At 71.9% G+C, this 57150-nt stretch carries 48 protein-coding genes, 1 tRNA gene and 2 pseudogenes (1 of these 51 cut by a window edge); 30 read left to right on the forward strand and 21 right to left on the reverse strand.

Translation table 11 applies throughout. The features are described 5' to 3' along the window. Positions 1–94: 94 nt before the first annotated feature. Positions 95–592, reverse strand: a pseudogene (locus tag AC0682_RS02735) (MarR family winged helix-turn-helix transcriptional regulator); the annotation flags it as partial. 129 nt (positions 593–721) lie between these two features. On the opposite strand from AC0682_RS02735, the gene AC0682_RS02740 reads away from it, so the two are divergent. Then, positions 722–1504 carry a dioxygenase family protein gene (locus tag AC0682_RS02740; RefSeq protein WP_478530607.1) on the forward strand — a complete coding sequence of 261 codons (783 nt, stop codon included), beginning with the start codon at positions 722–724 and terminating at the stop codon, positions 1502–1504. Between the two features lie 44 nt (positions 1505–1548). Here the strand turns inward: AC0682_RS02740 and AC0682_RS02745 are convergent, their stop codons facing one another. Continuing rightward, entirely contained in the window at positions 1549–2646 is a 1098-nt protein-coding gene (locus AC0682_RS02745) for a questin oxidase family protein (RefSeq protein ID WP_478530608.1), read from the reverse strand. Positions 2647–3242: 596 nt separating this feature from the next. Here AC0682_RS02745 and AC0682_RS02750 point away from each other — a divergent pair. After that, positions 3243–4244: a sigma-70 family RNA polymerase sigma factor gene (locus tag AC0682_RS02750; RefSeq protein WP_478530609.1), complete on the forward strand. Its 1002-nt coding sequence runs from the start codon at positions 3243–3245 to the stop codon at positions 4242–4244. Positions 4245–4645: 401 nt separating this feature from the next. On the opposite strand, the gene AC0682_RS02755 is transcribed toward AC0682_RS02750, so the two are convergent. Continuing rightward, complete coding sequence (locus AC0682_RS02755) at positions 4646–5662, reverse strand: helix-turn-helix transcriptional regulator (protein WP_478530610.1); 1017 nt, start codon at positions 5660–5662, stop codon at positions 4646–4648. A gap of 62 nt (positions 5663–5724) precedes the next feature. Here AC0682_RS02755 and AC0682_RS02760 point away from each other — a divergent pair, with 62 nt between their 5' ends. Continuing rightward, positions 5725–7269: an MFS transporter gene (locus AC0682_RS02760; protein ID WP_478530611.1), complete on the forward strand. Its 1545-nt coding sequence runs from the start codon at positions 5725–5727 to the stop codon at positions 7267–7269. 80 nt (positions 7270–7349) lie between these two features. On the opposite strand, the gene AC0682_RS02765 is transcribed toward AC0682_RS02760, so the two are convergent. Next, positions 7350–8096 carry a DUF6227 family protein gene (locus AC0682_RS02765; RefSeq protein WP_478530612.1) on the reverse strand — a complete coding sequence of 249 codons (747 nt, stop codon included), beginning with the start codon at positions 8094–8096 and terminating at the stop codon, positions 7350–7352. Positions 8097–8456: 360 nt separating this feature from the next. Then, complete coding sequence (locus tag AC0682_RS02770; RefSeq protein WP_478530613.1) at positions 8457–9698, reverse strand: P1 family peptidase; 1242 nt, start codon at positions 9696–9698, stop codon at positions 8457–8459. Positions 9699–10080: 382 nt separating this feature from the next. On the opposite strand from AC0682_RS02770, the gene AC0682_RS02775 reads away from it, so the two are divergent. Beyond that, the gene (locus AC0682_RS02775) at positions 10081–10317 is read left to right on the forward strand and encodes a hypothetical protein (protein WP_478530782.1); all 237 of its coding nucleotides are present in this window, start codon (positions 10081–10083) and stop codon (positions 10315–10317) included. Between the two features lie 16 nt (positions 10318–10333). On the opposite strand, the gene AC0682_RS02780 is transcribed toward AC0682_RS02775, so the two are convergent. From AC0682_RS02780 to AC0682_RS02805, 6 genes are all read right to left on the reverse strand, one after another. Beyond that, complete coding sequence (locus AC0682_RS02780) at positions 10334–10867, reverse strand: MscL family protein (RefSeq protein WP_478530614.1); 534 nt, start codon at positions 10865–10867, stop codon at positions 10334–10336. Between the two features lie 113 nt (positions 10868–10980). Further along, positions 10981–11730 (reverse strand): hypothetical protein, encoded by a 750-nt coding sequence (locus tag AC0682_RS02785; protein ID WP_478530615.1) that lies wholly within the window; start codon positions 11728–11730, stop codon positions 10981–10983. A gap of 178 nt (positions 11731–11908) precedes the next feature. After that, positions 11909–12784 carry an S-methyl-5'-thioadenosine phosphorylase gene (locus AC0682_RS02790; protein ID WP_478530616.1) on the reverse strand — a complete coding sequence of 292 codons (876 nt, stop codon included), beginning with the start codon at positions 12782–12784 and terminating at the stop codon, positions 11909–11911. 173 nt (positions 12785–12957) lie between these two features. Continuing rightward, complete coding sequence (locus AC0682_RS02795) at positions 12958–13299, reverse strand: FmdB family zinc ribbon protein (RefSeq protein WP_254812353.1); 342 nt, start codon at positions 13297–13299, stop codon at positions 12958–12960. A 66-nt stretch (positions 13300–13365) separates the two neighbouring features. Continuing rightward, positions 13366–14646, reverse strand: a complete 1281-nt coding sequence (locus AC0682_RS02800) for an MFS transporter (RefSeq protein WP_478530617.1) — start codon at positions 14644–14646, stop codon at positions 13366–13368. Between the two features lie 357 nt (positions 14647–15003). Continuing rightward, the gene (locus AC0682_RS02805; RefSeq protein ID WP_478530618.1) at positions 15004–16497 is read right to left on the reverse strand and encodes a potassium/proton antiporter; all 1494 of its coding nucleotides are present in this window, start codon (positions 16495–16497) and stop codon (positions 15004–15006) included. Between the two features lie 321 nt (positions 16498–16818). Between AC0682_RS02805 and AC0682_RS02810 the strand changes: the two genes are divergently transcribed. Further along, positions 16819–19563, forward strand: a complete 2745-nt coding sequence (locus AC0682_RS02810; RefSeq protein WP_478530619.1) for a penicillin acylase family protein — start codon at positions 16819–16821, stop codon at positions 19561–19563. A gap of 54 nt (positions 19564–19617) precedes the next feature. Here AC0682_RS02810 and AC0682_RS02815 read toward each other — a convergent pair whose 3' ends face one another. Then, complete coding sequence (locus AC0682_RS02815) at positions 19618–20235, reverse strand: 5-formyltetrahydrofolate cyclo-ligase (protein WP_478530620.1); 618 nt, start codon at positions 20233–20235, stop codon at positions 19618–19620. 93 nt (positions 20236–20328) lie between these two features. Here AC0682_RS02815 and galU point away from each other — a divergent pair, with 93 nt between their 5' ends. The 11 genes from galU to AC0682_RS02870 all read left to right on the forward strand — a co-directional run bounded on the left by galU (position 20329) and on the right by AC0682_RS02870 (position 29734). Continuing rightward, positions 20329–21231 (forward strand): UTP--glucose-1-phosphate uridylyltransferase GalU, encoded by a 903-nt coding sequence (gene galU, locus AC0682_RS02820; protein ID WP_478530621.1) that lies wholly within the window; start codon positions 20329–20331, stop codon positions 21229–21231. A 4-nt stretch (positions 21232–21235) separates the two neighbouring features. Further along, on the forward strand, positions 21236–22549 hold the full coding sequence (gene glp / locus AC0682_RS02825; RefSeq protein WP_478530622.1) for a molybdotransferase-like divisome protein Glp: 1314 nt from the start codon (positions 21236–21238) through the stop codon (positions 22547–22549). 95 nt (positions 22550–22644) lie between these two features. After that, complete coding sequence (gene moaC / locus AC0682_RS02830) at positions 22645–23169, forward strand: cyclic pyranopterin monophosphate synthase MoaC (RefSeq protein ID WP_478530623.1); 525 nt, start codon at positions 22645–22647, stop codon at positions 23167–23169. Further along, a complete protein-coding gene (locus AC0682_RS02835) occupies positions 23166–23837 on the forward strand; it encodes a MogA/MoaB family molybdenum cofactor biosynthesis protein (protein WP_478530624.1) in 672 nt (223 codons plus the stop codon). Before moaC ends, AC0682_RS02835 begins: the two co-directional genes overlap by 4 nt. 17 nt (positions 23838–23854) lie before the next feature. After that, positions 23855–24496: a GNAT family N-acetyltransferase gene (locus AC0682_RS02840; RefSeq protein ID WP_478530625.1), complete on the forward strand. Its 642-nt coding sequence runs from the start codon at positions 23855–23857 to the stop codon at positions 24494–24496. A 162-nt stretch (positions 24497–24658) separates the two neighbouring features. After that, positions 24659–25882: a divisome protein SepX/GlpR gene (gene sepX / locus AC0682_RS02845; protein ID WP_478530626.1), complete on the forward strand. Its 1224-nt coding sequence runs from the start codon at positions 24659–24661 to the stop codon at positions 25880–25882. An 86-nt stretch (positions 25883–25968) separates the two neighbouring features. Further along, positions 25969–26042, forward strand: a tRNA-Ala gene (locus AC0682_RS02850). A gap of 394 nt (positions 26043–26436) precedes the next feature. Next, entirely contained in the window at positions 26437–27891 is a 1455-nt protein-coding gene (locus AC0682_RS02855; RefSeq protein ID WP_478530627.1) for an RHS repeat-associated core domain-containing protein, read from the forward strand. Between the two features lie 86 nt (positions 27892–27977). Further along, the gene (locus tag AC0682_RS02860; RefSeq protein WP_478530628.1) at positions 27978–28301 is read left to right on the forward strand and encodes a hypothetical protein; all 324 of its coding nucleotides are present in this window, start codon (positions 27978–27980) and stop codon (positions 28299–28301) included. A gap of 259 nt (positions 28302–28560) precedes the next feature. After that, positions 28561–28842: a hypothetical protein gene (locus tag AC0682_RS02865; RefSeq protein WP_478530629.1), complete on the forward strand. Its 282-nt coding sequence runs from the start codon at positions 28561–28563 to the stop codon at positions 28840–28842. An 82-nt stretch (positions 28843–28924) separates the two neighbouring features. Beyond that, a complete protein-coding gene (locus AC0682_RS02870) occupies positions 28925–29734 on the forward strand; it encodes a hypothetical protein (protein ID WP_478530630.1) in 810 nt (269 codons plus the stop codon). 594 nt (positions 29735–30328) lie between these two features. Here AC0682_RS02870 and AC0682_RS02875 read toward each other — a convergent pair. Next, positions 30329–30679 (reverse strand): hypothetical protein, encoded by a 351-nt coding sequence (locus AC0682_RS02875; RefSeq protein ID WP_478530631.1) that lies wholly within the window; start codon positions 30677–30679, stop codon positions 30329–30331. A 272-nt stretch (positions 30680–30951) separates the two neighbouring features. Between AC0682_RS02875 and AC0682_RS02880 the strand changes: the two genes are divergently transcribed. Beyond that, positions 30952–31401, forward strand: coding sequence for an SRPBCC family protein (locus tag AC0682_RS02880; RefSeq protein ID WP_478530632.1), 450 nt, complete (start codon positions 30952–30954; stop codon positions 31399–31401). Between the two features lie 55 nt (positions 31402–31456). On the opposite strand, the pseudogene AC0682_RS02885 reads toward AC0682_RS02880, so the two are convergent. The 3 genes and pseudogenes from AC0682_RS02885 to AC0682_RS02895 form a co-directional block, all read right to left on the reverse strand. Then, positions 31457–31575: pseudogene (locus AC0682_RS02885) on the reverse strand (DNA-3-methyladenine glycosylase 2 family protein); the annotation flags it as partial. A 113-nt stretch (positions 31576–31688) separates the two neighbouring features. Beyond that, the gene (locus AC0682_RS02890) at positions 31689–33173 is read right to left on the reverse strand and encodes a S1 RNA-binding domain-containing protein (RefSeq protein ID WP_478530633.1); all 1485 of its coding nucleotides are present in this window, start codon (positions 33171–33173) and stop codon (positions 31689–31691) included. A 212-nt stretch (positions 33174–33385) separates the two neighbouring features. Next, positions 33386–34759 carry an NAD(P)-binding domain-containing protein gene (locus AC0682_RS02895; RefSeq protein WP_478530634.1) on the reverse strand — a complete coding sequence of 458 codons (1374 nt, stop codon included), beginning with the start codon at positions 34757–34759 and terminating at the stop codon, positions 33386–33388. Between the two features lie 192 nt (positions 34760–34951). Here AC0682_RS02895 and AC0682_RS02900 point away from each other — a divergent pair, with 192 nt between their 5' ends. Together AC0682_RS02900 and AC0682_RS02905 are read left to right on the forward strand one after the other, a co-directional pair. After that, positions 34952–35311, forward strand: a complete 360-nt coding sequence (locus AC0682_RS02900; protein WP_478530635.1) for an ArsR/SmtB family transcription factor — start codon at positions 34952–34954, stop codon at positions 35309–35311. Positions 35312–36027: 716 nt separating this feature from the next. Further along, positions 36028–37236 carry a S1 family peptidase gene (locus tag AC0682_RS02905; RefSeq protein ID WP_478530636.1) on the forward strand — a complete coding sequence of 403 codons (1209 nt, stop codon included), beginning with the start codon at positions 36028–36030 and terminating at the stop codon, positions 37234–37236. Positions 37237–37328: 92 nt separating this feature from the next. On the opposite strand, the gene AC0682_RS02910 is transcribed toward AC0682_RS02905, so the two are convergent. Next, a complete protein-coding gene (locus AC0682_RS02910) occupies positions 37329–38417 on the reverse strand; it encodes a helix-turn-helix domain-containing protein (protein ID WP_478530637.1) in 1089 nt (362 codons plus the stop codon). Between the two features lie 195 nt (positions 38418–38612). Here AC0682_RS02910 and AC0682_RS02915 point away from each other — a divergent pair, with 195 nt between their 5' ends. Then, positions 38613–40094, forward strand: coding sequence for a sigma-70 family RNA polymerase sigma factor (locus tag AC0682_RS02915; protein WP_478530638.1), 1482 nt, complete (start codon positions 38613–38615; stop codon positions 40092–40094). A 1-nt stretch (position 40095) separates the two neighbouring features. Here the strand turns inward: AC0682_RS02915 and AC0682_RS02920 are convergent, their stop codons facing one another. Continuing rightward, the gene (locus tag AC0682_RS02920) at positions 40096–40584 is read right to left on the reverse strand and encodes a GNAT family N-acetyltransferase (RefSeq protein ID WP_478530639.1); all 489 of its coding nucleotides are present in this window, start codon (positions 40582–40584) and stop codon (positions 40096–40098) included. A 50-nt stretch (positions 40585–40634) separates the two neighbouring features. On the opposite strand from AC0682_RS02920, the gene AC0682_RS02925 reads away from it, so the two are divergent. Further along, on the forward strand, positions 40635–41450 hold the full coding sequence (locus AC0682_RS02925) for an exodeoxyribonuclease III (protein WP_478530640.1): 816 nt from the start codon (positions 40635–40637) through the stop codon (positions 41448–41450). 6 nt (positions 41451–41456) lie between these two features. Here the strand turns inward: AC0682_RS02925 and AC0682_RS02930 are convergent, their stop codons facing one another. Then, positions 41457–42101, reverse strand: a complete 645-nt coding sequence (locus AC0682_RS02930; protein WP_254813247.1) for a MerR family transcriptional regulator — start codon at positions 42099–42101, stop codon at positions 41457–41459. A gap of 168 nt (positions 42102–42269) precedes the next feature. Here AC0682_RS02930 and AC0682_RS02935 point away from each other — a divergent pair, with 168 nt between their 5' ends. From AC0682_RS02935 to AC0682_RS02955, 5 genes are all read left to right on the forward strand, one after another. After that, entirely contained in the window at positions 42270–43865 is a 1596-nt protein-coding gene (locus tag AC0682_RS02935) for a flavin-containing monooxygenase (protein WP_478530641.1), read from the forward strand. 112 nt (positions 43866–43977) lie between these two features. Beyond that, on the forward strand, positions 43978–44943 hold the full coding sequence (locus AC0682_RS02940; protein ID WP_478530783.1) for an alpha/beta fold hydrolase: 966 nt from the start codon (positions 43978–43980) through the stop codon (positions 44941–44943). Then, positions 44940–45824, forward strand: a complete 885-nt coding sequence (locus AC0682_RS02945; protein WP_478530642.1) for an SDR family oxidoreductase — start codon at positions 44940–44942, stop codon at positions 45822–45824. The genes AC0682_RS02940 and AC0682_RS02945 overlap by 4 nt, the downstream gene beginning before the upstream one ends. Positions 45825–45960: 136 nt before the next feature. Further along, positions 45961–46143 (forward strand): hypothetical protein, encoded by a 183-nt coding sequence (locus AC0682_RS02950; RefSeq protein ID WP_478530643.1) that lies wholly within the window; start codon positions 45961–45963, stop codon positions 46141–46143. Between the two features lie 273 nt (positions 46144–46416). Continuing rightward, positions 46417–47916, forward strand: a complete 1500-nt coding sequence (locus tag AC0682_RS02955) for a glycosyltransferase family 39 protein (RefSeq protein ID WP_478530644.1) — start codon at positions 46417–46419, stop codon at positions 47914–47916. A 19-nt stretch (positions 47917–47935) separates the two neighbouring features. Here AC0682_RS02955 and AC0682_RS02960 read toward each other — a convergent pair whose 3' ends face one another. Continuing rightward, positions 47936–51433: a S41 family peptidase gene (locus AC0682_RS02960; RefSeq protein ID WP_478530645.1), complete on the reverse strand. Its 3498-nt coding sequence runs from the start codon at positions 51431–51433 to the stop codon at positions 47936–47938. Positions 51434–51604: 171 nt separating this feature from the next. Here AC0682_RS02960 and AC0682_RS02965 point away from each other — a divergent pair, with 171 nt between their 5' ends. Further along, positions 51605–52177: a TetR/AcrR family transcriptional regulator gene (locus tag AC0682_RS02965; protein WP_478530646.1), complete on the forward strand. Its 573-nt coding sequence runs from the start codon at positions 51605–51607 to the stop codon at positions 52175–52177. Between the two features lie 225 nt (positions 52178–52402). Beyond that, positions 52403–54685 (forward strand): MMPL family transporter, encoded by a 2283-nt coding sequence (locus AC0682_RS02970; protein WP_478530647.1) that lies wholly within the window; start codon positions 52403–52405, stop codon positions 54683–54685. 186 nt (positions 54686–54871) lie between these two features. On the opposite strand, the gene AC0682_RS02975 is transcribed toward AC0682_RS02970, so the two are convergent. Next, a complete protein-coding gene (locus AC0682_RS02975; protein ID WP_478530648.1) occupies positions 54872–55315 on the reverse strand; it encodes an SsgA family sporulation/cell division regulator in 444 nt (147 codons plus the stop codon). Between the two features lie 275 nt (positions 55316–55590). Between AC0682_RS02975 and AC0682_RS02980 the strand changes: the two genes are divergently transcribed. Together AC0682_RS02980 and cbiQ are read left to right on the forward strand one after the other, a co-directional pair. Next, the gene (locus tag AC0682_RS02980) at positions 55591–56664 is read left to right on the forward strand and encodes an energy-coupling factor ABC transporter permease (protein ID WP_478530649.1); all 1074 of its coding nucleotides are present in this window, start codon (positions 55591–55593) and stop codon (positions 56662–56664) included. A 97-nt stretch (positions 56665–56761) separates the two neighbouring features. Continuing rightward, positions 56762–57150, forward strand: partial view of a cobalt ECF transporter T component CbiQ gene (cbiQ, locus tag AC0682_RS02985; RefSeq protein ID WP_478530650.1) — the 5' portion only. It continues 373 nt past the right edge of the window; the window shows 389 of its 762 coding nt (coding positions 1–389); it begins with the start codon at positions 56762–56764; the stop codon falls past the right edge of the window.

The raw sequence follows: 57150 nt of genomic DNA on the forward strand, positions 1-57150 counted from the left end.
TACCCTCCCCCCCCCCCCCCCCCCCCCCCCCCCCCCCCCCCCCCCCCCCCCCCCCCCCCCCCCCCCCCCCCCCCCCCCCCCCCCCCCCCCCCCCCAGGTCCGCGTCCGTACCTTCCGGTTCGAGGCCGCAGGCGAGCACCCGCATGATCTCGCCGAGGCTGCGCACCTGCTCGGGCGTGAGCCGGTCGAAGAGCGCCTGCCGTACGGCGTCGACATGGCCCGGCGCCGAGCGGCTGAGCATCGCGTACCCCTCCTGTGTGAGCACCGCGTTCTGGCCGCGCTTGTCGGAGGGGCAGTCCTCGCGCCGCACCCAGCCGTTCTTCTCCAGCCGGGCGATGGCGTGCGAGAGCCGGGAGCGGGTGATCTTCGCGTTCCTGGCCAGCTCGGTCATCCGCATCCGGCGGCGGGGGGCCTGGGAGAGCTGGACGAGCAGTCCGTAATAGGTGTGCGGCATGCCCGCATCCCGCTGCAACTGGCGGTCGAGGTGGTCCTCCAGCAGCGTGGTGGCATGCAGATAGGCACGCCAGACGCGCTGCTCCTCGTCGGTGAGCCAGCGGGTCGCGCTGGGGGGTGACGTGGTCATGTGCTCCACTGTACGACCTTTTCTTGAAAGTTTAACTAAATGCGGCTAAGGTCTCCGGAGGTTGGTATTTGAACTCTCAAATACCTCTGGATCCATGATCGGATCCGATGTCCAGTGTCCAGTGGATGGGGAGACGCCATGACCGTCACCACGGAGCGCATGCCCGCCCTCTACCTCTCGCACGGCGCCCCGCCGCTGGCCGACGACCCGGTCTGGCCCGGCCAGCTCGCCGCCTGGTCCGCCGGGCTGCCCCGGCCCCGCGCGATCCTGATGGTCTCCGCCCACTGGGAGGAGGCCCCGCTCGCGCTCGGCGCCGTCGAGCCGGTCCCGCTGGTCCACGACTTCTGGGGATTCCCCGAGCGCTACTCCACCGTGCGGTACGACGCCCCCGGCGCCCCGGAGCTGGCCGACAGCGTCCGCAAGCTGCTGCGCGGAGCCGGTACGCCGGTCCAGGACATCCCGGACCGGGGGCTGGACCACGGCGCCTACGTACCGCTGGTGGAGATGTTCCCGGACGCCGACATCCCCGTACTCCAGATCTCCATGCCGACACTCGACCCGCAGAAGCTGATGGCCGTCGGGCGCAGGCTCGCCCCGCTGCGCGACGAGGGCGTGCTGATCGTCGGCAGCGGCTTCTTCACCCACAACCTGGCCGCCCTGCGCCACCAGGGCGGTGGGGTCCCGGGCTGGTCGGCGGAGTTCGACGACTGGGGCGAGCGCGCGCTGCGGGCCCAGGACGTCGACGCCCTGCTCGACTTCGAGCACGCGTCCCCCGCCGGGAGGCTGGCCCACCCGCGCACCGAGCACTTCGCCCCGCTCTTCGTGACGCTGGGCGCCGCCGAGGAGGAGCTGGACCGCGGGCGGAGCGTCATCGACGGGTTCTGGATGGGGCTGGCCAAGCGCTCGGTGCAGTTCGGCTGAGGCGGGTCGGGAGGTGCCCGGACCGGCGGACGAGGGTCGGACGCTCACCAGACCGGTGTGTTCAGCTCCGCCGCGCGCCCGGCGGCGACGAGCGCCGTCGCGTCACCCACGTCCAGCGCCGTGTCGGCGAACTTGATCGTGTGGTCGTCACCGTGCGCCGCCGCCCGCTCGAACACGTCCTGCGGGTCCTGCGGCCCGCTCCGCAGGTCCGCCACCGGCAGCCCCTCGCTCGGCCCGTAGGCGGAGGTCACCGCGGCGCTCGCCGTCCAGGCCGCGTGCAGGCTCGGCACCCACAGCGCGTCGGGGAGCGCGGGCAGGGTGCGCAGGACCGCGTTGGGCGCGGTCGCCGCGTGGACCAGCATGATCGGTGAGGCGTGCCCATGGGTCGCGTATCGATGGGTGGCGGCCGTGATGAGTTCCTTGAGCGAGGCGCGGGCCGCCTCCGGCTCCTGGGGGGCCTGGCCGGGCCAGTCGGGGAAGGCGGTGAGCCGGCCGAGCCGGGCCAGCATCTCGCCGTCCTGCTCGGAGATGAGCGGCACCCGGTCCAGGGCGCCGGCCGCGTCGGCGGGTGAGGTGAGGCGCTCCAGCGGGGGGAGGGGCTGGTGGCGGGCGGCCCAGTAGCCGAGGGCGTGGGCCAGTTCCCGTACGCGCGGGGCGGTCTCCCCGCCGTCCAGCAGCGTACGTACGGCGTGGCCGACCCGGATCACCCCGTGGGTGGCGCCGCCCGCGATGCCGGGCAGCAGCCGGGGCCACCACTCCGCGAGGACGGCACGCCAGGGGAGGTGGTCGGTCTCCCGCTCGAAGAACACCGTCCAGTCACCGACGCGGTCGATGTCGCCGAGGGCCTCGCGCCAGTTCCGGGCGGTCACCGGTTCGACGGAGCCCGGCATGTCCTCCAACCGGGAGCGGTACTGGTCGAGCCACCGGTGCACGGCGGGCGCCTGCCCGCGCCGCACCAAGGCTTCGACCGCCATCGGTGCGTGGTTGCTGAGCCAGCCGTCGCGCTCGGGCCCCGCCTGATGGATGCGCTCCAGGGCCTCGTCGAGGGTGCCCGAGGTGTCGGGGGTGCCGGTGACGTCGGGGGTGGGGTTTCGGGGACTGTCCGCCGGGGTGGCTGCCTGGTCGCGCTGTGTGTCCGTCATGGACCTCACGGTAGGAGCGCGGGCGGCCCGGCGGATCGGGCTGAGGTCCCGGTCGGGGGAGGTCGGACCTCCGCCTCGGGACCTAGGGCGTGTGTCGAAAGCGGCGTCGTCTGCCCGGAGGGCAGGCGGGACTTTCGACACACGCCCAAGGGCCTGCCGCCGACCTCGGAGCGTGGGGTCCGGACCCAGGGGCGACGCGCGCAACCCCAGGGCGATACGGGCCGTCTTCCTGGGTAGACGCGAGGTCGGAGCGTCCGAGGTGTCCCCGGGAGTGCCGGGCCCCGGAGGCTGGGGCCTCCGGGGCGTTCCGGGCGCGGCGTCCTGCCCCAAGGGTGTGGCATTCGGTGAGCGCGGTCTCACCGGACCGGTTGTCACCGGCCCCCGCCAGGGCTTGTCATACGCCTACGACACAGGCCCTGACCTGCGCTTACGGGGGCAGTCGCGCCGGGCACCCGCCGTTCGGCGCCGGACAGGGTACTGCATGATCGCGAAAATGAATGGGCGGCATGGGAATTCTGTCCGGATTCCAGTCGTTGTTTCCATCGGATGCAGGGCACCCGGAAGGGTGTCGCGACCTACTCAGCAAGGGAGCACGCATGGCAACCCGTGCCGTCGCCCGCCGTTCGTCCACCACCTCCGGTGGGACCGACCGGGCAAGCAGTGTTCGCGCCGTGGGCGGGGAGATCGCCGATCGCGACCTGGTCGGCATGTACCTGGACGAGATCGCTCGTACGCCGCTGCTCGACGCCGCCAAGGAAGTCGACCTCTCGCAGGCCATCGAGGCGGGCGTCTACGCCCAGCAGATCCTCGACGGCGAGGCCGAGAGCGAAGCCGGTGGTGCGACGCGTGAGGAGCTGGAGGCGCTGGTCGCCGAGGGCGAGCGCGCCAAGGACATATTCATCCGTTCCAACCTCCGCCTCGTCGTTGCCGTGGCCCGGCGCTACCCGCGCGCGGGGCTGCCCCTGCTCGACCTGATCCAGGAGGGCAACGCGGGCCTGGTGCGCGCGGTCGAGAAGTTCGACTACGCGAAGGGCTTCAAGTTCTCCACCTACGCGACGTGGTGGATCCGCCAGGCCATCACCCGGTCCATAGCCGACCAGTCCCGCACGATCCGGCTCCCCGTCCACCTGGTGGAGGAGCTGGGCCGGATCCGCCGTGTCCAGCGCGAGTTCAACCGGGAGAACGGCCGCGACCCCGAGCACGAGGAGATCGCCGCCGAGCTGGACTCCAACGCCGAGCGCGTGGGCAACGTCCTGGACTGGGCCCGCGACCCGGTCAGCCTCAACATGTCCGTCGACGACAACGGGGACACCCAGTTCGGCGACCTGCTGGAGGACACCTCCGCCGTCTCGCCCGAGCAGTCGGTGCTGTCGCTGCTGCGCAGCGAGGAGCTGGAGGACCTGATCGGCAAGCTCGACGACAGGACCGCCTCCATCATCAAGATGAGGTACGGCATCGAGGACGGCCGCGAGCGGACGCTGACCGAGGTCGGCAAGCAGCACGGTCTGACCCGCGAGCGGATCCGTCAGATAGAGAAGCACGCTCTGCTCGAATTGAAGCGAATGGCACACGACACGGGCTTTGACGCTGTGGCGTGAGCGGAATACCCGCTAGCCTCCCCATCAAGCCGGTTCACCCCGGCCGACCGATCGGCTCACCCCGGTCACCCCGGCCGGTTTCCCCACCGGCCACCCCGACCGGCCCTCGCGGCCGGTTCCCGGAACTGAGTCCCGGCGCCCACCCCCCCCGGCGCCGGGGCTCATCCATGCCCGGGCCTGCCGAGCGCTCGGGCCGGACCGCCCCTTCCGCGCCGGGGGTGGCCGCGCCCTCCTGTCCGAGGCGGCCGGTTCTGTCCGGGCCGGCCGGGTCCTTCCGTCCCGGCCGGGCGCTGAGCCCGCTCCGCGCGCCGGCTGCCGGGCCCTTCCCCGTACGGGCGCGGGCGCGTGTCCCCGTACGGGCGTCGGCGCGTGCGGACGGGACAGGCGCCCGGGCGCACCGGTCAGCCGGGCGCGCCCGCCGCGCGGGTCAACCGGGAGCCCAGGCGCTCCAGGTGTTCCACCAGCTCCGGCGGCCCCTGCACCGTGAACTCGCAGTCCACCAGCGCCAGCCGCAGTGCCACCCACTCCAGCGAGTCCGTGCACGAGGAGCGCAACCGGCAGGCGTTCGGGGTGTTCTCCCCGTCCGGCCCGGGCACCGGCTCCGGCACCCCGAGCGTCGGCGGCAGCCGCGCCATCACGAACTCCGCCGGGGCCGCGAACCGCACATCGAGCCGCAACTCCGGCTGCCTGCCCGCCATCGACCGGGCGAAGTAGCGTGCCGCGTCCTCCGTCCCGTCCTCGCCGCCGCCCTCCACGGGGAGTGGCCGAGGCGTGAACCGGGCGCCCGTCGCGAACGGCTCGGAGACCCGGTCCACCCGGAACGTCCGCCAGTCCTCCCGCAGCAGGTCGTACGCCACCAGGTACCACCGCCGCCCCGTGCTCACCAGCCGGTACGGCTCGACCTGCCGCTTCGTCTCCGTACCGTCGCCACTGCGGTACGCGAACCGCAGCCGTTCCCGTCCGGTGGCCGCCGAGGCGAGCGTCGTCAGGGTCCGCGGATCGATGGTGGACCCGTCCCCCCGGGTCAGCGGCACCGTGGCGTTCTGCAGCGCCGAGACCCGGTGCCGCAACCGTGCGGGCAGCACCTGCTCCAGCTTCGCCAGCGCCCGTACGGAGGCCTCGTCGACGCCCTCGATGGCGTGCCCGGCACCGGCCCGCAGCCCCAAGGCGATGGCGACAGCCTCCTCGTCGTCCAGCACGAGGGGCGGCAGGGCGGCCCCCGCTACCAGGCGGTAGCCGCCGGCCGAACCGCGTGAGGCCTCGACCGGGTAGCCCAGTTCGCGCAGCCGGTCGATGTCGCGTCGGATCGTGCGCGGGGCGACGCCGAGCCGCTCGGCCAGCTCGCCGCCCGGCCACTCGCGCGGGGTCTGGAGGAGCGACAGCAGTTTCAGCAGGCGTGCCGGGGCGGTGTCGGTCATGAAGTCCAGGATGCGTCTCCAACAGGACAGGATCAGACCTAAAGGAGATCTAGTTTCCTCCCATGTCTTCTTCCGCAGCGCTACCGGACCCGGCAGCGAACTCCGCCCACGCATCCGTCCCTGCCCCTGCCGACCGGCGTCGCTGGTTCGCCCTCGCCATCGTGATGACCGCGGCCTTCATGGACCTGGTCGACGTCACGATCGTCAACATCGCGATCCCCAGCATCACCCGCGACACCGGGGCCTCCGTCTCCGCGATCCAGTGGATCACCGCCGGATACGCCCTCGCGTTCGCCGCCGGACTGATCACGGGTGGCCGGCTCGGCGACATCTACGGGCGCAAGCGGCTCTTCCTCATCGGCATCGCCGGGTTCACGGTCGCCTCGGCCCTCTGCGGCCTCGCGCCCGACTCCGGCATACTCGTCGCCGCCCGCATCCTCCAGGGGGCGACGGCGGCGCTGATGGTGCCCCAGGTGCTCTCGATCGTGCACGCCACCTTCCCGGCACACGAGCGCGGCAAGGTCTTCGGCCTCTTCGGCGCGGTCGTCGGCCTCGGCGCGGTCTCCGGCCCGCTGCTGGGCGCGCTGCTCACCGAGTGGAACCTCTTCGGCCTCGAATGGCGGCCGATCTTCCTGATCAACCTCCCCGTCGGCGTCGCGGGTCTGGTCCTCGGCGCGAAGTTCATCACCGAGTCCAAGGCGCCCCGGGCCATGCGGCTGGACCTCGTCGGCGTCGGCCTGGTCACGCTCGCCATGCTGATGCTCATCTACCCGCTCACCCGCGGGCACGAGCTGGACTGGCCGCTGTGGGGCCACGTCTCGATGGTGGGCAGCCTCTTCGTCTTCGCCCTCCTCGTTCGGCACCAGCGGCAGAAGGCGGTCATCGACGGTTCGCCGCTGATCGAGCTGTCCCTGTTCCGGGTCAAGAGCTTCGCCGCGGGTATCGCCGTGCAGCTCACCTTCGGCGTGGGCCTCGGCATCTTCTTCCTGGTCTGGACCCTCTACATGCAGATGGGGCTGGGCTGGAGCGTGCTGCGGGCCGGCACGACGGGCATCCCGTTCTCCGTCGCCGTCTCGGTGGCCGCCGGGATCTCCGTACAGAAGCTGGTGCCCCGCTTCGGCCGCAAGGTCCTCCAGGCGGGCGCGCTCCTGATGGTCGCCGGGCTGCTGGTCTACCTCTGGGAGGCCGAGCACTACGGCATGGCCATCACCTCCTGGCAGATGGCGATCCCGCTGGTCGTCATGGGCGTCGGGATGGGACTGATCGTGGCCCCGCTGACCGACGCGATCCTCTCCGAGGTGCCCAGGGAGCATGCCGGTTCGGCGTCCGGGCTGATCAACACCGTGCAGCAGATGGGCACCGCGCTCGGCCTCGGCCTGGTCTCCGTGGTCTTCTTCGGCGCGATCGGCGACCGGCTGGCACCGCAGGAGATCGGCCCGGCCTTCGTGGACGCGTTCCAGCAGTCGCTGTGGTGGGTGGCCGGGGTGCTCTCGGCGATCTTCCTGCTGATGTTCGCGCTGCCGGCCCGGCCGAAGGCCCACGTGGAGGGCGAGGCGGCGGCGCCCGACGACGCCCCGCTCACCACGGAACCGGCGCTGAAGGTCTGAGCGGGCCGGACAAGGCCGACAGGGCGGTCGGGGTGGTCGGGGCGGTCCGGCGGTGGCCCCTTCGTGGGGCCCCGCCCGGGTCAGCAGATACCGGTGCGGCTCTCCATCGCCGCGCGGGCGGTCTCCTCGTCCTCGTACACCTCGCACATGTGGCGGCCGTCGGGGGTCGCCGTGTGCTCGACCTCCCACAGGCTCGTCTCGCTGCCGTCCAGCAGCAGGAACGCGTGCTCGTAGAGCGTGAACCCGGCCTTCTGGCCGCCGACTTCGCACTGGCGCCCGAAGATCTGGGTGATGTGGTGGGCGAAGGCGGACCGGAGCAGCCGGGCCTTCTCCCCGCCCGGCCGGTCCCCGTTCTCCGCGCGGCGCAGGACCCGGCGGGCGTGGTCGGCGGAGTTGTCGGGGGCGTACATCCGGGGTGCCGGAGCCGGGGGAGCGGACATCAGGACCGTCAGGGTCTCCATGTCCTCGCGTCCCGCCTCGTCACCGAGGGCGGGGGCGTCCGAGAGGCTCCCGGCCAGCCGGGCGGCGGCGAGGTGGGCGTCGCCCTCGTCGGCGTACAGCTCGTGGCGCCGGGGCTCCTGCTCGTCCCGGCCGCCGCTGTGCACCAGTTCCCACAGGGTCAGATCGGAGCCGTCGGTCAGGAGATAGGTGTGGCGGTAGGTCTCCCGGTGCAGGACGGGGCTGTGGTGCGAGGAGTGCAGTGAACTGCTGTGCGCCAGCGCCGAACCGAGCCGGTCGACCGTACGGTCGGGAAGGTCGAAAGAGTTGAGGGCGCGTCGCAGGAGTCGGTCGAGGTGCTGCTCGGTTGTCTCGTACGGATCGCTCAAGGTGCTGTCTCCAGGCCGTCGCCGCGTGTTACTTGATGCGTGCTTAACGTAGTCCCTGGGTCTGACATCGTGACCGGGGTTCGTAAAAACGTCAGGCGTACGAGATAAGTTCCCCGTCTGCGCCCGGTGCATTTCGGGTGGTTGGGGGTGAACTCCCTTGCCACGGTTGCGAGTCGGGCGCCCGCGCGCCCCTCGCCCGACGGCCGCGCGCCCCCGCGCGGCCGGCCCCCGCCCCGTGCGCCCCCGCCTCGCGGGGGTCGGCGACGCGGGCGGCGGCGCGGGGCTCGGTGGCGCGAGTCCGGCCCCCGGTGGGCGGCGCGGGCCCTGCATGGGGTCCGGCCTCACGCAGGGCCGCTCCGGTCAGGGGCACTCCCTGCCCCGGTCCTCTCCCCCTCCCCCGCCCCCGTGCCCGTAGAGGTCGGTGTAGGCGGGGAACGTGCCGCCGGGCCCTTCGGCGCTCCGGGCCGCGCGTACGGCCTTCACGATCGCGCGGGCCAGTACGTCGGCGCCCGCCGCGAGGATCTCGTTGACCGCGGCCGGGTTCTCCGACTCCACCGCCACCCGGCCCGTGGCGAGCGCGAACACGGTGTCCCCGTCGGTCAGGAGATGGACCGGGCGCACCGCGCGGGCCATGCCGTCGTGGGCGGTCCCCGCCAGCTTCTGCGCCTGGGCCCGGACGAGCGTCGCGTCCGTCGCGACGACCGCGATCGTGGTGCTGAACGGCGGAGCCCCGCCGACGGCCGCCTCCCTCGCCTCCTCCAGTCGCCGCACCGCCGCCGCATGGGTCGCGGCCGACGGATACGCGGGCGGCTCCCCGGCCCCGTACTCCCCGAACAGCACTCCGGTACGGGGATCGAGCACCGAGCCCGCCGCGTTCACCGCGACCAGGGCGGCGACGGTGACCCCGGAGGCGAGCAGCACGCTCGCCGTGCCGATGCCGCCCTTCAACTGCCCGGCCACCGCGCCCGTGCCCGCGCCCACGCTCCCCTCGGCCACCGGCGCTCCCGGGCCCGAGGCGGCGGCGGCCTCCACGGCGGCGCGCCCGGTCGCCGCGTCGGGGCGGGCCCGCCAGTCGCCACCCCGCCCGAGGTCGAAGAGGGCGGCGGCCGGGACCACGGGGACCACGTGGGTGGGCTCCGGGCCGACCCGGACGCCCCGGCCCTGCTCCTCCAGCCAGCCCATCACTCCGGACGCGGCGTCGAGGCCGTACGCGCTGCCGCCCGTGAGGACCACCGCGTCGACCCGCTGCACCAGGTTGCGCGGGTCCAGCGCGTCCGTCTCCCGGGTCCCCGGCCCGCCGCCCCGCACGTCCACGGCGGCCACCGCCCCGCCCTCCGGAGCCAGTACCACGGTCGTCCCGCTCAACGCCCCGGCCCTCGCCACCCGCGCATGCCCGACCTGGATCCCGGCCACATCGGTCAGCGCATCCAGCACCGAGGCCCCCGGAGCACCCACCGGCGAGGCCCTCGGAGTATCCGGAGTCGGGGATCCCGGGCCGTCCGGAGCCGAGGCGCCCACGGCATCCGGGGCGTCCGGGGCGTCCGGGGCGTCCGGGGCATCCGGGGCATCCGGTGGTGATGGCTGAGGGTCCTCGGCGGTCATGGCGCACTCCTCGGGTCGACGCCCGCGAACAGGCGCAGCCTCCTACGTACGTCCCGAACGTACCGCCGCCCCCTGCTCCTGTCCGGGCGCCCCCCAGGGTCGCTCTCCTTGAAGGGCTATGGGCGCCGTTCCTGCTGGTAGGCGGGGTGCTCGGCGCATGACTGGCCAAGGGCTGACGGCGCGCCTCGCCCTGGCGACGACCGCCGTCGTCGGCCGGCTCTGGAAGCTGACCGTGCTGATCGACGCGCGGATGGAGGGAGACACCGGCACGGCCTGGTGGGGAGGCGGCTTCCTCCGCCTGGCGTTCCTCGCCGTACTGGGCCTCTGGCTGCTCGACCCGAAGACCGCTGACCTCCGCCGTCGACGGTCGTACCCTGGAACCATGAGTGCCGCCCCCGCCCCCGGTCCGCGAGACGCGAAGCAGCAGCAGCCCCCGGCACAGCAGGCCCGGGCACAGCAGCCGCAGGAACCGAAGCCCAAGCCGGTTCTGATCTTCGACGATCCGCTGGACCAGCAGTCCGCGGACGATACGGACCGGGGATGGGGCGAGCGGCCCTCGGGCGGCTCCGGCGCCGACCTCGCGCGCTTCCTCGACGAGAAGCCGCCCCACCACATCTGACCCGACGACCGGCGGGCTACCGCCCCTCGTCCCGGCCCGGCAGCGCCCCGCCGCCCTCGCCGGGCCCACCGGCGCCCCCGGCACCGGGCCCACCGGCACCGCGCTGCGCGACCAGGGCGTCGCGGATCTCCTTGAGCACCTCCAGCTCGCTGACCTCCAGTGTCTCCTGCACGCCCTCCTTCGCGGCCTGCATCTGCGCCCGCCTGGCCAGGTACTTGGCCATCGGCAGCACCAGCAGGAAGTACACGACGGCGGCGGTGATCAGGAAGCTGAGGGCGGCGCTGAGCACCGATCCCCACAGGATCTCGATCCCGTCCAACTCGCCGGTGGCCGGGTCCGTCGTGCACGGGCCCCGGAGGCAGGAGCTGTAGTTGTCCAGGTCCTGCGTGCCGAAGGCGCCGACCAGCGGGTTGATGATGCCCTTCACGAACGCGTTCACGATGTTCGTGAACGCGGCGCCGATGACGACGGCCACCGCCAGATCGATCACATTGCCGCGCGTCAGGAAGGCCTTGAAGCCCTCCAGGAGACTGACCTTCTTCTCGCTCACAGGTGAGCCTTCTTTCGCATGTGCGGTGAGGGGAGCAAACTGCTCCGCCACCTAAGGCGGGAGAAGACGAAACTGTCCAATCCGGTAACGCGCACGAGTGACTTGAGAGCGCGTCAGTTCGCATCGGACACCGCCACCGCCAGCGGCCCCGCAGCGCCCGCCCCCAGCAGCGCCGTGGCGGTGGACCGCTCCACCGACAGCATCACCAGCGCCCCTCCGGGCGCCGGACCCGCCCCGACCGCCCCCGAACCGCCGCCTCGGTGGCCGTCCCCGTCGGCGGCCCCGCCCGGCACCCGGGCCACCCGTACGTCCCGTGCCACCAGCCGGGCGTCGTCGCCCGCCTCGCCGACCGCGATCACATCGACCCGGTCTCCCGGGCGCAGCAGCCGTACCGTCTCCGCGTCGGCGATCCGCACCGGCGCGGAGACGAGCCGCGCGGACGGGCTCCCGGCCCCCATCGCCGTGCCGGATGCCGCACCGGAAGCCGCCGCGCCCGGGACCGGCATCCCCGAGACCCCCGTGCTGGGGGATGCCGTGTCCGAGGCGGCCGCTTCCGGGGCGCCCACGCCGGAACCGGCGCCGCCCAGGCCGCCGCCCGTCGTGGCCAGGGCGGCGCCCGCCAGAGCGAGCCCCGTGGCGAGTGCGCGCCGCCGCCTGCGCAGCATCCGGCGCAGCCGGTACACCCTGCTGCCCCGCACCCGCAGGGGCGCGAACGACCCCACTCCGCACGGTGCGGGCGGCGGCGCCGGGGGCCTGGGCGGCGGCTTCGCCAGGTCCAAGGCGCCCGAGGGAGCGGAACGGGCGGAGCGGTGGCGGGCGGAGAGGTCGGGGAGGTCGGGGAGGGAGAAGGAGGACGGAGGCATGGCTTCACCTGCGATCGGACGAGACGGGGGAGGTCCGACCGGAGGTCCCGGCCGAACTCCCCTCACGATCCACGATCGGCGTCCGACTCGCTGGGGCCTGTGGACAACCCCGGGACTGTGGAGAACTCCGTCACCCGATCCGGGGGACCGGCCACCCCCGTGATCCGGCAGCGGCCCCCTACGGCAGCGCGATCCCCGTCTCGATCCCGTCCAGCGCGTGGGCGCAGACGCAGTTGCGGCTCTCCGTCGCCGGCAGCCCGCCCACCGCGTCGAACAGCACCGACCGGAGCCGGTCCACGTTGGCCGCGAAGACCCGCAGCACCTCCTCGTGCGAGACGCCCTCGCCGGCCTCCGCGCCCGCGTCCAGGTCGGTCACGAGGGTCATCGTGGTGTAGCAGAGCCCCAGCTCCCGGGCGAGTACGGCTTCCGGATGCCCGGTCATCCCCACCACGGACCAGCCCATCGCCGCATGCCAGCGGGATTCCGCCCGGGTGGAGAAGCGGGGCCCCTCGACGACCACGAGGGTGCCGCCGTCCACGGGTTCCCAGTCGTGGGCGCGGGCCGCCGCCACCGCGGCCTTCCGGCCCTCGGGGCAGTACGGATCGGCGAAGCCCAGGTGCACGACGTTGGGTGCGGTCCCGTCGGCGCGGGCCTCCCCGTCGTAATAGGTCTGTACGCGGTTCTTGGTGCGGTCCACCAGCTGGTCCGGGACGAGGAGCGTGCCCGGTCCGAACTCCGGGCGCAGCCCGCCGACGGCGCAGGGGCCCAGCACCTGGCGGACCCCGACGGAGCGCAGGGCCCAGAGGTTGGCCCGGTAGTTGATGCGGTGGGGCGGCAGGTGGTGGCCGCGGCCGTGGCGGGGCAGGAAGGCCACCCGGCGGCCGCCGATCTCGCCGAGGAAGACCGAGTCGCTGGGCTTCCCGTAAGGGGTGTCCACGGAGACCTCGGTGACGTCCTCCAGGAAGGAGTAGAAACCCGAGCCGCCGATGACACCGATCTCCGCGGAACCCTCGGTGCTCCTACCGGAGCCCGTTTCCGTATGTGCGTTCGCCATGCGGTCACCGTATCCGGAGGAGCGTTTTCCGGGACAGACGAGGCCGGGCCCCGTCGAGTGGCCGGCATACGACCGGGCCCACCGAGTGCGCACGCGGAGGTCGACATACGACCGGACCCCGCCGAGTGGTCTCGGCGGGGTCCGGTGAAAAGCGGGTGCGTGCGTTCGCGGGCTCAGGCGGCCGACGTACCGCTCGACGACGAGGCCGGCGCGGGGGCCGACGACGAGGCGGCGGGTGTCGAGGCGCTCGTCTTCGTGTCCGAGCCGGTCGACGACGAGGACGAACCCGAGTCGGACGACTTCGAGGTCGACGAGGCCGGCGTGCTGCTCGACGAGGAGCCGCGGCTGTCGTTCCGGTAGAAACCGGAACCCTTGAAGACGATGCCGACCGCAGAGAACACCTTCTTCAGGCGTCCGTCGCAGCTCGGGCATACGGTCAGGGCATCATCGGTGAACTTCTGCACCGCCTCGAGGCCCTCGCCGCACTCGGTGCACTGGTACTGATAGGTCGGCACTTGCTCCTCCTGGCACTCTCACTCAATGAGTGCTAACGACGCTCCATACTGACGTATTCCGCGGGATCAGTCCACCGTGACCGGCTCGCGGTGACCGATCCCACGCGCCACGGTCCGGCCCGCGGACCGGGGTGCCAGCCGCGAGCGCAGGGCCAGCAGGGTCGCCAGCGCCAGTACGGTACCGGCCAGGGGGACCAGGAACCCGGTGCTCGCACCGCGGGCGTCGGCGAGTTGGCCCGCCACGGTCACGGCGGCCGCCTGGCCCAGCGCCACGGCGCCGGTGAGCCAGGTGAAGGCCTCGGTACGGGCGGTGGTCGGGACCAGCGACTCGACCAGCGTGTAGCCGCTGATGAGTGCCGGGGCGATGCAGAGGCCGACGAGCAGGCCGAGTCCGGCCAGCAGCGGTACGGAGTGCACGGCCCAGAGGCCGGAGGCCATGAGGGTCAGCGCCACGTAGCCGACGACCAGACGGCGCTGCGGGCTGCTCTTCCAGGCGACGGCCCCGCAGACGATGCCGGCCAGCATGTTGCCCGCGGCGAAGATCCCGTACAGGAGACCGTTCATGCCGGGGTGGCCGATCTCCTGGGTGAACGCCGTCAGCGAGACCTGCATACCGCCGAAGACCGCGCCGATGCCCAGGAAGGCGACGATGAGGACCCGGACGCCCGGCACGGAGAGCGCCGAGGTGTGCGGCCGCTCCGCCGTGGCGGCGGGGCGGGGGGCGGGCTGGGTGGCGCGCTGCGCGGCGAAGAGCAGACCGCCGACGAGGGTGAGGGCGGCCTCGGTGATCAGCCCGGCCGCCGGGTGCACGCCGGTGCAGAGCGCGGTCGCGATCACCGGTCCGAGGACGAAGGTGAACTCGTCGGTCACCGACTCGAAGGCGGCGGCCGTGGACATCAGCGGGGAGGCGGGCCGGTCCGGGGTGGCTCCCAGCATCGCGGCCCAGCGGGCCCGCACCATCGGGCCGATCTGCGGGACCGAGGCGCCGGTGGGCACCGCGGCGGCGAACAGCGCCCACAGGGGCGCGTCCGCCAGTGCCAGGGCCGTCAGCGCACCACCGGAGGCGGTGTGCAGCAGGACGCCGGGGAGCAGTACGGCCCGCTGGCCGAACCGGTCGGCGAGCTTGCCGCCCTGCGGGGCCACCAGCGCCATGGAGACGCCCGCGACCGCCGCCACGGCCCCGGCGCTGCCGTAGGAGCCGGTGGTGTGCTGGACGAGCAGCACGATCCCGATGGTCAGCATCGCGAAGGGCTGCCGTGCGGCGAAGCCGGGAAGGAGGAAGGTCCACGCACCGGGGGTGCGGAGCAGTTGCCCGTAACCGGGGCGGTCGGTGACCGTGGTCGCCACGGTCCTTGCCTTTCTGCCGCCTGGTAGCGCTGCTTCCTGGCGCCTTTGTGGGGCGGGCCGGACGGAAGCGGCCGAGAGCTGTCCTCTTCGCGCGGAACTGCGGTAGATGCCGGGCGACTCGCTGCCAGCGGCGGAGAAACGCCGGGCGAAGAGACACCACGACCGCCATACGGTCGCGCCAGCTCTGCATCAGACAGAGTTGGTCGATCAGTGTGCCTCTATCGTACAGGCAGGAAGCCCTGTGCGCCTGTGAATGTGCACACAGCTTCCTGGTGGGCCTGTGATCAGCGTCCTGTGGGGGCGTGTCGGTGACGTTGCAGGCGGAGCGCTGCCCGCTACGCCTACTCCGTAGGCGTACTACGGATGACGCGCGCTCGCGCGGCGGGTGTCGTCCGTGAGGCGGGCCTTCCGTACGGGGCTGTGGCCCGTGCCCAGCCAGCCGGCCAGCTTGCCGCCCTCGTCGACCGCCCGGAGCCGGGCCTCCGCCTGGTCGCGCACCGGGTCGGTCGCCACCACCAGCAGCTCGTCGCCGCGCCGCAGGATGGTGGTGGGGGAGGGCACGAAGCTCCGCTCCTCGCGCACCACCAGCGTGACTGCGGCTCCGGGCGGGAGCCGCAGCTCGCCGACCTCGACGCCGTGCATCCGGGACTTCTGGCGGACGTCCACCGACAGCAGGTGGCCGCGCAGCCGCTCCAGCGGCGCCGACTCGACGCCCAGGTCGTCGGCCTCGGCCTGGTCGTCGCCGATCTTCAGCTTGGTCGCGACCCACGGCAGGGTGGGGCCCTGGACCAGCGTGTAGACGATGACGAGCACGAAGACGATGTTGAAGATCCTGGTGCTGCCCTCCACTCCGGAGACCATCGGGATGGTCGCCAGGATGATGGGCACGGCCCCGCGCAGCCCGGCCCACGACATCAGGGCCTTCTCGCGCGTCGGCAGCCGGAACGGTGCCAGGCTCAGGAAGACCGACAGCGGCCGGGCCACCACCGTCAGCACCAGCCCCACCACGACGGCCGGCCAGAAGTCCTGGACCAGGTCGCGCGGGGTGACCAGCAGGCCGAGCAGCACGAACATGCCGATCTGGGCCAGCCAGCCCAGCCCGTCCGCGAAGCCCCGGGTCGCGGCCCAGTGCGGCAGCTTGGAGTTGCCGAGGATCATGGCGGCCAGGTAGACCGCCAGGAAGCCGCTGCCCTGGGCGATGGCGCCGGCCGCGTACGCCATCACGGCTATGGCCATGACGGCGATCGGGTACAGGCCGGAGGCGGGCAGGGCCACGTGGCGCAGTCCGAGCGAGCCCAGCCACCCCACCGTGATGCCGATGGCGGCGCCGATGGCCAGCTGCAGGGCGATCTTGCCGATCAGGACGTACCAGTGCTCGGCCGGGCCGACGGCGGAGAACGCGACGACGAGGATGACCACGGGGGCGTCGTTGAAGCCGGACTCGGCCTCCAGCACCCCGGCGACCCGGGACGGCAGCGGCACCCTGCGGAGCACCGAGAAGACGGCCGCGGCGTCGGTGGACGAGACGACCGCGCCGATGATCAGGGCCTGGCGCCACTCCAGGCCGACCAGGTAGTGCGCGGCGGCGGCCGTGACGCCCACGCTGATCCCGACGCCGACGGTGGAGACCACCGCGGCCGCGGGCAGGACGGGCTTGACCTCTTTCCACTTCGCTCCGAGTCCACCCTCCGCGAGGATGACGACCAGGGCGGCGTAGCCGATCACCTGGGTCAGCTCGGCGTTGTCGAACTCGACGTTGAAGAGGCCGTCCTGCCCCAGGGCGATCCCGATGCCGAGGTACAGGAGCAGGCTGGGCAGCCCGCTGCGCGAGGAGATCCGGACCGCCGCCACGGCGACGAGCAGGACGAGCGAGCAGGCGAGCAGGAGTTCGTTGAGCGCGTGGACGGTCAGGGTCCGTTCCTTCCCTGCGTACGTCGGCCGGATCGTCCTCCGGCAGCCAGTACTTCGTTACCTTACCTAATCTTTAACGCTTTCTTGACGGGGTTCCGTGCGGGCGGCAAGGGGGTCGCGCGTCCGGCGCCGGTGCTTCGCGTGTCCGCGGGGGCATGCGCGCAAATGGATGCATCCCTATACCGCGTCCGAGTGGCTTCTCGGCTGCGCCTATGGTTGCTCCTGCACTCCCAGGACCACCCTGCCCCTCGAAGGACAGCGATGCCCGCCAATAAAACCGACTCTTCCGCCCGTTCCGACGCGAAGAAGCCCGGTAGGAAGAAGGGGCGCCGCGTCCGCCTTCTCCTGTTCGTCCTGGTGCTGGCGCTCGTCGCGGGTGTCGGGTTCGGCGCCTACTGGTCCGTCTCCACGGTGAGGGCCTCGTACCCGCAGACCACCGGGACGATCACGCTCGAAGGCCTCTCCGGCGACGTCGAGGTCAAGCGGGACGCGTACGGCGTTCCGCAGCTCTACGCGGACACCGACGCCGACCTCTTCCGCGCCCAGGGCTTCGTGCACGCCCAGGACCGCTTCTGGGAGATGGACGTACGGCGCCATATGACGGCGGGCCGGCTCGCCGAGATGTTCGGCTCCGGCCAGGTGGAGACCGACGCCTTCCTGCGCACGCTCGGCTGGCGGAAGGTCGCGCAGGAGGAGTACGACAAGGTCCTGGACGGGGAGACCAAGAAGAACCTCCAGTCGTACGCGGACGGCGTCAACGCGTATCTGAAGGGCAAGGAAGGCCGGGACATCTCGGTCGAGTACGCGGCGCTCGGGCTGACCAACGACTACAAGCCCGGCGAGTGGACCCCGGTCGACTCCGTGGCCTGGCTCAAGGCGATGGCCTGGGACCTGCGCGGCAACATGCAGGACGAGATCGACCGTTCGCTGCTGACCAGCCGGCTCGACCAGGCCCAGATCCGGGACCTGTACCCGGACTACCCGTACAAGACGCACCAGCCGATCGTCGACCGCGGGGCGGTCTCCCCGGTCACCGGGACGTTCGACCCCGACGCCGCCCCGTCCGGCACCATCGGCTCCGCGACCGCGCAGGGTGCCACCGAGGGCCTGAACACCCAGCTCTCCGCGCTCGCCGACACTCTGGACACGATCCCCGCCCTGCTCGGCCCGAACGGCAACGGCATCGGGTCGAACTCCTGGGTCGTCGGCGGCAAGCACACGACGACCGGCAAGGCGCTGCTGGCCAACGACCCGCACCTGGCGCCGATGCTGCCCTCGCTCTGGTACCAGATGGGCCTGCACTGCCGGGAGGTCTCCAAGACCTGCCAGTACGACACCGCGGGCTACACCTTCTCCGGGATGCCCGGTGTCGTCATCGGCCACAACAAGGACATCGCCTGGGGCCTCACCAACCTCGGCGCGGACGTGACCGACCTCTTCCTGGAGAAGGTCTCCGCCGACGGCTATCTGTACGACGACAAGGTGAAGCCGTTCGTCACCCGTGAGGAGACCATCAAGGTCGCGGGCGGCAAGGACCGGAAGATCACCGTCCGTGAGACGAACAACGGACCCCTGGTCTCCGACCGCAGCAAGGAGCTGGACAAGGTCGGCCAGAAGGCCCCTGTCGGCAACTCCGCCCCCGACCGCGCCGACGGTTACGCCGTCGCGCTGAAGTGGACCGCGCTCCAGCCGGGCAAGTCCATGGACGCGGTCTTCGCGATCAACCGGGCCAAGGACTTCACCACCTTCCGGGCCGCAGCCAAGAACTTCGAGGTCCCCTCGCAGAACCTCATCTACGCCGACACCGAGGGCAACATCGGCTATCAGGCGCCCGGCACGATCCCGGTCCGCCTCAAGGGCGACGGCACGCTGCCCAGCCCCGGCTGGACCTCGGAGTACGGCTGGGAGAAGGAGCCGGTCCCGTTCGACGAGCTGCCCTACGAGTACAACCCGGAGCGCGGCTACATCGTCACCGCCAACCAGGCCGTGATCGACGAGAGCAAGTACCCCCACCTGCTGACCAAGGACTGGGGCTACGGCACCCGGAGCCAGCGGATCAACGACCTCATCGCCCAGAAGATCAAGGGCGGCGAGAAGGTCTCGACCGACGACATGCAGAAGATGCAGATGGACAACGCCAGCGAGATCGCCGCGCTGCTGGTGCCCGAGCTGCTGAAGATCAACATCTCCGACCCGAGCGTGCGTGAGGCACAGAAGCTGCTGGAGGGCTGGGACTACACCCAGGAGCCCGATTCGGCCGCCGCCGCGTACTTCAACGGGGTCTGGCGCAACATCCTCAAGCTCGCCTTCGGCAACAAGCTGCCCAAGGAGCTGCGGGTCAAGGGCGACTGCATCAACGTGCCGCCGGCCAGGAACAGCGGCCCGGCCGACCAGCAGAAGAAGCTCGTGCGCGAGTGCGGCCAGCGCGACGGCGACTCCGCCCAGCCCGACGGCGGGGACCGCTGGTTCCAGGTGGTCCGCGACATCGTCAAGGACCAGGAGAACGAGTGGTGGAAGGCGCCCGCCCGGGGTCGCGAGGAGGCGCTGGAGGGCCGTGACGACCTCTTCGCCCGGGCGCTGGAGGACGCGCGCTGGGAGCTGACCGCCAAGCTCGGCAAGGACATCTCCACCTGGAGCTGGGGCCGGCTGCACCGTCTGACGCTGACCAACCAGACCCTCGGCACCGAAGGGCCCGACCTGCTCAAGCGGGCGCTCAACCGGGGCCCCTGGAACCTCGGCGGCGGCGAGGCGGCGGTCAACGCCACCGGCTGGAACGCGGCGAGCGGCTACGAGGTCGTCTGGGTGCCGTCGATGCGGATGGTCGTCAACGTGGGGGACTGGGACAAGTCCCGCTGGATCAACCTCACCGGCGCCTCCGGGCACGCGTTCAACGCGCACTACACCGACCAGACCGACAAGTGGGCCAACGGCGAACTGCTCGACTGGTCCTTCGGTACCGAGGCGGTCGGCAGGTCCACCGTCGACACGCTGACACTGAAGCCGTAGCCACGAGCGGCGCGGCCCCGGCTGCACCCGCAGCCGGGGCCGCGCCGCTCCGCCTCAGGCAGGAAAGCGCCGGGCTCCGTCCGGGGTGATCGCGGCGTCCACGGGGTGGTCGTGCGGTTCCCGAGGGACCCGCGCGACCACCTCGTTCGCGTACAGGAGCACGATCAGCGCCGGATCGGCCCCGGCCGCCGAGAGCCGGGCCAGCACCCGGTCGTAGCTGCCGCCGCCGCGCCCGAGACGCATCCCCGCCCCGTCCACGGCCAGCCCCGGCAGCAGCACCGCGTCGGCCCCCAGCACGGCCGCGGGGCCGAGCCGGGGCCCGTCCGGCTCCAGGAGCCCGCGCCCGGCCGGCAGCAGGTGCTCCGCGCCCCCGTACACCGCCCAGTCCAGGTCGTTGTCGGCGAGGAGCACCGGGAGCAGCACCCGTACGCCCCGCTCGCGCAGCGCGTCCAGCAGGGCCCGGGTCCCCGGTTCGCGGCCCACGGAGACGTACGCGGCGACCGTCCGGGCGTCGGCCAGTTCGGGGAGCGCCAGCGCGCCGACTGCGAGGGCCGTGGCGGCTGCCGCGACGTCCTCCGTGCTCAGGAGGGCCCGGGCGGCGAGCAGTTCGCGCCGGAGAGAGGCTTTTTCGGGCACCTGTACAGGGCTCTTTCCGGACTTTTCGGTGTTCACCAGAGACTCACATAGTTCTCGTATGGGCATATTTAACGGCAAACCTAGTGGCAGCTCATCTTCTGAGCGTGTGCACCCGTTATGGTGCTCCGCATGACTCAGTCGCCCTCCAGGATCAGCAAGGCCGTCATCCCGGCAGCAGGTCTCGGCACCCGGTTCCTGCCCGCCACGAAGGCCACTCCCAAGGAGATGCTGCCTGTCGTCGACAAGCCGGCCATCCAGTATGTCGTCGAGGAAGCCGTCGCTGCGGGCCTCACCGACGTACTGATGATCACCGGCCGGAACAAGCGTCCTCTGGAGGACCATTTCGACCGCAACTACGAGCTGGAGTCGGCCCTTCAGAAGAAGGGCGACGCCGACCGGCTGGGCAAGGTCCAGGAGTCCAGCGACCTGGCCACCATGCACTACGTCCGCCAGGGCGACCCCAAGGGCCTCGGCCACGCCGTGCTGTGCGCCGCCCCGCACGTGGGCGACCAGCCCTTCGCCGTGCTGCTGGGCGACGACCTGATCGACCCGCGCGACCCGCTGCTGGCCCGCATGGTGGAGATCCAGGAGCGGGAGGGCGGCAGCGTCGTCGCGCTGATGGAGGTCGACCCGGCCCAGGTCCACCTGTACGGCTGCGCCGCCGCGGACGCCACGGTCGACAGCGACGTCGTCCGGGTCACCGGCCTGGTCGAGAAGCCCGCGCCGGCGGACGCGCCCAGCAACCTCGCCGTCATCGGCCGGTACGTCCTGGACCCCGCCGTCTTCGGCATACTGCGACACACCGAGCCGGGCCGCGGCGGCGAGATCCAGCTCACCGACGCCCTCCAGCTGCTCGCCGCGGACGAGAAGATCGGCGGCCCGGTGCACGGCGTCGTCTTCAAGGGCCGCCGCTACGACACCGGGGACCGCAGCGACTACCTCCGGGCCATTGTCAGACTGGCGTGCGAACGTGAAGACCTGGGGCCGGACTTCCGGACCTGGCTCCGCCGTTACGTCACCGAGGAGATGTAACCCCGTGAGCAGCCCGATCTGGTCGGTGGACGAGCATCTGGACGACATCCTCGCCGCGGTGAGGCCGCTCGAACCCATCGAGCTGCAACTGCCCGACGCCCAGGGCTGCGTCCTGGTCGAGGACGTCGTCGTGGAGGTGGCCCTGCCGCCCTTCGATAACAGCTCGATGGACGGTTACGCGGTGCGGATCGCCGATGTCGAGGGGGCGAGCGAGGAGTTCCCCGCCGTCCTCACGGTCATCGGCGATGTCGCCGCGGGCAGCGCCGGGCTCGCGGACGGCCAGGTCGTGGGGCCGGGGCAGGCCGCCCGCATCATGACGGGCGCCCCGCTGCCCGCCGGGGCGGAGGCCGTGGTCCCGGTCGAGTGGACGGACGGCGGTACGGGCGAGGGCCCGGCCGCCGCCATGCGCGCCCACTCCGACGCGCCGGAGGGCGCCACCGGCGAGGTCCGCGTCCACCGGGCCGCCGAGGCCGGGGCCCATGTCCGCAAGCGCGGGAGCGACGTCAGGCCCGGAGATCTGGCCCTGCGCGCGGGCTCGATCGTCGGCCCGCCGCAGATCGGGCTGCTCGCCGCGATCGGCCGCTCGACCGTCGTCGTACGGCCCCGCCCCCGCGTCGTCGTCCTGTCCACCGGCAGCGAGCTGGTCCAGCCCGGCGAGAAGCTGACCGGCGGCCAGATCTACGACTCCAACAGCTTCGCGCTCACGGCCGCCGCCCGCGACGCCGGAGCCATCGCCTACCGGGTCGGCGCGGTGACCGACGACGCCGAGACCCTGCGCGCCACCATCGAGGACCAGCTGATCCGCGCGGACATCGTCGTCACCACGGGCGGCGTCAGCGTCGGCGCGTACGACGTCGTCAAGGAGGCGCTCTCCTCCGTCGGGGACGAGGACGAGCCGGGCAGCGGGATCGAGTTCCGCAAGCTCGCCATGCAGCCGGGCAAGCCGCAGGGCTTCGGCTCGATCGGCCCGGAACACACCCCGCTGCTGGCCCTGCCGGGCAACCCCGTCTCCAGTTACGTCTCCTTCGAGCTGTTCGTCCGCCCCGCCATCCGGGCCCTGATGGGCCTGACGGACGACCTCCACCGCCCCATGGTCCGGGCCCGGCTGAGCGCCGACAAGGCGCTGACCTCGCCCGCCGGCCGCCGCCAGTTCCTGCGCGGCAGGTACGACGAGGAGACGGGCACCGTCACCCCCGTCGGCGGCTCCGGCTCCCACCTGGTCGCCGCTCTCGCTCAGGCGGACGCGCTGATCGTGCTCCCCGAGGAGACCACCTCGGCCGAGCCCGGCACGGAGACGGACGTGATCCTGCTCCGCTGACCGCGACCCGGTGCGGGTACTATCTGCGGCCGTGCCTTCCGGAGGAGTTCCTCCGGGCCGGGCCGATCGGCGCCCCTACCGCTAGGCGGAGTGAGTTGAGTACGCAGAACAGGCTGACGCACATCGACGAGGCGGGTGCGGCCCGCATGGTGGACGTCTCCGAGAAGGACGTCACCACGCGCGTCGCCCGCGCGAGCGGCCGGGTCCTCGTCTCACCGCGCGTCATCGAACTGCTCCGGGGCGAGGGGGTCCCCAAGGGAGACGCCCTCGCCACCGCGAGGATCGCCGGGATCATGGGCGCCAAGCGCACCCCGGACCTGATCCCGCTCTGCCACCCGCTGGCCGTCTCCGGGGTGACCGTCGATCTGAGCGTGGCCGACGACGCGGTGGAGATCACGGCCACGGTGAAGACCACGGACCGTACGGGCGTGGAGATGGAGGCCCTGACGGCGGTCTCGGTGGCGGCCCTGACGGTGGTCGACATGGTGAAGGCGGTCGACAAGAGCGCGGTGATCACCGACGTGCGGGTCGAGGCGAAGTCGGGCGGCAAGTCCGGCGACTACCGACGCCCCACGCCGGAGGGCGCCACGGCAGGCCCGACACCGGGGCCGACCGCATGACGCCGCCGCACGGCCCCGGGGCGCCGGGCCAGGAGCAGCCGGGGCAGCGGCAGCCGACGCGCGCGTCGGCCCGCGAGCGGTCGGGCCCGGGGCAGCCGGGGCGGGTGCGGTCCGCACCCGAGCCGGGCCACGACGCCCCCGCGCCCGCCGCCCCCCGCGCACCCGGGCCCGCCCCCACCTACCGCGCCCTCGTCGTCACCGCCTCCAACCGGGCTTCGGCCGGGGTGTACGCGGACAAGGGCGGCCCCCTGATCGCCGAAGGGCTCACCGCCCTCGGCTTCACGGTCGAGGGCCCGCAGGTCGTCCCCGACGGCGACCCGGTCGAGGCGGCCCTGCGCGCAGGCGTGGCCGCCGGATACGACGTGATCGTCACCACCGGCGGTACGGGGATCTCGCCCACCGACGCCACCCCCGAGGCCACCCGCCGCGTCCTCGACCACGAGATCCCCGGCATCCCCGAGGCGATCCGGGCCGAGGGACTCGCCAAGGTCCCCACCGCCGCGCTCTCCCGGGGCCTTGCGGGCGTCGCCTCCCGCACCCTGATCGTCAACCTGCCCGGCTCCACCGGCGGGGTCCGCGACGGCCTCGCCGTCCTCGCCCGGCTCCTGGTGCACGCGGTCGACCAGCTCCGCGGCGGCGACCACCCCCGACCGGGGAGTCCGAGCTGAACATCGCGACCTGGCCGGTGACGCTGACCGACGGCGAGATCGTCCTGCGTCCCATAAAGATGCGCGACCAGCGGGTGTGGCGCGAGGTCAATCGGCGCAACCGCGACTGGCTGCGCCCCTGGGAGGCCACGGTCCCGCCGCCCCCGCCCGGCGGCCCGGTCGCACAGCGGCCCACGTACCGGCAGATGGTCCGCCATCTGCGGGCCGAGGCGCACGCCGGGCGGATGCTGCCGTTCGCCATCGAGTACGAGGGCCGACTCGTCGGCCAGCTCACGGTCGCGGGGATCACCTGGGGCTCGATGTGCTCGGGCCACATCGGCTACTGGGTCGACCAGGGTGTCGCCGGGCGTGGCGTGATGCCGACGGCCGTGGCGCTCGCCGTGGACCACTGCTTCCGCTCGGTGGGGCTGCACCGCATCGAGGTCTGCATCCGCCCGGAGAACGCGCCGAGCCGCCGGGTGGTGGAGAAGCTCGGGTTCCGCTCCGAGGGCGTTCGCCCGCGCTACCTGCATATCGACGGGGCCTGGCGGGACCACCTGATCTTCGCGCTCACGGCCGAGGAGGTCCCCGAGGGCATGCTCCGACGCTGGCGGCGGACGCGGCCGACGGCACCACGGGGTCCGAGCGCGCGTCCGAGCCCGGACGGGCCGACCGAATAAAATAATTGTTCGAATCCGATTGCCGGGTGACCGCAGTGGGTCGCCGTATCGACATCTGTTGATCCGATCAATCACAAAAAAAGTCCGTGATATCAGCCGGATCGTGCGACACACCGGGCCAATTGGCGGATGCCTCCGCGTAAACCCCTCTACGGTGTGAGCGTGAGCAGCAGCGGCCTCATCTACGCAGTCATCGTCGGGGCCTGGGCCGCCTACTTGGTGCCGATGTGGCTCCGCAGGCAGGACGAGCTGAACGAAGCCCGTCCGACGGAACGCTTCAGCACGGCCATCCGGCTGCTGTCCGGACGGGCGGCGATGGAGCGCCGGTACGCCAGGGAGCTGCGGGAGCGCACCGCCGAGGAGGCGGGGCCCGACGTCGACCCGGACGCCGAGACGGACCGTATGGATTCCGTGGACGTCCGGGCCTTTGCCGCGCCTCCGGCGCATACGGAAGCCAGGGTGCATGATCCGGTGCACGCTCCCGAGCGAGCCCCGGGTCCCCAGGCCCCCGACCGCCAGGTGCACGACCGGCGGACGCCCCATCAGCCCCCGGACCAGCGGCAGCCGTCGGACCGTCAGGCGCACGACCGCCGGTCCGGCGACCGCCCTGTGGCAGCCGACGGCCCCCCGGCCCGGCGTCGCCCGCGCACCGGAGCCGCCGACGCCGAGCGGGCCCGGCGAGCCCAGCGCTCCCAGGTCCTGGCGCGCCGCCGACGGACGACGATCGTCCTCTTCCTGGCCTTCACCCTCGGTGCGGTCGTGGCGGCGGTCGGCGGCCTCGGCTTCCTCTGGGCCCCGGCTGTCCCCGCCGTTCTGCTGAGCACGTACATCGTGCATCTGCGTGCCCAGGAGCGGCGCCGGTTCGCGTTCACCATGGACCGCCGCCGGGCCGAGGCCGCGGCACAGCGGCTGCGCGAGAACCGGCCCCGCGGGCACCAGAGCGCCGCTCCGGGCCCCGCGGTGCAGGACGACGACTCCGAAGCCCCTCACCCGGCGCCGGAACCCACCCCCACGGTCTCCCCCCAGGAGGCCGGCCGCCGCGCCCTCGTCGAGCAGACGGACCACGCGGAGTGGGTGGACCAGCAGCGCGACCGCGACCGGGGCCAAGGCGACAGCTGGGAGCCCGTCCCCGTACCCCTGCCCACCTATGTCACCGCCCCCGTCGCCCCCCGGGCCACCGGCGGCGTCGAGGTCGGCGACCCGGAGACCTGGAGCGCGGCCCGCTCCAGCACCGCCGAGCCCACCCGGACGGGCACCTCGCACCCCACGGTGGACCCGGCCCCGCGCCAGCGCACCAACCAGTCCCGCCGCAGCCGCGACCGGGGCCGGACCCCCCTCTTCGACCAGTACGACGACGAGGACCGGCCCCGTGCGGCCAACGAGTGAGGCCCCGGAACTCCGACACCGCTGACCAGCGGAGGAACGGATTTCCAAGCACCCGGGTGAGGGTGCTAGAGTTTCACTCGTTGCAAGGGCCTGTGGCGCAGTCTGGTAGCGCACCTCGTTCGCATCGAGGGGGTCTGGGGTTCAAATCCCCACAGGTCCACAACGCGACTGTTCTTGAGTCAGCTCAGGAACGGTGACGAGATCCCGTCCGATCGCAAGATCGGGCGGGATCTTCGTCGTTTCAGGGGTCGTTCGATGCCTGTTCGGGGTGGTGGATGGCGGCGTGAAGGGGTCCACGTCCAAGGGTTCGCCAGAGGCGCCAACCTCTACGAGCCGTCCCCTCCTCCCCGCTACGACAGGAGGGCACACCCCTTCTCATGATTCGCTGGCCGCTACACCGCCCCTTCCTGTCCGGCCTGGGGCCGGGCGATAGCGAACGTGGCGACCGAGGACCCACGATGCGGCCGTGCCTCACCAGTCGCTTGCGCGTACCACGGATCGTCTTTGCTGCGGCGGTCCCGGCCTTGCTCTCCGGCGGTCGTCCCAACGCCTCGATGATCTCCGTGACGTTCTTGGGGACGCTCACGATGGCCAGGAACTGCTCGATCGCCTTCATGACCTCCCCGGACTTCGCGGCCCGCCGCCCCTTCCTGACCGCCACCACCTCCGCCACCGGCGACGTGGAGCTGCAGTTCGCCAACCTCCACGGTGACGTGGCACTCACCCTCGATACCGCGACGACCACGCCGAAGGTCTTCACCTTCGACGAGTTCGGCCTCCCGGCCGAGGGTCAGGCCACTCAGCGCTACGGCTGGCTCGGCGCCAAGCAGCGCTCCTCCGAGGCTCTCGACGACGTCATCCTCATGGGAGCCCGCCTCTACGCCCCCGCGCTCGGCCGCTTCCTCCAGATCGACCCCGAGCCCGGAGGCAACTCCAACCCGTACGACTACTGCAGCGGCGACCCCGTCAACTGCACAGACCTCGACGGCCACTGGGGCTTCAGCTTCAAGAAGGTGTTCAAGAAGGTCGCCCGCGTCGCGGAAGTGGCCTCCTACATCCCGGGCCCCATCGGCAACATCGCCTCCGCCGTCGGGGCCATCTCCTACGCCGCCACCGGCAACTGGCGCAAGGCCGCGGAGATGAGCGTCGGCGTCGCCTTCGGCTCCGCCGGTCGCCTCGCCGTCAAGGGCTTCAAGGCAGCACGCACCCTGCGTAAGGCTAGCCGCGTCAATCGCACGGCCTCCCGGCCGCGGCGTGCGGCTCGGGCCACCGGATGCTCGACCAGGAAGCGGAATTCCTTCGCGCCGGACACTCTCGTTCTCATGGCCGACGGCGGGTATCTGCCGATCAGCGACATCGTGGTCGGCGACTATGTCGCCGCCACCGATCCTGAGACCGGTGAGACATACGCCGAACCAGTCCTGAATGTGATTGAGGGCTATGGCACCAAGCACATGGTCGAGACCGAAACCGATCTCGACCCGGTCACCCCACCGCTGCAAGCCACGGCGGACCACCCTCTGTGGGTCGTGGGGAAGGATTGGACAAAGGCTGTTGATGTCCGGCCCGGCGACGTGATCGTTTCCTCGTCGGGGGACGAGGTGGCGGTTACGCAGACCAGGAACCTGGGCGAGCTCGAGGATCGTCTTGTCTTCAACCTGAATGTGGGTAACGTTCACACCTTCACCGTTCTTTCTGGTGACGACGAAGTTGTTTCCCATAATGACGGAGTGGCGTGCCCGCACAAGCGGGCGCCGCACACAAAATTTACGCGGAGCGGAAAGGCCAAGGTCTGGGCGGCAAATCTGGTCCGATACTTCGGCAAGAATCGATGCGAGTCGTGCAAGAAGCCCGTTGTGCGCCCCAAGAAGTCAAAGCGTGGCGTGACTCCACCGAGGAATGAAGGCCAAGTGGATCATGTTTACCCCAAGTCCAAGGACGGGGTGGGCTGTCATTGCAACGGTCAACTTCTGTGCCGTGTCTGTAACAGACTGAAGAGTAATCACTAGTATCTTCAGCGTGCTAACCTGGGTGCCTCCGGCCGGAGGCACCCAGGTTAGCTTCTGCGCTTATCGAACAGGGAAGGTCAAGCGTCGTGAAGCGATTCGAAGCGGCCGATGTGCCGGGGCATGCGGAGTGCGCACCCTTCTTCAGTCCAGAACCGGATGATGTCGTGTACGTCTCTAGGAGAGTCATGAAGGGGGAGCCGGTCGCCAGCGTCTGCCTGGACGAGGATGGCGATTGGCAATTTTTCGCCCTTAGTGACAGAAATCGGGCAAGCCAGGGAAGGCCGAAGATCTCTCACTTTAGCCACCTGTTGGCCGGGGATGCGTCACTTGCGGATATGCCGATGATTCCGATGAATCATTGGGCCATGCGTGACGGAGTCGGGCAGGCATGGGAAGTGCTTGCCGGCTGACCCCAGCTTTTCATGATGGGCCGCCGGGCAATCCGACGGCCCGTTTTATCTTACTCTGCAGGTTACGTCGAAGGCTGCGTTGAGATCCCGAGGGACGGCGCTTTCGAGGGCAGCTCAATGGATTTCATGGAAGAAATCAGCGAACGACTCTGAAGCTTCTATAGATCGTCAAGCCGTAGAGCTCGTAACACGATCATGTACGGGTCTTCTTGAGGTGTCTCCAGCAGATGAGGCCGCAGGCGAGGGAGACGATGGCGTCGTGGAGTTCGGTTCGTCGTTCCCAGCGGACGGCGAGGCGTTTGAACTGGTGGAGCAGGGCGAAGGTCTGCTCGACGACGTAGCGGAGCTTGCCCAGGCCCTCGATTGGGAACTGGACCGGGACCTCTTCCGGGACCACTGGCGAGACTTCGTCACCGAGGACGGCGGGCTGTGCGAGGTGGCCGACTCCAAGGGACGGGTGCGTGCCTGGCTGGAGCGGGACACGGACTTCTCGGCGGAGACGTCGCGGCAGGACATGCTGCTCGTCTGGTCCGCCGGGTAGCCGACAGGCCCGACGAGCCACCCGTCTTGGAGGAACAGGCGTGAAGATCGCCCGACGGCGCGAGGGACGGTCCGAAATGTTCGTGACCGACGAATCGTGGGATCCCGCGTACTCCGAGCGGTTCGAGGACGGTACGTGCGACGGGCTGGTCATCGGAGCCCCCACACGCCGCGGATCCGGATCCGTCGTCGACCTCGCCTTCCTGCCCGACGTCCCCGGACTGCGCAGTCTCCGCGTCCTGAGCGGTGTCCCCGACCTCTCCCCCGTGACGCGGTGCGCCGGACTCGTACGGCTGCGTCTGCCCGAGTCCACCACCCAGGAGTTGGACCTGTCCGGCCTCCCGGAACTCCGGGAGTTGGAGGCCCCGTGGCCGGTCGTGGCCCGGTCCCTTTCCGCGCTGACCTCCCTCGACGACCTCGTGCTGCCGGCGTGGAAGGGCGCGTCCCTTTCCGCTCTCGGGCCCAAACCCGCCCTTCGGAAACTCCGGCTCGAAACGGGCCGGAACCACGTCACGGACATGGAAGGCGCCGCGCTTTTCCCGGCCCTCGGCGAACTCCGTCTCTATGACGGCCGACTCGCCCATGCCGAGCTGTTGGCAGGGGCCGCGGCTCTGGAGGACGTGTCCCTGCTTTCCGCGAAGACCGACGCGATCGCCTTCGTCACGGGCCTCCCCCGCCTGCGACGCCTCGAGTTGGAGAACAGCGGCGACATCGCCTCGCTCGCTCCTGTCACGGATCATCCGGCGCTCTGTGAGGTGACCCTCTCCGGTTCGACGCGGGTGGTCGACGGAGACCTCTCGCCCCTGCTCGACAACCCCCGGCTGACCTTCGTCGCGGTCGAGCGCGGCCATGCCCACTACAGCCACGCACCGCGTGAGGTCCGCAAGGGCTGACCAGGTGCCGCCTCAGGGGAGGCCACTGTGGTGAGGTTCGCGGACTTGTACGAGAAGAACAAGAAGCGAGTCAGGGGCATGGATACACCCACAGAAGTCGGCTGCCGTATCGAGCTGCGGGGCGGGAGACTCGGAAAAGCCTCCGAGAAGCTGCCGGAAGTGAGCGCCGAGCGCTCCCGGACAGGCAGCGTTCGAATCGTGCCTGCGTATCGGGGGCGAGGCCGTAGCGCTCCTTTCCGGCTTTCGCGAAGGCAGGCATCGTGCGGAAAACCGGCGAGGTCGTGGCCCAGCACGGTCCGCTGCCACTTCGCCAGGAGGGCGAAGGCCAGCGGCCTGCCTTGCTCCGCGTCGGCGAAGGCCAAGTCGAGGGCGGTCAGTACGCGCGCGGTCCCCTCGCTGTCACGTCCGCCTCGCGTTGCCATGAAGAAATTCCGGAAGCCGTCGCGGGTCGGTGCTCCACGGGCGGGGCATGCGTCGCGCCCGGACGGCCAGGAGATCTCTGTCCGGGTGGGCATCCAGTCGGCAAGGCTGTCCTTCGGTGGGACGGGCCCGGAAGTCATCTGATTCCGCCCACGCCTCTGGCGAACCGCGAGCTCACCGTGTCGATCCCCGGGACGTCAGGTGCGGTCCAACTGCGAATCGGCCGCCGACCGCGTTCTCGACGATGCCCTGGGCCTGGCCCTCGTCGATGCCGCTGTAGGCGAGGAACCATCGGAGGACTTGCATGCAGTGCCCGTACCAGCCGCTCTCGGCCTGGGTGCGGTCGGCCACCACGGTGACCAGGCGGGTGCACGCTCGCTCCCCGTACCAGCGGTCCGTCGAAGTCACCGGGCCGTGCCCCGGCGGAGCCAGGTCCGCGAACCGTTCCGCCAGGTCCTCCGGCCAGCCACGCCACTCCCGAAGGGCCTCGACAACCAGCGGGGCAGTCGCATCCGGGGTCGTCACGGAATGTCCGTCCATCCGGCGGAAACCGGGGCCGGGGGCAGGGGCGCTGCCGGCAGCAGCGGTACGGGCCGTACTCCGGGGAGCCACGGAGCGGACGTCACCAAGCCCGAGCGCGAGCGCCACGGCGCACTCACCGCACTGCCCAGCCCGGCGGTCCGCTCCACCGCCGTAGGGCTGGGCGATGGGCCGACGGGACGATCGGCGGGTGTTCGATGCGTGCCGGGCGGGATCGCGGGCACTCCATGGTGACGTCCCCTATCAAGGAGAGCATCGTGTCGCAGGTTGAAGAGTCCATCGAGGTCAGCGTCCCCGTCAGTGCCGCGTACAACCAGTGGACGCAGTTCGAGAGCTTCCCCCAGTTCATGGAGGGCGTCGAGCGGATCGAGCAGCGTACACAGACCCTGACGCACTGGAGGACGAAGATCGCCGGTGTCGAGCGGGAGTTCGACGCGGAGATCACCGAGCAGATCCCCGACGAGCGGGTCGCCTGGACCAGCGTCGGCGGCGAGGCCAGGCAGGCCGGTGTCGTGACCTTCCACTACATCGACGACCACACCACCAAGATCATGCTGCAGATCGACTACGACCCCGAGGGCCTGGCCGAGACGGTGGGCGACAAGCTCGGCTTCGTCAAGCGTCAGACCACCGGCGACCTGAAGCGCTTCAAGCAGTTCATCGAGTCCCGCGGTGCCGAGACAGGCGGCTGGCGCGGCACCGTCTGACCCTGCTCCCTGTCGGCCGCGGGCCGCGCGGCCGTATCGCAGAGGGGCGATGCGGGCCGCGCGGTGCCCGGTGGGCGCGACGGTTGGGCAGCCGGCCGCCGAGCCGCCGAGGAGGATGAGGCGGGCGGCGCGGTGGCGCTGTCCGGCGTACGGCTCCATGAGCGGCAGCATCTCCTCAGCGGTCCAGGGCCGATGCTGGGGAGGAGCTGGAGCCGGGCCATCGCCTCCGGCGGTTCCAGGGAGGCGGCTTCTCCAAGGAGCGGGCGTAGGAACAGGCGCGTAGGGTCTCACCGCTCGTGGCACGCCCAGGCGTGTGACAAGGCGATGAGGCGCCTCACGGTATCGACCTCAGTGATCTTCACGGTGAGGGCGTCACCGACCTCGATATCCTTTTCGGGCGTTTCATCCAGCTCGCTGGTGTGCACCAACCCCTGCAGGCCGTCCTCCCGGTCTTCGATGCGGACGAACACGCCGAAAGGGACGATCTTGGTGACCGGTCCGGTGACCACCTGCCCGATGCGCTGGGCGACCTGTGGCCACGGGTCCTCCTGCGTCGCTCGGAGCGACAGCGACACTTGTTCCCGGGCCATGTCGATGTCGAGAACCTCGGCCGTGACCTCCTGGCCGACGGCGATGACGTCGGACGGGTGGTCGATCGGACGCCAGGACAGTTCCGGAATATTGATCATCGCGGTGAAGCCGCCGATGTCCACGAAGGTGACGCCGAAGCCGGCGATGGTCGTGACCGTTCCGGTGACGACCTGGCCGCGCCGCAGGGTCTTCAGGAAGGCCCAGCCCCGGTCGCTGGGCGTTGGTTCGGTCTGCCAGCGCGCGCGGAGAACGTCGTCGCTGTCGGCCAGTACAGCGGTGAACAGCGGTTGCCGCTCGTCGGCGGCCAGGGAGACGACGCCGACAGCACGGGCGCTGGTGATCTGGCGGGTCGCCGCCTCGAATTGAGTCTCGTCCACGACCATGCTGGCGATCCGCCCGTCCTCGTCCTCCCAGACGATTTCCACCAGACCCTCCTCGGGCAGCGAGCCCATGGCCGCGTCTACGTCGATGAGCAGGTCCGGCCAGACGGCCAGTTGGGCGCGAGGGACCAGCCGGGAGCGCACCGCCTCGATGCTGTCGCGGGTGAGGCGGTGCCAGCGGGAGGCGTTCGCAGCGTAGGTCTCTTCCAGATACGTGGCGCGGTGGGCGCTCACCGTCCAGCGCAGACGGGCCCAGAAGTCGGCGTCTGCCGGGCGCTGTACGTGCTGGGGGTCATCGGGGGCGAAGTCGTACGGCGACGCGTGCACGCGTTCCGGGAAGAGTCCGAGCGCGCGGGTGCGGACGAGCGCCGCTTCGCAAGGGCGGCTGCTGCCGATGTAGAGGTACTGGTCCCAGCCGACGTGTACGGCGAATGCTCCCTCCGCCTCCAGACGGCACCAGGCGCCGTTGTCGCGGAGCATGGCGCGGACGAGTTCCAGGCCGACTGCCATCGGTACCAGGGCACCGTCGTGGAAGCCGGTGAGGCCGGCTGGGAAGAGGTCGGCCAGGCCGTAGTCGTCGACCGGTGGCTCCAGGCCGAAGTGGGCGAAACCGCCGATCTGCGGCTCGCGGATGGCCAGCTGGGCGACACCGGCTTCTTCGGCGAAGGCGGCGACGGCCTGAAGGTATGCGGTTTCGACCGGCCCGTGGTCACTGGTCGCGGGCTCGACGCCGACGTAGTGGCCGTGCTGATCGCGGGCGGCGGGGTCGTACTTGGTGACCTGGTAGACGTAGGGCAGCACGTCACTGCCCCGCCGGAGGTCGAAGGCGCTGCGGCCGGAGCCCGTCCCAGCGGCCCGGCTGTGTGCTGTGGCTCATCGGGCGAGTGTGCCGGGCTGAACGGTGCGGCTCAACCGGGTTCTCCCGGCATGTGACGATCCGGGCTTCGGGCGGCGGGCCGCGACCGGACCCCCGTTCCGGTCGCGGCCGCTGCGGCCTGGTCCGGTCGCGGTGGTCAGCAGCCGCCGGAGGAGGCGGGGGCGCCGACGGCGATGGTCGGGGTGGTGGGGGTGGCGCAGCAGCCGCCGCTGTCGGTCTGGTTCGCCTCGGGCTCGTCGAAGAGGCCGGCCCCGCCGCAGACGCCCGTCTCGGGGAGGGTGAGTTCGACGCGCTCGGCGGCTTCCTGGTCGCCGGCGAGGGCGGCGGCGATGGAGCGGACCTGCTCGTAGCCGGTCATGGCGAGGAAGGTGGGTGCCCGGCCGTAGGACTTCATGCCGACGAGGTAGACGCCCTTCTCGGGGTGGGAGAGCTCCTTGACCCCGTGCGGGTAGACGGTTCCGCAGGAGTGCTGGTTGGGGTCGATGAGCGGGGCGAGGCCCAGGGGGGCCTGGAGCCGCTCGTCGAGGCCGAGGCGGAGTTCGGAGACGAAGGACAGGTCCGGGCGCAGTCCGGTGAGGACGATGACCTCGTCCACCGGGTCGAGGCGTCGGCCGTCCTCGGCGACCAGGACGACCTGGTCGCCCGCCCTCTCGATCGCCCCCGTACGGAAGCCGGTGACCGCGTCGGCGTGGCCCTCGTCGACGGCGGCCTTCGCGGCGAGGCCGAGGGCGCCGCGCGCGGGCAGCTGGTCGGCGGTTCCGCCGCCGAAGGTCGAGCCGGAGATGCCGCGCCGCAGGACCCACGTGGCGTGCGTGTCGGTGCCGTCCTTCGACCTCGCGAGGTCGGCCAGGGTGGCGAGCGCCGTGAAGGCGGAGGCGCCGGAGCCGATGACGGCCGTGCGCCTGCCCGCGTAACGGGCCCGTACGGAGGGGTCCTTGAGGTCGGGCACGCGGTAGGAGATCCGGTCGGCCGCCGCACGCTCGCCCGGGGCCGGCAGGCCGTCCCCACCGGCGGGGCCGGGGGTGGCCCAGGTGCCGGAAGCGTCGATCACCGAGCGGGCGAGGATCTTGTCCTCGCGGCCGTCGGCGTAGGCGACGTGGACGGAGAAGGGCTGGGTCTCGCGGTCGGCGTCGACGACCCGGTCACGGCCGGCGCGGGAGACTCCCGTGACCCGGGCGCCGAGGCGCACCCGGTCGCCGAGGGCGTCGGCGAGCGGCTGAAGGTACCCTTCCGCCCAGTCGCCGCCGGTCGGGTAGGTCCCGGGTGCGGGCTTGGTCCAACCGGTGGGGGCGAGCAGCTTCTCCGCGACCGGGTCGGTGAGCTCGCCCCAGGTGGAGAAGAGCCGTACGTGCGACCACGCGCGCACCGCCGCACCCGCACGGGAGCCCGCTTCCAGGACCAGCGGCTGAAGGCCCCGGTCGAGGAGATGGGCGGCTGCGGCCAGGCCCACGGGGCCGGCTCCGATGACCACGACCGGCAGCTGCTCGGTGGCGGTGGCGGTGGCGTTCATGACGATTCCCCTTGTGTTTCGACGTCTGTCGATCTCTTGGGTCCCCAGCATGCCACCTGTATTGATGAATATCAACATAGACATACGTCGAATTCAGGGGTGGCCGTGGAGAGCTGCGATGCGGCGGCCACCGCTGTTGCGGCCGGGTCGCCGGGCCTGGGTGCGTGGTTCGACGTATGTCAACATAGACATATGTCGAATGCGAAGACGCTGCCCCTGCTGGCCGCCGTCGAGCCCTGCTGCCCGCCGCTGGACGAGCGTCCGCTGACGGCGCAGGAGGCCGAGCGGACCGCGAAGATGTTCAAGGCGCTCGGTGACCCGGTCCGGCTGCGGCTCTTCTCCGCCGTCGCCTCGCACGAGGGCGGAGAGGCATGCGTCTGCGACATCTCCGATGTCGGCGTCTCGCAGCCCACGGTCTCCCACCACCTCAAGAAGCTCAAGGAGGCCGGGTTGCTCTCCTCCGAGCGGCGCGGCACCTGGGTCTACTACCGCGTCGAACCGGCCGTCCTCGCGGCCATGGGGCAGCTGCTCACCAAGGCCTCCGGCGCATAGGCGTCTCCGTCCTCGTCCGCGTGCTCGGCGTGCTCGGCGCCGAGTCGGACGCGGTGGCGGTGGACGTCGTCGTCGCGCTCGGCTCGGGCGATGTCCGACCCGTACGGCCGGGGCGTCGCTGCCCGGCGGGGTGCCGGACCTGAGGGGCTCGGAGAATCGGGAGCGCGTGCCGTAGGGGGCGCTCTGGAGGCGCGTGCTGACGTGCTCCGAGGGCTCGCCGACGGGCTCGCCGCGCGAGGTGAGCCCCGGGGCGGACGGCGGACAGGGGGTCCGGCCCGACGCGTCTTTGGCGCGTGTCGGGGCGGCCGACGCCTCTGCGGCGGTGCCCCGTCAGGGGCGGGATCGTCGGCCGGACCTCGCGGCTGCCCCTTTCCCGGCCGTCCGGGTGCGCCTGGGCGGTCTTGGTGTGGGGGCCCTTCTCGGGCGGGTGGTTCCTACGGCCGGGATGCCGTGGCCTGTGTCGTCGCCCTCGGCGGAGAGGGGCGCGAAGTGTTTCCGCCGGGTTTCACTACAGTTCTCGGCCAGTTCTGTAGAAAAGAGCCCCATCTCCGGTCCTTGTCGCGGCAGTTCCGTTTACGCGAGAGTTCGGGGCGCGGCGACAGGAACATGTCATCGCCGCCGGGCAGTGTCCATGGAACACACCGCGCATCCCCAAGCGCGGTGTGGCCACCCCCCCCATTGTCTGGACACTCCGCCCGTGTAGCGGAAGGAATCGCGTGAAGCACGGAAAGAAGAAGAACGCGCGCAGATACATCGTGGCGGCCTCGATCGGCGCCCTCCTGTCGGCCGGAGTCGCCACAGGGGCATACGCCGGTACGGAGGAATCCGCGCCGCCGCGGTACCAGCCGGAGATGGTCCGGGCTCTCGCCACCACCCTGGGCGTGAGTGAGCAGGCGGCCGTCGAGCGGCTGGACAAGGAGGCCCGGCAGCAGGACCGGTTCGCGAAGCTGCGGGCCGAGAAGGTCTCCACCCTCGGGGCCTTCTTCGCCCAGGACGGGACGCTCGTCGTCAACGCCGCCGACGCCGGGGCCGCGAAGGAGGTCAGGGCGGCGGGGCTCGCAGCACGGGTCCCCGAGCGCGGCGAGAGCGAACTGGACCGGATCAAGGCCCAGCTCGACGCCAAGGCCCTCAAGAGCGCCCCGGCCGGGGTCTCGGCCTGGTCCGTGGACCTCGCCTCCGACACGGTGACCGTCGAGGTCAACGGGGCGTCCGACGCCGCCACCCGTGACTTCCTCGAGGCCGCGAAGAGCAACGGCGACGCGGTACGGGTCGTCCAGGGCCAGGAGAAGCTGGAGACGCAGGCCGTCGTGCCGCCGGGCAGCCGCATGACGTTCAACGGCTACCTCTGCTCCGTCGGTTACGGCGCGAAGGACCGCAACGGCAGGCAGGTGCTCGTGACCGCCGGGCACTGCATCGAGGACCTGCCCGCCCTGGCGTACAACGGCACCCGGTTCGCCAAGGGCACCCACACCCGGTTCGCGCTCGGCACCCGCAGCGTGGACATGGGTATCGCCACCGTGGACGCCGGCCACTCCATCGGCCTGGACATCACCACGTACGGCAAGGCGGGCACCGTCGCCGTCCGGGGCAGCCAGCGGGCCCCGCAGGGCTCGGCGCTCTGCAAGTCCGGCCAGACCACCGGCTGGACCTGCGGCAAGGTCGGCTCGTACAACGTCAGCGTCACCTACACCGACGAGAACGGCGGGCCCGACACCGTGGTGACCGGCCTCGCCAGCTCGTCCGTCTGCACCCAGGGCGGCGACAGCGGCGGCGCGTACGTCTCCGGCAACCAGGCCCAGGGGATGACCTCCGGCGGGCCGGTCGGCCAGCGGTGCAACGGCCAGGTGAACTCGCCCGGTTCGTCGTACTTCCAGCCCCTCGACGACGCCCTCAGGTACTACGGGCTGACGCTCAACACCAAGTAGCCCCGACCGGGTGAAGGTGCCGCATACGCGGGAGACCGTCCACTGACCCTGGGCGGTCTCCCGTCTCCATCGTCTCCGAAGTCCGTCGTCAGTCATTCCGCCGTGTCGAAATCCCAGGCCACTCCGTGCACTCCGGGTTTGCAGCGGGAGACCAGCACATGGGTGCTGTGGGAATCGTTCATCGGAATGCGTCGCTGCCCGCGGGGCGGGGAGCCCACCTGGTCCCGGAAGTACCGCCGGCAGCCCGAGGGGAGCGCGTCCGGATGGAAGAAGACCTGCTGAAGGTATTCGTGCAGATTCGCCCGCGACCACCGTTCGTAGTGCGTGGCCGGATCCCGGGACGGGCTCACGTCGACCGCGTAACTCACCACCGTCGTCTCCAGTTTGGCGAGTTCCCGGCCGAAGTGGATTTCCAGCACCAGCGACTTCAGCCCCTTGAGGTACGTGGCCTCGCCCAGGCGCCCGCTGGTGACCCGTATGTCGAGCGGTTCCGCCTGCTCGTCGTCGAAGCTGAGGACGAACAGCGCCCGGTCGGCCCCGGCGCGGCTGGCCCGCAGCACGTTGGTCGTGCTGAGGTTGCTGAGTGTGCCGTGCTCGCCCAGCGTCACCACGTCATGGACCAGCAGCGAGCCGGACTCCTGGTTGAAGTGGCGGAACCGCTCCCCGAGCGCCTTCTCCACCACCGAGTCCTTGCCCAGCACCTGGAGGGCCGCGCTCTCTCCCCGGGCCGGGGCGACCCGGCCGCGCGGACGGCGCGGGCCGAGCAGCGAGCGCAGGGCTCCGCCCGGCAGCTCCAGGATCTCCTCCAGCACCTCCACCGCCCGCAGCGACCGGGCCCGCTCCGGCTGGCTCCGACCGCGCTGCCAACTGCTCAACGTGGCCTGGCTGACCCCGATCCCGCGCGCCCGCAGCCGTTCGCTGACCCGCTCCAGGGAGAGGCCGCGCCGACCCAGCGCCTCCCGCAGCGCGGCCGGGAAGGCGTCGGGGGCCGCGGCGGGGGCGTCGAGCGCGGAGGGCTCGCCGCCACGTGTCCCGTCACCGACTGCCCCGGACCCCTCCGTAGCCCCCGCCTTCGGCGCCGTACGCAGATGACCGGCGCTCGTGGTTCCTCCCCGCCCCGTGGCGCTCGGGGCGCCCTCGGCGTCCGGCGGCCCGACACCGGCTTCCATTCGGCTCGACATGTCCCTCCCGCATCCCCGTACTCACCCGGTACACCCGATCCTCCGGGCACTCCCGCCGCGGGGTGCCCCTCAGGCCCCCGCATACTGGTTGACCACCGGAGAGGGTCCGGATAACAAATCCCCCAGGAGTGACCTGCCCCACACCCCCGGGAGGTGCTGCCCTCCGCCCTCCGCACGGCCCGAGGAAGTGAGCACGTGGTGAACAGCGTGGACGACGTGGACGTCACCGCCCTGGTCGTCGCGGCCAGGGGCGGGGACCAGGGAGCGGGAGAGCGGCTCGCCGCCCTCTACCTGCCGCTGGTCTACAACGTCGTGGGCCGGGCCCTCAACGGCCATCCGGACGTGGACGACGTGGTGCAGGAGACCATGCTCCGGGCGCTGTCCGGGCTCTCCTCGCTGCGCGACCCCACCCGGTTCCGCTCCTGGCTGGTGGCCATCGCCATGAACCAGGTCCGCACCCGCTGGGCCGTCCTCGGCCACCGGCCCGCCGCGCTGGAGGAGACCGACGAGCCCGCCGACCCGGCCGCCGACTTCGTCGACCTGACGATCCTGCGCCTGGAGCTTTCCGGGCAGCGGCGCGAGACCGCCGAGGCGACCCGCTGGCTCGACGAGGCGGAGCGCGACGTGCTCTCGCTCTGGTGGCTGGAAACCACCGGTGAACTGACCCGGGCCGAGCTGGCGGACGCCCTCGGGCTCTCGCCGCAGCACGCCGCCGTACGCGTCCAGCGGGTCAAGAACCAGCTCGACGTCGGGCGCGCGGTCGTCCGGGCGCTGGCCGCCGAGCCCCGCTGCCCCTTCCTGGCCGACCTGGTGGCCGACTGGGACGGGGTGCCCACGCCGCTGTGGCGCAAGCGCACAGCCCGGCACATACGGGGCTGCGCCTCCTGCTCGGCCGGCAGCTCGGGGCTCGTGCCGCCGGAAGGGCTGCTCTCCGGGCTGGCTCTGGTGGTGCCGCTGTACGAGGGCGGCCAGCACGCCGCCGCTGTCGCCCCGGCCGTCGCCCCGGCCGCGTTCTCCGCGGGGAAGGCGGCGGGGCTCGCCGCCGCGGCGGTCGCCGTGACCTCCATCGCCGTACTCCTGTGGCCCTCCGCACCCGCCCCGCCCGCCCCCCGCGCCGAAGGCGGTACGACGCAGCTCCCCGCGCCCGCACCGGCCACCGCCGCGGCCACCCCGTCCGCCTCACCGACACCCGCCCCCACGCCGTCGCCCACGCCGAGCACCGCCGCCCCGAGCGCCCCGCCGTCCACCGCGGCTCCGTCCGACTCCCCGAGCCCGGCACCGCGGGCGCAGCCCCGACCGCAGACGCGCCTGGTCGCGGAGGTCAACACCCTGCGCGCCCACAACGACTGCCCGCGGCTGACCACCGACCCCCGGCTCACCGAGGTGGCCCAGCACCACTCCGAGGACATGGCGAAACACGCCTATTTCGGCCACACCGACTCCAGGGGCCGGGGGACGGGCGACCGGGTGACCGGCTCCGGCTACCTCTGGTCCGCCGTGGGCGAGACCATCGCCACCGGGAACGCCGACCCGGCCGCCGTCGTCGAGGAGTGGCGCCGCGGTTCCGGGCGGGGCGACGACATCCTCAACTGCGACTTCACGCACGTCGGCGTGGGGATCGCGGACTCGCCGCGCGGGCCCTACTGGACCCAGGTGCTGGCCAGGCCGCGCCAGTGAGCTACGGCTGCCGGAGCGGCTTGGTCATGCAGATGCTGCTGTCGTACGTCCGGTAGTGGCCGAACTTCACCTCGCAGACCGTGTAGCCGCACGAGGTGTACAGCGCGACCGCCTCGGGCTGCTGGTCACCCGTCTCCAGCACCATCCGGACGCGGCCCGCCGCGCGGGCGTCCTCCTCCAGGGCGGCGAGCATCCGGCGGGCCAGACCCCGGCCACGGCCCTCGGGGACCACGAACATCCGCTTGATCTCGGCGTCGCCGTCCTCGTACCCCTCCGGGTTGCGGTCCTGCGTCCGCCAGCCGCCGGTCGCCACCGGGCGCTCCTGCTCGTCGTAGGCGAGCAGATACAGCCCGTGCGGCGGGTCGAACATGGCCGGGTCGAGCGGTGTGACATCCCCCTCGTCGCCGTAGCGCTCGGCATATTCGAGCTGGACCTGGTCGTTGAGCTTGACGGCGTCGGGGTGGTCGAAGCGGCGCGGGCGGATGTTCATGCTGAGTATCGTATATCTATGAGTTCGGGTGAGGTAGGTACTGTTTTCCGATGCTGACTGTTACATCTGTGAATGTTAATGGCCTCCGCGCCGCCGCGAAGAAGGGCTTCGTGGAATGGCTGGCGGACACCGACGCCGATGTGGTCTGCCTCCAGGAGGTCCGTGCCGAGCCCGGCCAGCTGCCCGCCGAGGTCCGTGACCCCGAGGGCTGGCACACCGTCCACGCCCCCGCCGCGGCCAAGGGGCGCGCCGGGGTCTCCCTCTACTCCCGCCAGGCGCCGGAGCGCACCCAGATCGGCTTCGGCGGGTTCGGGGTGCCGGGGGCCGAGGAGTTCGACGCGAGTGGCCGGTACGCCGAGATCGACCTCCCCGGCGTGACCGTGGCGAGCCTGTACCTGCCCTCCGGCGAGGTCGGCACCGAGCGGCAGGACGAGAAGGAGCGCTTCATGGCGGCCTTCCTGCCCTACCTCCAGGGGCTGAGGGAGCGGGCGGCGGCGGGCGGGCGCGAGGTCGTGGTCTGCGGTGACTGGAACATCGCCCACCAGGAGGCCGACCTGAAGAACTGGAAGGCCAACCAGAAGAGTTCGGGCTTCCTGCCCGAGGAGCGGGCCTGGCTGACCCGGGTGTTCGACGAGGCCGCGTACGTCGACGTCGTACGGCGGCTGCACCCGGATGTGGCGGGGCCGTACAGCTGGTGGTCCTACCGGGGGCGCGCCTTCGACAACGACGCCGGGTGGCGGATCGACTACCAGGTCGCGACGCCGGGGCTGGCCGCGCGGGCGGTCAAGGCGTGGGTGGAGCGGGCCGCCACGCACGGCGAGCGGTGGAGCGACCACGCGCCGGTGACGGTGGTCTACGAGCGGTAGTCCGGGTCAGCCGGTTTTCGGGGGCTGGGTGCCGTCCTCGCGGCGCAGCCTCCGGTCCAGGGCCATGGACAGCTCCGCGTCCACCACCGCGCGGGCCAGTGGCCGCAGCTGGGCCGGTTCGGTCTCCGCTGTGTGGGCATGCAGTACGCGTACGAAGATCTCGGCGAGTGCGTCCGCGTGCTCGCGGACGCGTCGGCCCGAGGAGAGCACCGTGGCGAGCGGTACCCCTTCCCGTACGAGCTGCGCCGACACCTCCAGGAGGCGTCGGCTGATGTGGACGATCTCGTCGCCGTCGGTGGCGAGATAGCCCAGGTCCAGCGCGGTGGCCAGGTTCTCCGGCGTGACCTCGCCCTCGAAGTAGTCCGCGAGCTGCTCCGGGGTGAGCCGGACCGGGGTCTCCTCGGTCGGCTCCCCGAGCCCCAGCACCTCGGCCACGTCGCGCCCGCTCTCGAAGGTGGCGGCCAGGTCCGCGATGCCGTTGAGGGTGTGGCCGCGCTCCAGCAGTGCCGCGATGGTCCGCAGCCGGGCCAGGTGGTGGTCGTCGTACCAGGCGATCCTGCCTTCGCGGCGGGGCGGTGGGATCAGGCCGCGCTCCCGGTAGAAGCGCAGGGTCCGCACGGTGATGCCCGCCTCCTTGGCCAGCTCCTCCATGCGGTATTCGCGGTGCTCGCGTCCGTCAGCCACAGGGGCACCCTATGTTGTACCGCCAGTAACTTTCCTCGGTCCGCCCCCTACCCATCAGTACGACCCTGCTCTACCCTCCGAACCATGCCAGTGATTGCTGGCACAGTCGCGTGACGTACCGCGGGAGGCGGCAGCATGGCCCAGCAGGAGCACGTACGTGTGGCGGTGATCGGTACCGGATTCGGGGGCCTGGGGGCCGCCGTCCGGCTGCGCCGCGAAGGCATCACCGATTTCGTCGTCCTGGAGCGGGCCGACTCCGTGGGCGGCACCTGGCGCGACAACAGCTACCCCGGCTGCGCCTGCGACGTGCCGTCCCACCTCTACTCCTTCTCCTTCGCCCCCAACCCCGACTGGCCCCGCACCTTCTCCGGCCAGGAGCACATCCGGGCCTACCTGGAGCGGGTCGCGGACACCTTCGGGCTCCGCCCGCACATCCGGCTGAACCACGAGGTCAAGCTGATGAGCTGGGACAGGGAGAACCTGTACTGGGTGATCGAGTGCGCAGGCGGCACCACGCTGCGCGCGGACGTCGTCGTCTCCGCCACCGGGCCGCTCTCGGACCCCAAGACACCCGACATACCCGGGCTCGACTCCTTCCCCGGCAAGGTCTTCCACTCCGCGCGCTGGGACCACGACTACGACCTGACGGGCAAGCGGGTCGCGATGGTCGGAACCGGCGCCTCCGCCATCCAGATCGTCCCGGCGATCCAGCCGAGGACCGCGAAGCTCACGCTCTTCCAGCGCACGCCTCCCTGGGTCATGCCGCGCGTGGACCGCACCATCAGCAAGGCCGAGCGCGCGCTCCACCGGGCGGTACCCGCGACCGGCACCGCCCGCCGCGGACTGCTCTGGGGCATAAGGGAGTTGCAGGTGAGCGCCTTCACCAAGCACCCCGACCAGCTGGGCCTGGTGGAGAAGCTGGCCAAGGCCAACATGGCGCGGGCCATCAAGGACCCCGCGCTGCGGGCCAAGCTGACCCCGGACTACCGCATCGGCTGCAAGCGCATCCTGCTCTCCAGCACCTACTACCCGGCCCTCGCCCAGCCCAATGTGGACGTGGTCGCCTCCGGGCTCAGCGAGATACGCGGCTCGACCGTCGTCGCCGCCGACGGCAGCGAGGCCGAGGTCGACGCGATCATCTTCGGCACCGGCTTCCATGTGACGGACATGCCGATCGCGGAACGGGTCGTCGGCGAGGAGGGGATCACCCTCGCGGAGACCTGGAAGGACGGGATGAACTCGCTGCGCGGCGCGACCGCCGCCGGGTTCCCCAACTGGATGACGATCATCGGCCCCAACACGGGCCTCGGGAACTCCTCGATGATCCTCATGATCGAGTCCCAGCTGAACTACATGGCCGACTATCTGCGCCAGTTGAACGTGCTGGGCGGCCGGGCCGCCCTCGGCGCCCGCTCCGCCGCCGTCACCGCGTGGAACGACAAGGTCCAGGAGCGGATGAAGCGCACGGTGTGGAACACCGGCGGCTGCACCAGCTGGTACCTGGACGCGGAGGGCCGCAACACCACGGTCTGGCCGGGCACGACGGGCGAGTTCCGGCGCCAGACGCGGACGGTGGACCTCGCGGAGTACGACGTCATCCGGGCGGCGGGGGCCGGGAAGCCGGGTGCGGGGCGGCTCGGCGGGAGCGGGCTCGTGCCGGAGCAGCCGGGGCGGGGCGCGCGCGAGACGGTCGCCGCCGGGGACGCGGTGACCGAGGAGGCCGCGCGATGAGCGGCCTCGCGCACCGTGTCACGGCCGGGGAGGCCGGGACGGGGCGCCCCTCGTACCGTGCGTCCGGGGCGGGCGGCACAGTCGTCGAGGAGGCCGCCCGATGAGCCGACCCCTGCACCGCGACGGCCACCGCGACGGTGTCCCGCCCGTCCCGGCGGACGAACGCTTCGTCACGTCGGCCGACGGCTCCCGCGTCCACGTCGAGCTGTACGGCCCCGAGGGCGCCCCCGCGGTGGTCCTCGCCCACGGCTGGACCTGCAGCACCCGCTTCTGGGCCGCGCAGATCAGGGACCTCGCCGCCGACCACCGCGTCATCGCCTACGACCAGCGCGGTCACGGCCTCACCCCCGAACCAGGCCCCGGTGGCTACAGCGTCGACGCCCTCGCCGACGACCTGGAGGCCGTGCTCGCCGCCACCCTCGCCCGTGGGCGGAAGGCGGTGCTCGCCGGGCACTCCATGGGCGGGATGGCGCTGATGGCCGCCGCCCGCCGCCCCGGCCTGCGCGAGCATGCCGCCGCCGTCCTGCTCTGCTCCACCGGCAGCGGCCGGCTCACCGCCGAGGCCACCGTCGTACCGCTGCGGCCGAGCGCGTTCCGAACCCGGCTGACGACCGCCGTCCTGGGGGCGAAGGCGCCGCTGGGACCGGTCAATCCGGTGTCGAAACGTATCCTCAAGTACGCGACGATGGGTGCCGGTTCGGCTCCCGGGCGGGTCGACACCTGCGCCCGGATCGTGCACGCCTGCCCGCGCCGCGCGAGGGTGGAATGGGGGCAGGTGCTGGCCGGGCTGGACGTGACGGCCGAGGTCCGCGAGCTGCGGGTGCCGACGGCGGTCATCGCCGGTACGGACGACCGGCTCACCCCGCCGGTCCACGCGCGGGCCATCGCGGCGGCGCTCCCGGTCGGCCTCGGGCTCACCGAGCTGGCGGGCATGGGGCACATGACGCCGGTGGAGGCCCCGGAAGCGGTCACGGCGAAGCTCAGAGAACTGACCAGCCGGTACGTCGGGGCCGCCGAGGTCACCGGGGTCACCGAGGCGACCGAGGCCGCCACGTCCGAGAAGGAGGATGTCGCATGAGCAGCAGGCGGAGTCTGGAGGGCCAGGTCGTCGTCGTGACCGGCGCGGCCCGGGGGGTGGGCGAACTGCTGGCCCGCAAGCTCTCGGCGCGCGGGGCGACCCTCGCGCTGGTCGGCCTGGAGCCGGACGAGCTGAAGCAGGTCTCCGACCGGCTGCACGGCGAGAGCGACCACTGGTTCGCGGATGTCACCGACCACGCGGCGATGGCCCGGGTGGCGCGCGAGGTCAAGGAGCGGTTCGGCAAGGTCGACGTGGTCGTCGCCAACGCGGGCGTCGCCGCCGGCGGCCCGTTCGCCGACTCCGACCCGGACGCCTGGCGGCGGGTCATCGAGGTCAACCTGATCGGTGGGGCGGTCACCGGCCGGGCGTTCCTGCCGGTGCTGATGGAGAGCCGCGGCTACTTCCTCCAGATAGCCTCGCTGGCCGCGATCACCCCGGCGCCGATGATGACGGCGTACTGCGCCTCCAAGTCGGGTGTGGAGGCGTTCGCGCACAGCCTGCGCGCGGAGGTGGGTCACAAGGGCGTGAAGGTGGGCGTCGGTTATCTCTCCTGGACCGACACGGACATGGTGCGCGGCGCCGACCAGGACGAGGTGATGCGGGAGTTGAGGCAGCGGCTGCCGTGGCCGATGAACCGCACGTACCCGCTCGGCCCGGCCGTCGACCGGATCGTGGACGGCATCGCCCGGCGCTCCCCGCATGTGTACGCCCAGTGGTGGCTGCGCGGGATGCAGTCGGTACGGGGCTGTCTGCCCTCGGTGATCGCGATCGGCGGGCCGCGCGAGATGCGGCGCTTCGAACCTCGCCTGCACACCGTGCCGAAGGGGCTGGTGGGGGCCGGGGGAGCGGCGGACCAGGACGCGCGGGCGGAGCGTACGTAGCAACGGGGGCTCGCGGTGAGGCGTCACGGTGGGTAGCGGTCCGAAATGCGCGGGATGTCGGGGCGTGCAACGCTGAGCACGGCCCCGCCGGGGGCCATCCCACACGTACCCCACGCATCCCACAGGAGTGAACAGCATGGGTATCGCAGACCAGTTCAAGGACAAGGCGCAGGAGCTCGCGGACCAGGCCAAGCAGAAGGCCGGTCAGGACAAGGACCAGGCCCGGGAGCGCGGCCAGAAGGGTCAGGAGCGCGGGCGCCAGGCCCAGGAGAAGGCCCGTGACGCGGCCGAGCAGGCGCGTGACCGCTTTGACCGTTGACGGTCGCTGAGGTGTGACGCGTGCGCGCTGCGCTGTGCGCGTGCGTGCGCGTCGCGTCAGGAGGCGCATCCGGGTGACCGGATGCGCCTCCTTCCTGTCGCACGGGGCTTGTCGCACGGGGCTTGTTGTACGGACCTGTCGTACGGAGCCGGGGCCGGGGCGCACGTTTGATCGTTGATCGAACGACAGTGCGTACGATTCAGGGGTGGTGGGGGGCCGCAGGGGCTTCCCGCCCTGCCCTGCACGACAGCCGTCACCCCGGGAAGCTCCTCCGTGTTCACAGCTCGCACTGTCCGTCTCCTCATCCCGTCGGCAGCGGCGCTCTGGACCTTCGCCCTCGGCCTGTGGGGTCTGTCACGGCAGAACAGCGTGTGGCGGGACGAGGCGGCGACCTGGCAGGTGGCCCGGCGCTCCACGGCCGAGATCGTGCAGCTGCTCGGCAACGTGGATGTCGTGCACGGGCTCTACTACCTGCTGATGCACGGCCTGTTCGAGCTGTTCGGCCCCGGCACCACCGTGCTGCGGCTGCCGTCGGTGGTGGCCACGGCGGTGGCCGCCGCCTGTGTGGCGACCCTCGGCCACCGGCTGGCGGGACCGTGGGCGGGGCTGGGAGGCGGAGTGGCCCTGGGGCTGCTGCCGGCTGTGCAGTTCTACCTCCAGGAGGGGCGGCCGTACGCCCTGGTGGCGGCCGGGGCCGGAGTCTCCACCCTGCTCCTGGTCACCCTGCTGGAGGGGCGGGGGAGGGCGGTGCACTGGATCGCGTACAGCGGGGCGGTCGCGCTGTGCGGCCTGCTGAACTGGCTCTCGCTGATGATCCTCCCGGCCCATCTGCTGACGCTGCTGCTCAGCGGGAGGGCCCGTGACCTCGATGGACCCGGCGGGCTCGCGAGGCGCCATGACCTCGGCGGGCTCGGACGACGCTGGACGGCCGCCGCCGCAGCCGCCGTGGCCTGTGTGCTCCCTCTGATCCTGTTCAGCCGGAGCCAGTCCGCGCAGGTGTCGTGGATACCGCCGCTGACCTGGCACATGCTGATCGGCCCGGCGGTCCTGCTGGCCGTCGGCGGGGCGGGCGCGCTGGTGGAGAGGCGATCCCGGCACCGGCCGGACGGGCTCTCGGCGGCGGCCGTCGGACTGCCGCTGCTCGCGGTGCCGCAACTCGGCCTCGCCGGACTCTCCCTGATCCAGCCGCTGTTCCTGGACCGGTACGTCCTCTTCAGCCTGCTGGGTCTGGCGCTGCTGATCGGTACGGCGATCGGCGCGGCGGTCCGGGCGGTCTCGCGACGGCTCCCGCGAGCGGGCTGGTGGCTCCTTCCGGCGATCGTCGCCGTGGCGGTGGTGGCCCTGCTCCCGCAGTCGCTCGCCAAGCGGTCCCCGGCGAGCAGGGTGGACGACGTCCTCGCGGCGGCCGACGACGTGCGGCGGCTGAAGCGGCCCGGGGACGCGGTGCTCTTCTTCCCGTCGGCCCGTCGGGACACCCGACTGGTCTCCCCGGACGCCTTCTCCGGCCTGGAGGACATAGCGCTGGCCCGATCTCCGGAGCGGTCGCGCACCTTGAAGGGCGAGGAGGCCGAACCGGGCCGCATACGGGCGGCTATGCTCACCCGCCGCCGCATCCTGCTGGTGACGGACGCCCCCGGTGTAGCCCGGCCGCCCGCCACCGAACGGGACCGGATGAAGCGCTCCGTCCTGCAGAACCACTTCAGGATCGTCACCGACAGCCAGACCCGCGGTCGCCGGGTGACGCTCTACGAGAGGCGTCCGGCACCCCGTTGATGCCGAGGGCCCCCGTTCCTCAGGAACTCCTCGGCGGCAGCGGCGGCCGGCGCAGGTTCGGCGCGGTGTCGTACGAGGGCGGGGTCGAGGCCGGGTGGGCGGCCAGGAGGTCCAGGGCGACCCGGACCGCGTCGTCGAGGACGGCGTACCGGCCCTCCGCCCAGTCCAGGGGGGTGCGCAGGGCCTTCACGTCCGGTTCCACACCGTGGTTCTCCACCGACCAGCCGTACGTGTCGAACCAGGCCGCGTTCATCGGGACCGTGATCACCGTGCCGTCGCCCAGCCGGTGGCGGCCGGTCATGCCGACCACCCCGCCCCAGGTCCGCTGGCCCACCACCGGGCCCAGCCTCAGCAGCCGGAACGCCGCGGTGATCATGTCGCCGTCGGAGGAGGTCGCCTCGTCGGCCAGGGCGACGACCGGGCCGCGCGGGGCGTTGGAGGCGTAGCTCACCGCCTGGGCGTCACGGGTCAGGTCCCAGCCGAGGATCTTGCGGGTGAGCTTCTCCACCACCAGCTCGCTGATGTGGCCGCCCGCGTTGCCCCGGACGTCCACGATCAGCGCCGGGCGCGAGACCTCCAGGCGCAGGTCGCGGTTGAACTGGGCCCAGCCCGAGCCGCCCATGTCCGGGATGTGCAGGTAGCCGCACCTGCCGCCGCTCAACTCCCGTACGACGTCACGTCGTTTGGCCACCCAGTCCTGGTAGCGCAGCGGGCGCTCGTCCACCAGGGGCAGGATCGCCACCCGGCGGGACGGGCCGCCGCCCGCGGGGGTGAACGTCAGCTCCACCGTGGTGCCCCCGGCAGCCGACAGCAGGGGGTACGGGCCCGTCACCGGGTCCACCGGGCGGCCGTCCACGTGGGTGAGGACGGCGCCCTCGCGGATGCCCGTACCGGCCAGCGGGGAGCGGGCCTTGGAGTCCGAGGAGTCGCCCGGCAGGATGCGCTGGACCACCCAGGCCCCGTCCCGGCAGACCAGGTTGGCGCCCAGCAGGCCGATCGCCCGCTGGTAGTGCGGCGGGCCCTCGTTGCGGCGGGCGGGGGAGACGTAGGCGTGCGAGGTGCCCAGCTCGCCCAGCACCTCGCGCAGCAGGTCCGCGAACTCGTCGGGAGAGGCGACCCGTTGGACCAGTGGGCGGTACTGCTCCAGCACCCCGTCCCAGTCGATCCCGCACATGTCCGGCTCCCAGAAGTAGGAGCGGATGATCCGCCCCGCCTCCCCGTACGCCTGCCGCCACTCCGCCCCCGGGTCCACCTCGTGCAGGATGCGGCGCAGGTCCAGATAGACCGTGGAGTCGCCGTCGCCCGGCTCGGTCGCGGGGACGGCACGCAGCTCGCCGTCGTCCATCACGACCAGGCGCGAGGAGTCGCCGCTGACCGCGAACCAGTCGAGGTGGTCGACCAGTTCGGCCTTCCGGGCCTTCGCGATGTTGAAGTGCTCCAGCGTCGGGCGCCCCGACATGTCGGCCGGGTTGGCGAACGTCTCGCCCAGCGCCCCCGAGATCGGCCAGCGCAGCCAGACCAGACCGCCGCCGCTCACCGGGTGCAGCGCCGAGTACTTGGAGGCGGAGACGGGGAAGGGCGTCACCCGGCTCTCCAGCCCCTCGAACTCCACCAGGACCGTGGGCCCCTCGCCCGTACCCCCCGCTTCCGGAACGTCCGTAGGGTCCAGGCCGCCCGCTGCCGGGCGGCCGTCCGGGGAGAGCGCGAAGGGGGAGGGGGTGGCCGAGGAGAGCGGGACCAGGTACGGGCGGCAGCCCAGCGGGAAGGAGAGGTCCCCGGTGTGCACGTCGTACACCGGGTCGAAGCCCCGCCAGGAGAGGAACGCCAGATAGCGGCCGTCCTCCGTGAAGACCGGATTCTCGTCCTCGAACCGGCCGTTGGTGACATCCACGATCACCGGGGCGCCGGGGCCGGAGATCCGGGCCAGCTTGATCTGCCGCAGCGAGCGGCCGATGCCCGGGTGCGACCAGGTCAGCCAGTCGCCGTCGGGGGAGAACGCCAGATCGCGGACCGGGCCGTTGACCGAGCGGATCAGCTCGGTCAGGCCGGGGTGCCCGTCGACGGGCGCTGTGATGCTGTCGGGGACGGCCGCGCCCGTGGCGGCGTAGAGGTCGGCCCGGGTGGAGCCGGTACGGGGGCGCTCCCGGACCTCCTCGGCCCCGCCGGCCGCCTGGGTCCCGTCCTCGGCCGTGCCCGCCGCTCCCGTCGCGCCGGACGCCTCCGTCACATCAGCCCCACCCAGCCCTCCCACTGCCCCCGTCTCCTCCGGCTCCCCCGTGTCCAGAAGCAGCAGCCTGCCGTCGTTCGAGGCGATGGCCAGCCGCTCCCCGTCCGGGTCGGAGACCATCTCCTGCACGCGGCCCAACCGGCCCGAGGCGAGCCGGCGCGGGGCCCGGTCGCCGCTGGCGCGCGGGAGGTAGGCGATCTCCACCGCGTCCTCGCCGTCCGCGTCGGTGACGTACGCGACCCGGCCCCCGCTCCCCAGCATCTCCGGCAGCCGCACCCGCACCCCGGGGGTGTCGCTGATGGTGCGGGCGGGGCCGTCGCGGTGGGTGAGCCAGTAGAGGCTGCCGCGTACGGTGACGGCACTGGCCCGGCCCGTCTCGTCGACCGAGAGCGAGTCGACGTTGCTGGCGGCGGGCACCTGGTGGCGGCGGCGGCCGGTGCGCGGCCCGCCGAGCCGTACCTCCAGCCTGCGCGGGGTGGCGTCCGGCGACTCCAGGTCCTCCACCAGCCAGAGGTCTCCGGCGCACTGGTAGACGACCCGGTGGCCGTCGCTGGAGGCGTGCCGGGCGTAGAAGGCGTCGTGGTCGGTGTGGCGGCGCAGATCGGTGCCGTCGGTCCGGCAGGAGTAGAGGTTGCCCACGCCCTCGTGGTCGGAGAGGAACGCGATGCGGCGGCCCACGAACATGGGCGAGGCCAGGTGCCCGCCGATGTCCGGCAGCAGCCGCTCCCCGTGCAGCCAGAGGCGGCCCACGGCCCCGCCCCGGTAGCGCTTCCAGGCGGCCGGTTCGTGCGGGGGCGTGCCGGTCAGGAGCAGGGTGCGGCGCTCGCCGTCCAGGTCGGCCACGGCGATGTCGGAGACCGGGCCCCAGGGGAGCCGCCCGCCGGGGCTGCCGTCGGTGGGGACGCTGTAGGCCCAGGAGAAGTAGGAGAACGGCTGGTTGTGCGACGAGACGGCGAGGATCTGCGTGGTGTCGGGCGGATCGGGGGTCCAGCCGCAGACCCGGGCGTCCGTCGAGCCCCAGTAGGTGAGTCGGCGGGCCGGGCCGCCGTCGACCGGGGCGAGGTGGATCTCGGGGTCGAGCGTGCGCCAGGTCGTGTACGCGATGGAGGCGCCGTCGGGCGAGAAGCGGGGGTGGCTGACCCGGGTCCGGTCGACGGTCACCCGCCAGGCCCGTCCCGGCCGGTGGCCCGCCGGAGCGAGGGGGGAGACCCAGAGATCGTCCTCGGCGGCGAAGCAGAGCATGTCCTGGTGGAGGTGCGGGAACCGGAGATACGCGACGTCGTCACTCACCCCCCAATGCTTTCCGCGCGCGGGGCCCGGGGCAACTTGTGGTGCGGCCCACAAGCGAAACGATTTCGTTTCGCTGGGAGGTGGGGGTACGGTTCAGGTGTACGAAACGGTTTCGTTCGATGGCGAGCGGGACACCGGATGTGCGCGAGCACGAGCGAAGGAGGTCGGCCCATGGCACGCACCAGGCTGACGCCCGAGCGTGAGGGCGAGCTGTACGAGGCCGTCCTCGACCTGCTCCGCGAGGTCGGCTACGACGCCCTGACCATGGACGCCGTCGCCGCCCGCACCCGGTCGAGCAAGGCCACGCTCTACCGCCAGTGGGGCTCCAAGCCCGAGCTGGTCGTGAAGGCGCTCCGGCACAACAAGCCGGTCAGCCTCGCGGAGATCGACACCGGTTCGCTGCGCGGGGACTTCCACGCGGCGCTGAGCCGGACCGACGACTGCCAGATGGAGAAGGACGCCGCGCTGATGCGGGGTCTGAGCCATGCCGTCCACGAGTACCCCGAGCTGCTCCAGGCCCTGCGCGAGCTGTTGGTCGAACCGGAGATGACCGGTCTCGACGAGCTGCTCCAGCGGGCGGTGGCACGGGGTGAACTGCGCGCGGACAACCCGGCGCTGAAGTACATCCCGCACATGCTGGTCGGCGCGCTGGCCGCCCGGCAGCTGATCGAGGACCGCCCGGTCGACCAGGCGTTCCTCCTGGACTACGTGGACTCCGTGGTGCTCCCCGCGCTCGGCGTCTGACCGCACGCGGCCTCCGTGGCGCTCCCCGGCCCCGGAGTCCGACGCCCCACCCGCCCCTGACGTTCCCGCCCGCTCCTGGACGTCCCCGCCCGTCGAGGTCCCCGCCTCGATCCCCGTACGGCCCTCTCCCCGACGCACCACCTGCACCTGACACGCCGCTCTCGTCGTCGGGCCGGCACCTCACGCCCGTTTCCACTCACACGACCAGACCGGGAGTACGCCCCCGTGGCCACTTTCCTCTACAAGCTCGGACGGCTCACCTTCCGCCGCCGCCGCTTCGTCGCCCTGATCTGGGTGGCGCTGCTGGCGCTCGCCGGATTCGGTGCGGCCTCCGCGTCCACCGCCACCTCCAGTTCCTTCTCCATCCCCGGCACGGAGGCGCAGCGCGCCTTCGACCTGCTGGAACAGCGCTTCCCCGGGGTCAGCGCCGACGGCGCCACCGCCCGGGTCGTCTTCAAGGCGCCCGCGGGCGAGAAGGTCACCGACGCCGCCAACAAGGGCGAGATCACCGGCATCGTGAAGGAGCTGCGCTCCGGCTCCGACCAGGTGGCCCAGGTGGCGGACCCGTTCGAGGCGCAGGCGGTGAGCCAGGACGGTTCGACCGCGTACATCTCGGTGAGCTACAAGGTCAACTCCATGGAGCTGACCGACCAGACCCGGGACGCCCTGGAAGGGGCGGGCAAGGACGCCCGGAGCAGCGGGATGAAGGTGGAGATCGGCGGTGACGCGCTCCAGGTCATGCCGCACACCGGGACCGCCGAGGTCATCGGTGTCGTCATCGCGGCGGTCGTCCTGGTCATCACCTTCGGCTCGCTGATCGCCGCCGGACTGCCGCTGGTCACCGCCCTCATCGGCGTCGGCATCGGGGTGTCGCTCATCACGGCCCTGGCCAACGTGCTGGACCTGGGCTCCACCACTCCGATCCTCGCCTCGATGATCGGCCTCGCGGTCGGCATCGACTACGCCCTCTTCATCGTCTCCCGCTACCGTGCCGAACTGGCCGACGGCCGCGAGCGCGAGGAAGCCGCCGGCCGGGCCGTCGGCACCGCCGGATCGGCCGTCGTCTTCGCCGGTCTGACCGTGGTCATCGCGCTGGTGGGCCTCGCCGTCGTCAACATCCCGATGCTGACGAAGATGGGCCTCGCCGCCGCCGGTACGGTCGCGATCGCCGTGGTCATCGCCCTCACCCTCGTCCCGGCGCTGCTGGGCTTCGCGGGCAAGCGGGTCATGGGCCGCAAGGCCCGTAAGGGCGCGGAGGCGGCGGAGAGCCCCGACGCCGAGGGTGCGAAGGCGCCCACCCTCGCCAAGTCCGGGGACACCAGGCCGAACATGGGCACCCGCTGGGCCCGGTTCGTGCTGCGTCGGCCGGTCTGGGTGATGCTGGTCGGCATCCTCGGCCTCGGCGTCATAGCCGTACCCGCCGCGTCCCTGGAGATGGGCCTGCCCGACGACGGCGCCCAGCCGAAGTCGACCACGCAGCGCCAGGCGTACGACATGCTCTCCGACGGCTTCGGCCCCGGCTTCAACGGTCCGCTGATGGTCGTCATGGACGGCAAGGGCACCTCCGACCCGAAGGCCGCGGCCGAGCGGGTCGCCAAGGAGATCGAGTCGATCGGCGTCGTCGCCGTCACCCCGGCCCAGTTCAACGAGGCCGGCGACACCGCGATGATCACGGTCATCCCGAAGGACCGGCCGTCCTCCCACGCCACGGAGGAGGTCGTCCACGACATCCGTGACGCGGGCGAGGACATCAAGGCCGACACCGGGGCCGAGGTCCTGGTCACCGGTGCCACCGCGATGAACATCGACTTCTCGCAGAAGATGAACGACGCCCTGGTGCCCTACCTGGCGCTCGTCGTCGGCCTCGCGTTCCTGCTGCTGATGCTGGTCTTCCGCTCGATCCTCGTCCCGCTGAAGGCGGCCCTCGGCTTCCTGCTCTCGGTGGTCGCGGCCCTCGGCGCGGTCGTCGCGGTCTTCCAGTGGGGCTGGCTCGGCTCGCTCTTCGGGGTCGAGCAGACCGGTCCGATCATGAGCATGATGCCGATCTTCATGGTCGGTGTGGTCTTCGGTCTCGCGATGGACTACGAGGTCTTCCTCGTCACCCGGATGCGCGAGGCGTACGTCCACGGCGAGAGCCCCGGCCAGGCCATCGTGACCGGCTTCCGGCACGGCGCCCGGGTGGTCACGGCGGCTGCGGTGATCATGATGGCGGTCTTCGCGGGCTTCATCGGCTCCAGCGAGCAGATGGTCAAGATGATCGGCTTCTCGCTCGCGGTCGCGGTCCTCTTCGACGCGTTCGTGGTGCGCATGGCGATCGTGCCGGCCGTCCTGGCCCTGCTGGGCCGGAAGGCCTGGTGGCTGCCGCGCTGGCTGGACCGGGCGCTGCCGAACGTGGACGTGGAGGGCGAGAAGCTGCAGAAGCAGCTGACGGACGAGCCCGCGGCGTCCGGCTCCGACTCCGACGGTGGGGACGGGCACGGCGGCGAGCGCGAGCTCGTACGCGTCTGACCCCCGGGGCCGTGTCGGCCCCTCGAACTCCGGGGCCGCGTCTGAGCGGAGCGCGGCCCCGGAAGCGCCGGTCACCTGTGGGGACGGGGGGCCGGGGCGGCGAGAAGGCCCCCGTGCGAGGAGCGCGGGGGCCTTCTCCTCGCGCGTGCGCCGGCTCCGTGCGCTCCGGCTTCGTGTGCGCCGACGTCAACCGCGGGCCGACGGGGCGCCCTTCGGGCCCGGCTGCTGCACGCCTTGCTCCGGACGGGTGCGGGAGGGCCGCTTCTCGGGGCTCCCGCCCGACGGGGGTGCCGCTGCGGCCGTGGCCTGCGCGCGGGTGCGGGCCAGGAAGCGGATCAGCGTCCTGATCTCGAACTGGAACACCTCCACCCCGTCCGTCGAGTGCAGCTCCACGATCAGCTGCGTTCGGCCGCAGGGCCAGACGCGGACGGCCCCGCGCTCGATGGGGGTGCGCAGCCCGCGCTCCAGCAGATCGCGGCCGAACGCCCAGTCGGTGCCGTCGGGCAGCCCGATGTGCACGGTGCGCGGGTCGTCGGCGGCGTCGTAGCGCAGGTCGACGGGGACCGGACGGGTCAGGGGGCCGTCGGTGATGAGCCGGGCGCGTGCATGTTCTTCGATCACAGGGGACATGGGCCGGCTCCTCCTATGGGTATCGCTTTGCCCTCTAATGTCCCATATTTTGCGGAAGCGGCACGGTGAGCGTGTGCTCACGTGGCGGAGAGTGGCGGCCGGGCATCGGTCCGGCCGCGGTCGCCGGACCGATGGGGATGCGGGTGCCGCGCCTCCGCTCTTGCGCAGGGTTTGCAAGAGAGCACTATTATCGACGGGTCCATGACCCCGCCCGCAGAGCCGTGCCCAGGCGGACGCGGACACCGCGCGGGACCGCAGGAAGCGGAGCCACTGCCATGCATGTACCCGATGGATTCATCGATGCACCTGTCTCCGTCGCCGCCGGAGCGTTCGCCGCGGGTGCGGTCGCCGTCAGCCTGCGGGGCGCCCGCCGCGAACTGGACGAGCGCACCGCCCCGCTCGCCGGTCTGGTGGCCGCCTTCATCTTCGCCGTGCAGATGCTGAACTTCCCGGTGGCCGCCGGCACCAGCGGCCATCTGATGGGAGGGGCACTGGCCGCGATCCTGGTCGGGCCCTATACGGCGGTGCTCTGCCTCTCCGTGGTGCTGCTGATGCAGGGCATCTTCTTCGCGGACGGCGGGCTCACCGCGCTCGGCGTGAACATCACCGTCATGGGCGTGGTCACCGTCGTGGTGGCGTACGCGGTGTTCCGCCTGCTCACCGGTGTCCTGCCGCGCACGCGCCGGTCCGCGACGGCCTCGGCGTTCGTCGCCGCGCTCGTCTCCGTACCGGCGTCGGCCGCCGCGTTCACGCTGCTCTACTGGATCGGCGGCACCACCGACATCCCGATCGGCAAGGTGTTCACGGCGATGGTCGGCGTCCACGTCCTGATCGGGATCGGTGAGGCGGTGATCACCGCGCTGACGGTGGGAGCGGTCCTCGCCGTACGCCCCGACCTCGTCCACGGAGTCCCCAGCGGCCTGGCCGCACCCCTCAAGCTCCGGGTCGACGGCGAACTGGTCGACGCCCCGGCCCCCGCCCGCGAGCCCCAGCCCGCCACCGCGCCCCGCTCCAACCGGGGGTTCCTCCTCGCCGGTCTGGCCGCGGCCCTCCTCCTCGCCGGCTTCGTCTCCTTCTACGCCTCCGCCAGCCCCGACGGCCTGGAGCGGGTCGCCGCCGACCAGGGCATCGACGAGAAGGCGCGGGAGCACGGCGCGGCCGGCTCCCCGCTCGCCGACTACGGCGTGGGCGGCATCGCGAACGCCCGGCTCTCCGGCGGCCTCGCCGGGGTGATCGGCGTCAGCGCCACGGTGGTCGTGGGCACGGGCGTCTTCTGGGTGGTGCGCCGCCGCAGGGAGGACGAGCGCAGCGGCACCCGCGCAGGCACCCGCGACCACGAGAACGCCTGAGGGCGAGGGCGAGGGCGAGAGCGAAGGCCGACGGTAGAGCCGAAGTTCGCCCCGGAGGCCGAGCGGTTTGACGGTTCGACAGGAAGGGGGTCCGGTCATGGGAGCGGGCCACGCCCACAAGCTCTACCGGCACGGGCACAGCCCGGTCCACCGGCTGCCCCCGCACTGCAAGCTGGCCGCCGTCTTCGGCTTCGTGCTCGTCGTCGTCTCCACCCCGCGCGAGGCGGTGTGGGCCTTCGGCCTGTACGCGGCCCTCCTCGCCGCCGTCGCGGCGGTGGCGAGGATCCCGCCCGGCTTCCTGCTGAAGCGCCTGGTCATCGAGGTGCCGTTCGTGGCGTTCGCGCTGCTCATGCCGTTCGTGGTGCCGGGCGAGCAGACGACCGTCCTCGGCGTATCCGTCAGCGTCCCCGGCCTCTGGGGCGCCTGGAACGTGCTGGCCAAAGCCACCCTGGGCGTCGCCGCCTCCGTCCTCCTGGCCTCCACCAC

This window comes from Streptomyces sp. NPDC043746, from assembly GCF_056436485.1.

What these genes read in the sequence shown, in the direction of transcription:
- AC0682_RS02740 (WP_478530607.1), top strand. Translation starts at nt 722, where the DNA reads ATGACCGTCACCACGGAGCGCATGCCCGCCCTCTACCTCTCGCACGGC.
- AC0682_RS02745 (WP_478530608.1), bottom strand. Translation starts at nt 2,646, where the DNA reads ATGACGGACACACAGCGCGACCAGGCAGCCACCCCGGCGGACAGTCCC.
- AC0682_RS02750 (WP_478530609.1), top strand. Translation starts at nt 3,243, where the DNA reads ATGGCAACCCGTGCCGTCGCCCGCCGTTCGTCCACCACCTCCGGTGGG.
- AC0682_RS02755 (WP_478530610.1), bottom strand. Translation starts at nt 5,662, where the DNA reads ATGACCGACACCGCCCCGGCACGCCTGCTGAAACTGCTGTCGCTCCTC.
- AC0682_RS02760 (WP_478530611.1), top strand. Translation starts at nt 5,725, where the DNA reads ATGTCTTCTTCCGCAGCGCTACCGGACCCGGCAGCGAACTCCGCCCAC.
- AC0682_RS02770 (WP_478530613.1), bottom strand. Translation starts at nt 9,698, where the DNA reads ATGACCGCCGAGGACCCTCAGCCATCACCACCGGATGCCCCGGATGCC.
- AC0682_RS02775 (WP_478530782.1), top strand. Translation starts at nt 10,081, where the DNA reads ATGAGTGCCGCCCCCGCCCCCGGTCCGCGAGACGCGAAGCAGCAGCAG.
- AC0682_RS02785 (WP_478530615.1), bottom strand. Translation starts at nt 11,730, where the DNA reads ATGCCTCCGTCCTCCTTCTCCCTCCCCGACCTCCCCGACCTCTCCGCC.
- AC0682_RS02790 (WP_478530616.1), bottom strand. Translation starts at nt 12,784, where the DNA reads ATGGCGAACGCACATACGGAAACGGGCTCCGGTAGGAGCACCGAGGGT.
- AC0682_RS02810 (WP_478530619.1), top strand. Translation starts at nt 16,819, where the DNA reads ATGCCCGCCAATAAAACCGACTCTTCCGCCCGTTCCGACGCGAAGAAG.
- galU (WP_478530621.1), top strand. Translation starts at nt 20,329, where the DNA reads ATGACTCAGTCGCCCTCCAGGATCAGCAAGGCCGTCATCCCGGCAGCA.
- AC0682_RS02835 (WP_478530624.1), top strand. Translation starts at nt 23,166, where the DNA reads ATGACGCCGCCGCACGGCCCCGGGGCGCCGGGCCAGGAGCAGCCGGGG.
- AC0682_RS02855 (WP_478530627.1), top strand. Translation starts at nt 26,437, where the DNA reads ATGATCTCCGTGACGTTCTTGGGGACGCTCACGATGGCCAGGAACTGC.
- AC0682_RS02895 (WP_478530634.1), bottom strand. Translation starts at nt 34,759, where the DNA reads ATGAACGCCACCGCCACCGCCACCGAGCAGCTGCCGGTCGTGGTCATC.
- AC0682_RS02900 (WP_478530635.1), top strand. Translation starts at nt 34,952, where the DNA reads ATGTCGAATGCGAAGACGCTGCCCCTGCTGGCCGCCGTCGAGCCCTGC.
- AC0682_RS02910 (WP_478530637.1), bottom strand. Translation starts at nt 38,417, where the DNA reads ATGTCGAGCCGAATGGAAGCCGGTGTCGGGCCGCCGGACGCCGAGGGC.
- AC0682_RS02920 (WP_478530639.1), bottom strand. Translation starts at nt 40,584, where the DNA reads ATGAACATCCGCCCGCGCCGCTTCGACCACCCCGACGCCGTCAAGCTC.
- AC0682_RS02925 (WP_478530640.1), top strand. Translation starts at nt 40,635, where the DNA reads ATGCTGACTGTTACATCTGTGAATGTTAATGGCCTCCGCGCCGCCGCG.
- AC0682_RS02930 (WP_254813247.1), bottom strand. Translation starts at nt 42,101, where the DNA reads ATGGAGGAGCTGGCCAAGGAGGCGGGCATCACCGTGCGGACCCTGCGC.
- AC0682_RS02935 (WP_478530641.1), top strand. Translation starts at nt 42,270, where the DNA reads ATGGCCCAGCAGGAGCACGTACGTGTGGCGGTGATCGGTACCGGATTC.
- AC0682_RS02945 (WP_478530642.1), top strand. Translation starts at nt 44,940, where the DNA reads ATGAGCAGCAGGCGGAGTCTGGAGGGCCAGGTCGTCGTCGTGACCGGC.
- AC0682_RS02950 (WP_478530643.1), top strand. Translation starts at nt 45,961, where the DNA reads ATGGGTATCGCAGACCAGTTCAAGGACAAGGCGCAGGAGCTCGCGGAC.
- AC0682_RS02965 (WP_478530646.1), top strand. Translation starts at nt 51,605, where the DNA reads ATGGCACGCACCAGGCTGACGCCCGAGCGTGAGGGCGAGCTGTACGAG.
- AC0682_RS02975 (WP_478530648.1), bottom strand. Translation starts at nt 55,315, where the DNA reads ATGTCCCCTGTGATCGAAGAACATGCACGCGCCCGGCTCATCACCGAC.
- AC0682_RS02980 (WP_478530649.1), top strand. Translation starts at nt 55,591, where the DNA reads ATGCATGTACCCGATGGATTCATCGATGCACCTGTCTCCGTCGCCGCC.